The following is a 56,226-nucleotide window of genomic DNA, read 5'->3' on the forward strand; positions in this document are numbered from 1 at the left end:
CACGCCGCGGAACGCCTGCAGGCGGGCATCGTCGGGCGCCGGGCTCGCCTGTTCGGCCAGTGCGGGCGAAAGCGCCTCCAGCACCTCCATCCGGGCGCGGAAATGATCAAGGCGGAAGCGCTCGTCGAACAGCTTGGTCGGCACCGAAGTGACGATGCAGGCCAGCCCGCCATTGGTCGGAATGAGGGAGCCGGCGATGCCGTCGCGGAAATACCAGTGATAGCCGGCGCCGGGTTCGACCGGCGCGTAGCCATAAACATGGGCTGCCGAGACCGTGCCCCTTCTGAGCACTTGCGCGTCGCAGCATTTCGCCACCGTGGAGCCGATGCCGTCGGCGCCGATCACGATGTCGGCGCTTAAACGTAAGGCCGCGCGGCCGGCGCCGCGGATCTCGACGCCTCGCACGCGTCCGCGCGTGTCGGCAAAGAGGTCGCCGACCGCCACCTCGTGCAGGAACTCGGCGCCGGCCTTGCGCGCGGCATCGACGAGCATGCGGTCGAGCACGGTGCGCCTGGGCGCGATCAGCCCGGGAAGATCGGGCCCGGGATTGAGCGGAATCGTGATCTCCTCCTCGCCATAGTGGAACGTCGTTGTCTCGATCAGCGGCGTGCCGGCCCTGAGCAGCGGTTTGAGCAGGCCCCAGCGCGACAGCTGCAGCACGGCGGGCCGCATCAGCGCGTGCGTCGACAGCGTGTCTGAGCCGTAGGGCCGGCGCTCGATCGTCAGCACCGTCAGGCCGGCGCGGGCAAGCAGCAGCGCCGTCGAGGCGCCGGCGCAGCGCGCACCGACGATGATGGCGTCGTAATGGGCGCGCTTGGGCGTGGGCGGCAGGGAAATCGCGGTCGTTGGCATCTTCGGTGTCCTCACGGCGGCCTCTCAGGCGGCTTGGCGACCTTTGCGGTCGAGATAGATGGAGACCTCGGCGGCGATCGCTTGCGCGTCGACGCCGGCGCCGCCGATGAAGTTGGAATCGCGCTTGCGCAGAAAGCGGAAGCCGAGCGCGTAGAGTCCGGGAACGCTGGTGATCCCGCCGCGGTGCGCCAGCTCGCCATCCGGCCCAACCGCCGACGGCTCCAGCCAGTCGAACGAGCGGGCATAGCCCGTCGCCCAGATCACCGTGCCGGTCGCCCCCTCCGACAGCGAAAGCCGCTGGCGGCGCGCAGAGGGCGTCGCCACCGGCTCGCGCCGGCCGGGCCGCGCGGCGCCGGCGAAGCGGTCGATCTCGGTAAGCAGCCGCGCCTGCTTCGCGTCCGCCGCCGCGATCTGCGCGGCAAGATCGTCGGCAAAGGCGATCTCGCGGTTGGCTATGCCGCGCACGCGGCCGGTGAGCTCGACGCCGAGCGCCTGCAGCGTGGCAAGGTCGACATCGGCCTTGTCCGGTCGCCCGGCGAGCTGCAGCGAGGGCTGCCGCCTGGCGCTCTCGGGATTGGCGAGCCCGTCGAGCGGCTGGGCCATCACGCCCATTTGACAGAGCCAGAAAAAGATGTCCTTGCCGCGCCACAGTCTCGGCAGGCGCGTATGCTTGCCGACGGACAGCATCACACGCCGGCCGGCGCGCGCGAGCTCGTCGGCGATCTGCACGCCGGAAGATGAGGCGCCGACGATCAGCACCCCGCCGGGCGGCAGCTCGCCGGGAGAGCGATACTGCGAAGCGTGGAAATTCAGCGGTCCGCCTCTGGTCTCGGACACAAAGGGCATCATCGGCCGGTCGCAATGCCCCGTCGCCACCACTACGACCCTGGCCGACCAGTCGCCGGCGCCGGTGGCGAGCGCGAAGCCGCCGCCGGTCCGCCTGCAGGAGGTGACCTCGACGTTGCATTCCACCGGCACCTGCCAGCGGCTTGCATATGTTTCGAGATCATGGACGAACACGTCCTTTGTCCTGAAGCCGTCGGGGTCCGGGCCCTCATAGGGCGAGCCGGGCAGGCCGTTCAGCCAGTTCGGCGTCAACAGCCTCAGCGATCGCCAGCTCTGCGTGCGCCAGCGCTCGCCGATGCGGCCGCGCTCCAGCACGACATGGTCGATTCCGGCGCGGCCAAGGCAATGGCTGAGCGCAAGCCCGGCCTGCCCGCCGCCGATGATGACGACGTCAGCATGTTTCATGGCTCTGTTCCGAGGCCCTAGGAGAGACGGTCCGGATTTCTCCGAACCGTCGCTTCAGCTAACGCATGTCGCCCAGAAGTGTGCAGCGGTTCTGGAACAACGACATGCGTCAAAACAAAGAACTAAGGCGCGTCGCCTGAACCGTTTTCAGGACGACGCGCTTTAGTTCACTGGATGGTCTTGATGCCGACCGTGACCGGCACGCCGTTGGTCAGCACGTCGAACACGGCCGAGCGTGCGCGGGCCTGCTCGACCAGCTGCTCAAGCTTCTCGGCCGGCGCGTCGCCCTCGACCTCGAACGACACCTGGATGTTCTGGAAGCCGTTGCGTACCTCGTCCGAGATGCCGAGGATGCCGCGCAGGTCGATGTCGCCGTCGACCGAGCACTTCACGCTGGTGAGCTTGATGCCGCGCGCGGCGGCGATATTGGCGAGCCCCGCCATCAGGCAGCTCGCCAGCCCATGCAGCAGCCACTCGACAGGGGTCGGGGCGTTGTCGGCGCCGCACAGGATCGCCGGATGGTCGCTGTCGGCATAGAAGGGCTTCTCGTGCTTCTGCTCCTGGCCGGCACCGTGGAAGCCATGCATGACGCTCTTGCTGTGGGTGCCTTCGATCCATTCGTTGTGGGCGCGGAACTGGAATTTCGCCAGCTCCGGCTGACCGGCGACGAAATTGATGGTCGCCAGAAGGTTCGGTGTGTCGACGCCATTGAGCGGAACGCGGGCAGGTTTGGTGCTGGGTTGCATGTGACTACTCCGAAGGTTGCTTTGCGGCTTGGTTGCCGTGACGGCTCCTTTCTGACGCCGATGCGTTTGAACGAGAGTGGATGGCAGCGTGGAATTTCTGATACGCCCACCGTGGAAATTGCATCGGCCGTTTCATTTGGGCGGGCAGCCCGCGACCGGTTCCAATGCCGGCAGTGCCTCGCGCCGGAACGCGAAAACCCCGGCGAGCCGGCGTTTTCACCAGCCTTCCGGCCGGCCGCCGATGCACTCGTTCATCCGCTTCAGGCGTCCGTCCTGCCGGCTGCGGCGAGCGCGGCGCGCGTGGACGTGTAGTGCTCGATCTGCGAGCGGCTGATGCCCATGTCTTTGAGCAAATAGTCCGGCATGGCGCGCAGCGCGGCGCGATCGCTGCGCATCCGCATGGCGTGATAGGCCAGCCGCAATCCGCGGCGGGCAGAGCCGAACAGGTTGAAGCCAGTGCGGTCGGTTTCGTACTGTAAACGATCCATCGTGTCATTGTCGTCTCCATTGTTGCGAGCGCGTTCATTCGCGCCGTCGATGGGGACAATGACGTACGGGCGAGGGAGCCAGCGTTGGAGGCGACGTCGAAATTGCCGTGGAATCGTGAGGAGGGAGATTACCCGCTCCGCTGCCCTCATTGGACTTGCCCCGGCACAACCCCATATTGAATCCCAAGGAGCTTTGAGGCGTGAAACTCGCGCGGGTGGCCCTTCTGGCAGCGGCTTTCATGGCCGCCGCGGCGGTTTTCCCCTTCTCCTCGGCCGAAACGGCGGGGGAGAGGATGGCCTTGAGCATCGCGATTGACGGCGCCATCGGTCCGGCGAGTTCGCGCCAGCTCAAGGAAGCGCTCAAGACCGCGGCCGAGCGCAACGCCGGGGCTCTCATCCTTCAGCTCGACACGCCCGGCGGCCTCGTCACCTCGATGCGCGAGATGATCGCCGATATCCTGGCGTCCCCCGTTCCCGTCATCGGCTATGTCGCGCCCGCCGGCGGTCATGCGGCGAGCGCCGGAACCTATATCCTTTACTCGACCCATGTCGCGGCGATGGCGCCCGGCACCAATCTGGGCGCCGCGACGCCGGTCGAGATCGGCGGGCTGCCCTCGCTTCCCGGCGAGAAGGACGACAAGGGCACCGGCAAGCCAGCCGGCGACCCGATGACGGCCAAGGCGACCAACGACGCGGTGGCGCTGATCCGCTCGCTCGCCGAACTGCGCGGGCGCAATGGCGACTGGGGCGAGAAGGCGGTTCGCGAGGCGGCGAGCCTCTCGGCAAGCGCGGCGCTGCAGCAACATGTCATCGACTTCGTCGCCCGTGACACGGCGGAGCTGCTGCAGCTCGCCGACGGCCGCACCGTCGACGTGGCCGGCAAGAAAGAGGTGCTGGCGACGAAGGGTCTGGCCGTCGAGGTTCTGGATCCCGGCTGGTTCATCCGGCTTCTCGCGGTCATCACCGATCCGAACGTTGCCGTCCTCCTGATGCTGATCGGCTTCTACGGCATCGTCTTCGAGGTCACGAGCCCAGGTGCGGTGGCGCCTGGCGTCATTGGCGCCATCTGCCTCGTACTCGGCCTCTACGCGCTCGATCTCTTGCCGATCAACTATACCGGTCTCGCCCTGATGCTGCTCGGCGTCGCCTTCCTCATCGTCGAGGCTTTCAGTCCGACAGTGGTGCTGGGTGTCGGCGGCGCGGCCGCCTTCCTGCTCGGCGCGGCCATGCTGCTCAAGGTCGAGGGGCCGGGCTTCGCCATATCGTGGGCGGTCATCGGCCCCGCCGCGGCGCTGACGCTGGGCCTCGCGCTGCTGGCCGGCAGCTATCTGTGGGCGGCGCGCCGCAATCCGCCGCGCGTCGGCGGCGGGGCCATGCACGGTCTTTCCGTGGACGTTCTCGACTGGGAAGGCGGAGAAGGTCATGTGCTGGCGCTCGGCGAGCGCTGGCGCGCCAAGGCCGAGGAGCCGATCGCGCCCGGAGATCGTGCTGAGGTGACCGCCGTCAGCGATCTCGTGCTGACGGTGCGGCGGCGTGGTGCAGGTCACAACGGAGCGGGAAACGACGGAGCAAAACAATGACGCTCGGCTATGTCGCCTATCTGATCCTCGCGCTGCTGGTGATCATGTTCCTGTCGGCGGCGATCCGCATCCTGAGGGAATATGAGCGCGGCGTCGTCTTCACGCTCGGCCGCTTCACCGGGGTCAAGGGGCCCGGCCTCATCCTGCTCGTTCCCTTCATCCAGCAGATGGTGCGCGTGGACCTGCGCGTTGTGGTGCAGGACGTGCCGCCGCAGGACGTCATCTCGCGCGACAATGTCTCGGTCAAGGTCAACGCGGTGCTCTATTTCCGCATCGTCGACGCCGAGCGGGCGATCATCCAGGTCGAGGATTTCATGACCGCCACCAACCAGCTGGCGCAGACCACGCTGCGTTCGGTGCTCGGCAAGCACGAGCTGGACGAGATGCTGGCCGAGCGCGACAAGCTCAACAGCGACATCCAGGACATCCTCGACCAGCGCACCGACGCCTGGGGCATCAAGGTCTCCAATGTCGAGATCAAGCATGTCGACCTCAATGAGAGCATGGTTCGGGCCATCGCCAAGCAGGCAGAGGCCGAGCGGCTGCGGCGCGCCAAGGTCATCAACGCCGACGGCGAGCAGCAGGCGGCGGCCAAGCTGGTCGAGGCCGGCCGCATGCTGGCGGCCGAACCGCAGGCCATGCAGCTGCGCTATTTCGAGGCCCTGCACGACATCGCCGGCGAGCGTTCATCGACCGTGGTCTTCCCGCTGCCGGTGGATCTGCTTAGCCAGTTCCTGAAGGGCCAGGGCCAGGGCAGGTGATCTCCCCCGTCGAGGGGGAGATGCCCGGCAGGGCAGAGGGGGTCGGTCCGACTGGACTCGGCCTATTGCGACGGTTGTAGGTTGGCGCCCCACGCGCGGCGACCCCCTCTGTCGCCTTCGGCGACATCTCCCCCTCGAGGGGGGAGACAAGGCCGGCGCTAAATCAACTTCTCCAGCGTAATCGGCAGATCCCGCACCCGCTTCCCGGTGGCGTGGAACACCGCATTGGCAATCGCCGGCGCCACGCCGACGATGCCGAGCTCGCCGACGCCCTTGCCGCCCAGCGCCGAGGAATGCGGGTCGGGGATGCCGACCGAGATCGTCCGGATGTCCGGGATGTCGGCATTGGTCGGCAGCATGTAGTCGGCGAGGTTGCCGTTGACGATGCGGCCATGGCGGCGGTCGACGATGCCTTCTTCCAGCAGCGCCTGGCCGATACCCATGATGATGCCGCCCTTCCACTGGCTCTCCGCCAGCTTGGGGTTGTAGAGCCGGCCGGAATCCAGCGCCGACACGACGCGCGACACGCGCACCGTTCCAAAATCCTCATCGACGCGCACCTCGACGAAATGCGCGCACCAGGAGTGGCGGGAATAATCGCCCTCGGTGTGCGGCAGCGCCATGGCGATGGTAGTGTAGTTGTTGTAGCGCTGCTCCGGCGTGAAGCTGGCCGGAACCGTGTCGCCCTTGGCCTCGATCTTTTCGCGACCGAGGGCGCGCATCAGCTCGGCGATCGAGAACTCCGGGCCGTCACCGCGCGGCGAGGCGATGCGGCCACCCTTCACTTGAAGCGTGTTCGCCTGCAGCCCATGGAAGGGCGAGCGCGGATCGGAGAGCGCCAGCCCGATCAGCTCGTCCAGCGCCTGGCCCGCCGCCTTGTAGACCGCGCCGGTCATGACACCGGCAAGCCGCGAGCCGCCGGTGACGCCGGCGCGGGCGAAATGGGAATCCCCCAGCCTCACCGACACCTTCTCCACCGGCACGCCAAGCGTCTCGGCCGCGGTCTGCGCCAGGATCGTGTAGGTGCCCTGGCCCATGTCGATGGAGGAGCTTTCGACCTCGACCGAGCCGTCGGCCAGGAGCTTCACCACAGCCTCGCCATAGGCGCGCCGAACCGGATAGGTGCCGGCCGCGACGCCCCAGCCGATGAGCTGGTGGCCGTCACGCATCGAGCGCGGCTCGCGCGAACGCTTAGCCCAGCCGAAGGCTTCCGCGCCGGCGGCAAAGGCCTCCCGCAACTGCCTTGTCGACCACGCCTTCTTCGCGTGGGGATCCTGCTCGGCATAATTGATCAGCCGCATCTCCAGCGGGTCGATACCGAGCTCATGGGCGAGCTCGTCGATGGCGCATTCGATACCGAAGGCGCTCGGGTTCTCGCCCGGCGCGCGCTTCGCCCCCGGCACCACCGTGTTCACCCTGACCACATTCTGTTTCGAGGAGAAATTAGGCGTCGCATACATAATCGAGGTGACGGAGCCGAGCGGCTCGACCCACATGCCGTCGACCGCCGTCTCGTTGACGCCGCGATGCACGATCGACTGTATGCGGCCCGCCTTGTCGGCGCCGATCGCAACCGTCTGGCGCGTCGCGGCGCGGCCGCCATAGGAGGTGAAATTCTGCGGCCGGTTGAGCACCAGCTTCACCGGGCGTCCGAGCATCTTTGCCGCTGCCGCCGCCACCGCGCTGTGCGCGAGCGCCAGCGCCTTGGAGCCGAAGCCGCCGCCGATATAGGGCGAGACCAGCCGCACGTTCTGGAACGGCACGCCGAACCATTCGGCATAGGTGCGCGCCATGCCGTCGAGCCACTGGCTCGGTTCCCAGATGGTGAGCTGGTCGCCCTCCCAGCGCGCGATCAGCCCGTGCGGCTCCATCGCCGCCTGGAACTCGCGCGGCGTGTTGTAGGCGGCGCAGACGCGCACCGGTGCCTCGGCGAAGGCGGCTTCGGCGTCGCCCCATTCCTTGGTCATGGCGTCGACCGGAATACCGTCGCTGCCGTCGCTCAGGTCGACGACTGCCGGCGTCTCGTCATAGCTGACCTTGACCAGCGCCGCGGCGGCGACGGCCTGCTCGAAGGTCTCGGCCACGACGGCAGCAATGTGCTGGCCGGAAAAGGTGACCTCGCGGACGAGCGGGCAATAGGTTTCTTCGGACGGCTGTCTGCCGAACCAGTCCGATGCCGAATTCAAGTCCATGATGGTGTCGGGCGTCAGCACCGCGAGCACGCCTGGCGCGGTTTCCGCCGCGCGCGTGTCGATGCCGGTGACCTTGCCGGCGGCAATCGTCGCGCCGACCAGTACCGCATGGGTCAGGCCTTCGAGGTGCTGTTCGAACGCGTAACGCGCGGCGCCGGTGATCTTGGCCGGGCCGTCGACGCGCGACAGGCGCCCGCCCACCGCTTCGAGGCCCGCGCTGTCGGAGCCTGCGTGTTTCATGTCATGAACGGTCATGCCGTTTCTCCCAATTTCAGGAGGGCGCGCGCGATCACGCGGGGCGCCAATGCAATCTTGTAGTGGTTGGCGCCGTGGTCGACGGCGCCCTCCATGGCGAGATCGCTCGCCTTGCGAACGGACGCTTCGTCGAGCGGCTTGCCCTTCAGCGCCGCTTCGACTTCGCGCGCCCGCCACGGTTTCGTCGCGACGCCGCCGACCGCGACGCGGATGTCGCGTATGGTGCGGCCGTCGCCCTCGAGCTCCAGTCCGACGGCAGCGCTCGCCGCCGCGAACTCATAGGACTGGCGGTCGCGGACCTTCAGATAGGTCGAGCGCCGGGCCGCGGCGGAGCCCGGGATCTCGATGGCCGTGATCATTTCGCCGGGGCGGATGTCGTGCTCGCGTTCGGCCGTGGCGCCAGGGGCGAGGAAGAAGTCCTCGACTTTCAGCTTCCGCTCGCCGAGATCGACCTCGGCGTCGAAGGCGACCAGCGCGATGGCAAGATCGCCCGGATAGGTGGCGATGCAGGCTTCGCTGGTGCCGAGCACCGCATGGCCGCGCGTGACGCCGCCGATCGCCGAGCAGCCGCTGCCCGGCTCGCGCTTGTTGCAGGCCGGGAAGTTCTGCGGATCGCGGAAATAGGGACAGCGCGTGCGCTGCATCAGGTTGCCGCCGATGGTCGCCATGTTGCGCAGCTGCGCCGAGGCCGCCTGCCACAACGCTTCCGAAACCGCCGGGAAGTGGCTTTTCACCTCGGCGTTGTCGGCGACATGGCTCATCTTGGCCAGCGCGCCGATGACGGCGCGGTCGGCGGTTACATCAATGGCGTTGAGCCCCTCGATATGGCTGATGTCGATGACGGTGGCCGGTTCGGCGACGCCGCATTTGGCGAGATCGATGAGCGTCGTGCCGCCGGCAAGCAGCATGGCGCCGGGAAGGGCGGCCGCGTTGCGGGCGGCCTCGACGCTGTCGGCGCGAAGATAGGAAAAATCTCTCATGAGCGGAGTCCCTCGGCTGCCTGGCGGACGGCGGCGACGATGTGCGGATAGGCGCCGCAGCGGCACAGATTGCCGGCCATGTATTCGCGGATCTCCTCGTCGGAGCCGGCATGGCCCTCGCGGATGCAGGCCACCGCCGACATGATCTGTCCGGGCGTGCAATAGCCGCACTGGAAGGCGTCCTGTTCGAGGAAGGCGGCTTGCACGGCGTGCAGCGTGCCGTCTTCGTCGACGAGCCCTTCTATTGTTGTGATCGAGCGTCCCTCGACCTGGGCGGCGAGCGTCAGGCAGGCCAGCACCCGCTCACCGTCGACATGAACGGTGCAGGCGCCGCACTGGCCCTGGTCGCAGCCCTTCTTGGTGCCGGTGAGGTGGAGCCGCTCGCGCAACGCGTCGAGCAGGGTAACCCGCGGCTCGATATCGAGCGCGTGGTCACGGCCGTTGATGGTGAGGTGGATGGACAAGGTGGTGGGGCTTGCGCCATTGCTGGCCTGGCCGTTCCTGAAATGGCCGTCTTCGGGAGGATCGATGATCGTCTGGCTGGTCATGAGGCGTCGGGCTCCGATTGCTGGACGCTAGGGGGAGGGAAATGGGGCTTGGGAGGAGAGGGGCAAGGCGTCGAAGCAGCTAATCTCCCCCCTTGCGGGGGAGATGCCCGGCAGGGCAGAGGGGGTCGTCTCACGTAGAGCGCCAACGTCCTCGCGCCTCGCGCGCCAGCAAGGCGTTTCACGCGCGGCGACCCCCTCTGTCGCCTTCGGCGACATCTCCCCCTCGAGGGGGAAGATTAGGCGCTTACCCCGTGACATATCGCTTCCCCTGATTATATGATAAGACAACTCCACTAAAACGGAGGCGCCTCCGTTTATTTACGTGGGGGCTGACCCGCATGGGTTCAAGCCCCATATTGCGACAGTGGAGAAAAAACTGACTGAACAGCCCTCGGAGCCTGCCGAAAAGCCTGAAACGCCGGCGCCAAAGCCGCTGCGCGCCGATGCGCGGCGCAACCGCGACAAGCTTGTCGAGGCGGCGGCGCAGGCGTTTGCCGCCGAGGGTGTCGATGCCTCGCTGGAGGAGATCGCCAAGCGGGCAGGAGTCGGCATCGGCACGCTCTACCGGCATTTCCCGACGCGCGAGCATCTGGTCGAGGTGGTCTACCGCCGCGAGGTGGAAGCGCTCTGCCATGCGGCCGAGGAACTTGCCGGCGCTCATCCGGCCGATGTGGCGCTGGAACTCTGGATGCAGCGCTTCGTCGACTATATCGCCACCAAGCGCGGTCTGGCGACAAGCCTGCGGCTGTTGCTCACCACCAACTCGACGCTGTTCTCCGATACCTCGGGCCGCGTATCCGGCGCGCTGAAGGGGCTGGTCGAACAGGCCGCAGCTGCGGGGAAGATCCGCGCCGACGTCGATGCGTCGGACGTGCTGCATGCGCTGGGCGGCATCTACTCCGCCCCCAACACGCCCGACTGGCGGGACCGCTCGGGGCGGCTGGTGAAGCTCTTGATGGACGGGCTGAGGTTCGGGGCATCGGAGGCGGCGAAAGCCGGCTGAAGCACCGCTAGCTGGGTGCGCTTCGTCTGTCCGGTTCCAAGCTGGTGATCCAGTCCGCAAAGGCCGACATCGCGGCGGTCGGTTCCCTGGACTTCAACTTGGTCAGCCAATAGCTGCCGAGCGATATTGAGGCCTGGAAAGGGCGCCTTATCGACCCCTTGCTCAGTTGTCGCGAAAACATCAGCGCCGGAGCCAGCGCAACGCCTGCCCCTTGTTCGGCGGCTTCCATCATCGCCAGTGAAGAATCGAAGACGATCGCGCTCGCGAAGTTCGCAGGCGCTTCCATGCCGGCGGCCTCGAACCAGCGGCTCCATTCGTCCTGACGGTAGCTGCGCAGCAAGGTAAGCGCGCCGAGGTCCTGCGGCGCGTGAAGCGTCGCCGCCAGTTCCGGCGTGCAAAGCGGCGTCAGAGGTGCTTCGAAAAGTTCAGTCGCATGAAGGCCATTCCAGGCGCCGTTGCCGAAGCGGATCGAAAAATCCAATCCCTCGGCCGCCAGGTCGACGCGGTTGTTGTTGGTGGACAGCCGCAACTCGACGAACGGATGGGTGCGCCGGAAGTCTTCCAGTCTCGGAAGCAGCCAGCCGACGGCGAAGGTTCCGACGGCGCCGACGACGAGCGGTTCGCGCAGTTTTCCAGATCCGACCCGCTCCAGCGATCGCGCCAGGCGGTCGAAGGCGTCGCCGACGATCGGCAGCAGAGCCTCGCCTTCCGCCGTGATCTTGAGGCCGCGAGGCAACCTGCGAAACAGCTGCACGCCGAGCCGCTGTTCGAGCGATCGAACCTGCTGGCTAACGGCGGCCTGCGTCACCGCCAGTTCGATGCCGGCACGTGTGAAGCTGAGATGCCTGGCCGACGCCTCGAAGGCCCGCAATGCATTGAGCGGCAGGTAAGGTCGAACCATCGATGCCCAAGATTATCTTATAGCTGTTGCGATTTATCATCGTTTGTAGCCGGTTCGAAGGGGTCATAAACCCGCATTCATCCGATCCAGAGGGAGCAGATCATGTGCAGCCGGCTTCGTCTCACCATCGCTGCCGTCGTCTTCGCCTGCGCGCCGGGCAGCCTGTCAGGCGCTCGCGCCGCCGATCAGGACGCCAAGATAAGGCAGCTCGTCGATGAGGCGGTGAAGCCGGTGATCGCCCAGTACGACATTCCGGGGATGGCCGTCGCCGTGTCCGTGAACGGCGAGCGCTTCTTCATCGACTATGGCGTGGCCGAGAAGGACACCCAGGCAGCCGTCACGCGCGATACGTTGTTCGAGCTCGGCTCGATCAGCAAAACCTTCACCGCGACGCTCGCGGCCTATGCCGAGGTCGAGGGCAAGCTCGCACTTGGCGACAAGGTCGGCAAGCACATGCCCGAGCTTCAGGGCAGCGCGCTGGGCGACGTCAGGCTGCTCGACCTCGCCACGCACACGGCCGGCGGTTTCCCGCTGCAACTGCCCGATATGGTGAAGACGCAAAAACAGCTCATCGCCTATTATCGCCAATGGAAGCCGCAATTCGCGGCCGCCACCACCCGCACCTACGCCAACCCGAGCATCGGCCTGCTCGGGATGGCCACCGCCAAGGCGATGGGCGCGAGCTTTCCGGCGCTGATGGAAAAACGGCTGTTGCCGGAACTCGGCTTGCGGCGAACTTACGTCAACGTCCCGGCCGCACAGATGAAATCCTACGCCTGGGGCTACAACCGCAACGACAAGCCTGTCCGCGTCACCCCGGCATTGCTCGCCGAAGAGGCCTACGGGATCAAGTCGAATGCAGTCGACATGATCCGCTTCATCGAGGCCAACATGGGCGTCGGCAAGGTGCCGGACGATCTCGCACGCGCGCTCGAAGCCACCCACACCGGTTATTTCCGCGCGGGCGAACTGATCCAGGATCTGATCTGGGAGCAGTATCCCTATCCGGTCGATCTGGCGAAGATCGTCGCCGGGAATGCGCCCAGTATGCTGCAGCCGATCCCTGCAACTGCGATCGAGCCGCCGATGGCGCCACGCGCCGACGTGGTGCTCAACAAGACCGGCTCGACAAACGGCTTCGGCGCCTATGTCGCCTATGTCCCGTCGAGGAAGATCGGCATCGTCATGCTGGCGAACAAGGCTTACCCGAATGAGGCGCGAGTCAGGGCGGCCTACCAGGTGCTGTCGCGGCTCACCGACTAGCCGCGCGTGCGATCGCTTCGGCGCTCCTGGGCCAATGCACTTTTCACCGGCGCTCCGCCTGCGCCCCAAAAAACCTGCCCAAAATGGAGAAACAGATGACCTCGATCACCCGGCGTTCAGCGCTTGCCGGCGCATTCGCATCCTTGCCGATCGTGCGTATGGCCCGCATCATCGTCGAGACGTTCGCAGGATAGTGCGGCCTGGGCGGCGCCGACGGCCGAACGGGGTCAAACCCGGCGACGGCGGCGTTTATGTTTTGAGGCGTTGAAACTGCCAATCTCCCCCCTTGCGGGGGCGATGCCCGGCAGGGCAGAGGGGGGTGCTGTCCCGCCAGCCTGTCAATTCTTGGCAGTCCCCCACATTCATCCTGTCGGTGAACCGATCCGGCCAACGGTAGCGTTCCTTCGCACCCCCCTCTGGCCTGCCGGCCATCTCCCCCGCAAGGGGGGAGATTAGCGGCTTCGGCGTCTCGCCTTCTCCTGTTGCCGGAGAACGGCTAGGCTTCGCGCCAAAGCACCCCCAGGAGCCCGCCCATTCCAAAGCCCACCTTTCTCGAGATTGCCCGCCGCGCCGGGGTCGGCACGGCGACGGTGGAGCGCGTTTTGAACGGCAGGGGCGGGGTGCGCCCCGAGACGGTCGAGAAGGTGGTGGCGGCGGCGCGCTCACTCGACTATCCGCGCCGACTGCCCGAAGCGCATCGCGGCGTCATCCGCATCGAGGTGATCCTGGTCAGGCCCGACGCCACCTTCTTCGCGCGCCTCTCCCGCGCCTTCGAACGCATCGCGGCGACGCTCGACCGCTCGATCGCCGTCCACCGCACCTTTCTCGACGAGGCCAATCCGGCGGCGATCGCCAAGCGCATCCTCGAACCGGAGATGCGGCGCGCCGCCCTCATCCTCGCCGTCCCCGACCGTCCGCTGGTGAGCGCGGCGGTGGCGAAGCTGGAGGCGGAAAACATCCCGACGGTGCAGATCGTCACCCAGATCTCCGGCACCAAGAGCACCTATGTCGGCATCGACAATTACGCCGCCGGCCGCATGGCGGGGCTGCTGATGGCGAAGATGCAGCGGCAGCCGGGCAAGGTGGTCGCGATCTGTCACAGCCAGATCTATCGCGTCCACCGCGACCGCGTACGGGGCTTCTTCGACTATCTGATCGACGAGGGGCGGGATTTCGAGCCCACCGCCACCCTGTTCGGTTTCGACAACGGCGACCGCAATGCCGAGCAGTTGCATGAGGCGTTTGTGCGCTGGCCCGACCTTGCCGGCCTGTACAATGCCGGCGGCGCCAACACGGCCCTGAACGAAGTGCTGCGCCGGCACCCACGCGGTCGCGACGTCTTCTTCGTCGGCCATGAACTAACCGAGCGCAGCACGCGCGGCCTGCATGACGGCACGATGGACGTCGTGCTCGACCAGGCGCCGGAGGCGCAGGCGCGCCGCGCCATCGACCTGGTGCTGGCGGCGCTCAACCTGCACGACCTGCCGGTCGACAACCCGCCGATCCGCTTCATCACCTTCACTGCCGAGAACCTTTGATCTGATTTGATCAAGGTTGCGCGAGCCTTGGCCGGCATCGCGGTGCTAACTCGACCGCGAACGGGAGACGAGCATGTGCGAATTCTCCCCCTCATCCGGCCGCTGCGCGGCCACCTTCTCCCGAGCGGAGAAGAGGGCCGGCACCGACGCAGCCTGGCCCCTCTCTCCCTGGGGAGAGGTCGGATGGCCCCGAATTGCGCTTCGCAAGTCGGCTGCCAATCCGGGTGAGGGGGACCTTTCACAAGCCTGATCGTCCGCCCGCGAACGGGAGGATCATCGGTGGCAAGACGCTTGACGGCCTACGACCTGCAAAGCGCCAAGGGCAGCAGGAAATGGCTGCAGCTGCATGTCGACACGTCGGCCGAGGCGGCGGCCGCGGTCGCCTGCGACATCGTCATCCTCTCCTGCGAGCCCGACCACAATCTGGAATCGATCCGCCAAGCGGCGCCTCACGCGTTCCTCTCCGTCGGCATGCCGCATGGCGCGGTCGCGTCGCCCGAGGAAGCGGTGCGGCTGGGCTTCGCCATGATGAAGCGCGGCGCCGACGCGGTCTATTCATCGCACTCGCCGCGCTTCATCGAGGCGATGGCCGCGGAAGGCATTCCCGTCACCGGCCATGTCGGCCTGGTGCCGAACCGCGCCACCTGGACGAATTTCCGAGCCGTCGGCCGCACGGCGGAAGAGGCCTTCAAGGTGCTGCGCGCGGCCAAGGACCTGGAGAATGCGGGTGCGGCCTGCATCGAGGTCGAGGTGGTGCCGGTCAGGCTCGCCGACCACATCACCCGCTCGACGCCGCTGATCACCATGGGCATGGGCTGCGGCACTGCCTGCGACACGCAGTATCTGTTCTCCTGCGACGTGCTGGGCACCCACACCGGCCACTATCCGCGCCATGCCAAGCGCTATGCCGACTTCGTCACGCTGGAGGCCGAGCTGCAGGAAAAGCGCATCAGTGCCTTCCGCGCCTTCGGCCGCGACGTCGCCGAAGGCAGCTACCCGGAAGCGAAGCACCAGGTGGACATGGACGATGCCGCCTACGACCGTTTCCTCACGCTCTCTCAATCCCTGTGAGACCAGCCATGGACGACCTGCAATACGGCACGCGCAACAAGAGGGGCGATTGGGCCCCGAACGAACCGGCCGGCACCGCGCCGCTCTTTGCGTTTCCGCCGCGACCGCTGGCGTTGCTGAAGTGGCTGCCGCATTATTTCCTGCCTTACAACCTGCTCTTCGCCCTCTCGGCAGTGGTGTGGTGGCGCTACGTGCTGCCGGACGTCGAGACGATGAAGACGCTCGCCATCGGCTGGATCCTGCGCCTTTTCATCGTCAACTGCGCGGCGCTGCTTGTCTTCTTCGGCGCTTTCGAGCTTCGACTCTACATTTTGAGAGCCCAGGGCAACCGCTTCAAATACAACGGCAAATGGCCCTCGGAGCAGAAGAGCAAAGCCTTCTTCTTCGAGAACCAGAACATCGACAACATGCTGCGCACCTTCGGCACCGGCATGCCGATCTGGACGGCGATCGAGGTGGCAATCCTCTACGCCTACGCCAACGGCTACGTGCCGTGGCTGACCTTCGCGGAGAATCCCGTCTACCTGTTCTGCCTGGCGCTGGTGGTGCCGATCATCCACGAGACGCATTTCTTCCTGCTGCACCGGACGATCCATTTGGGGCCGCTCTACAAATGGGTGCATTCGGTGCACCACAATTCGGTCAACCCGTCGCCCTGGTCGTCGCTGTCGATGCATCCGGTGGAGCAGCTCGGCTATCTCGGCGTCGCCTTCTGGCACCTGATCATTCCGTCCAACCCGCTGCTGGCGCTCTACCAGCTCCACTATGCCGGCTTCGGCGCGATCCCGGGCCATGTCGGCTTCGACAAGGTGGAACTGACCGAGGACAGATCGGTCGATAGCCACGCCTATATCCACTACCTGCACCACAAATATTTCGAGGTGAACTACGGCGACGGCCTGATCCCGTTCGACCGCTGGTTCGGCACTTTCCATGACGGCAGCAAGGACGGCGAGGCGCGCATGCAGGCCCGCTACGAGAAGAAGAAGGCGCGCGCCAACGCCGCCGCGAAATGACAGCTGCAGAGAAAGCCACGTGGCCGGCCTGAGCCGCCCGCTTCAACGATCCCGAAAGGGCCGGCGAACAAGACAGGAGTGAGCCGGCACTCCAAATCCAGAGGGAGGAAACCCGTGAAGAAGCTTCTCATCTCGACGGCGCTCGCCGCTTTGATGGCGACCGCGTTCGCGACTGTCTCGACCGGCGCCTTCGCCGCCAAGCTCGGCGTCTCGATCGTCAACTTCGACAACAATTTCCAGACGCTGCTGATGCATGGCATGCAGGCGCGCGCCAAAGAGAAGGGCGCCGAGATCCAGGTCGAGGACGCCCAGAACGACGTCGCCAAACAGCTGGACCAGGTCAAGAATTTCATCGCCAGCGGCGTCGACGCCATCATCGTCACGCTGGTCGACACCAATGCCTCGAAGACCATCAGTGAGGAAGCCGCCAAGGCCGGCATTCCGCTGGTCTTCGTCAACCTCGAGCCATCGGACATGAAGAACCTGCCGGAGAAACAGGTCTATGTCGGCTCGAACGAGGTCGAGTCCGGCACGCTGGAAGCCTTCGAGGTCTGCAAGATGCTGCGCGCCAAGGGCAAGTCGGCCGGCGCTACCGCCTACATCATCATGGGCAGCTTGGTGCATCAGGCGGCGCTCCAGCGGACCAAGGATGTCGAGCAGATCTTTTCGACCGACATGTGCAATTTCATCAAGGTCACCGACAAGCAGTCGTCCGAATGGTCGCGCGACAATGCGCAGAACCTGATGACCAACTGGCTGACCGCCGGCCCGGCGCCCGACGCCGTCATAGCCAACAACGACGAATCCGCCATCGGCGCCATCCTGGCGCTCAAGGCCAACGGCGTCGACCTGAAGAATGTCGTGGTCGGCGGCATCGATGCCACGCAGGACGGGCTCCAGGCGATGAAGGCCGGCGAGCTCTCGGTCACGGTGTTCCAGAACGCCAAGGGCCAGGGCGGCGGCGGTGTCGATGCGGCGCTCGCGCTTGCCAAAGGCGAGAAGGTCGACCGCGTCGTCTATGTGCCCTTCGAACTGGTGACGCCCGCCAACGCGGCGGAATACCTGAACAAGAACTAGACCCGGATCATCGGGGCGGCTGGCTTCGCCGCCCCGATGGGTTCGCCTCGATCTGAAGGCAAGACAGATCTGAAGGGAAGAAAAATGACCGGTTGGATCAGGGCCTGCGGGCTCGACGACATCGAACAGGAAGGCGCCCGCCGCTTCGACCATGGCGGCAAGACCTATGCCGTCTTTCGCTCGCCCGACGACGAGGTCTTCTGCACCGACGGGCTTTGCACGCATGAGGCGGTGCACATCGCCGACGGCCTGGTCATGGACTACGAGGTCGAATGCCCAAAGCACGCCGGCGCCTTCGACTACCGCACCGGAGCCGCCAAGCGCCTGCCGCCATGCATCAATCTCAGGACCTATCCGGCGAAGGTCGAGGCGGGAGCGGTGATGGTGGCGGTGGGCTGAAAAGCTCCCCCTTCTCCCCTTGTGGGAGAAGGTGGATCGGCGCGCAGCGCCGAGACGGATGAGGGGTGTTCCAGCTTGGCGGCCACGACGACAGCGCAGCGACATTCCCCAGCGCCTCACTCCGTCCAGCACCCCTCATCCGTCGCCTTCGGCGACACCTTCTCCCACAAGGGGAGAAGGAAAGAGGCGCTAAATCCCCTCGCCATCCACCAGCGGCACGTCGTCGCCTTCCCAGGGGCTCGGCAACGAACCTCGCCCCGCCGTGGGCAGCGGCATCCAGCATCTGAGCTCCGGCTCGGCATACTCGACGACGCGTCCGGGCGATGAATCCGACGCCCGCCAGCCTTCCTCGCCGAACTGGTCGGCGCGCGACCAGTAGGCCATGTCGACCTCGGCCGGTCCCTGTTCGGACGAGCGCACCGTCACCAGGATGCGACTGCCGTCCCGCGGCGCGCTCGCCATGTTGCGCCAGTGGTCGGTCTCGTCCATGTGGTCTCCTCCCAAGAAGCTTCGTGGCAATAGTCGCCGCCCGCCGGGGAGGGGTCAACCCGAACTTGGCGCGAGACAGAAATATCGTTCACAGCTAATATGTTCGCCGACCGCAATCGGACGGACGACCATGGACGAAGGGTTGCCTCAAGCCACCCGTCTCGGGCCGGTCCATCTCAGGGTGACCGACATCCCGGCTGCCTTGATCGTCTGGCGCGACACGCTCGGATTGGCGGTCCTCGGCGAGGATGCCGCCACGGCGGAGCTCGGCGCCGGCGGGCGGAAGCTTATCGTGCTCCACGCCGGAGCGCAGATCGCCCTGCCGCAGAAATCGCGCGATCTCTTCCATGTCGCCATCCATGTGACGAGCCGCCGCGACCTCGCGCACACCGCCGCCCGGCTTAAGGCTTCCGGCTTGCGCTACAGCGCCCAGGACCACCTGGTTTCGGAATCGCTCTACGTTTCCGACCCGTCCGGCAACGGCATCGAGATCTGCTTCGACACGCCGGAACGCTGTCTGCGCCGCGAGGTGTCGGCCGATGGCCGCGTGGCGCTGATCGGCACCGACGGCAGCGCGCATTCCGGGCTCGAGCCGCTCCATCTCCCGGGCCTTTTGCGCGACCTCGGCAATTCCGGCCATGTCGAGCAGAGGATGGCGAAGAACGCCTTCATCGGCCACATCCATATGCGCGCCCGCGCGCCGGAAGAACTGATGGAATTCTATGTCGGCGTGCTCGGCTTCCGCCCGCACATCCAGTCGAGAAGTTTCGGCATGTTCGACTGCGGTACCGGGAGCCGGCCGCATATGGTCGCCTTCAATATCTGGGCGCGTGACGAGCTGCGCGAGCCGCCGCCGGGTGCCGGCGGACTCGACCATTTCACGGTTGAGCTTGCATCGGTCGAGGAGCTGGCTGCGCTGGAACGCAGGCTCGATGCCGCCAACCTGCCGCCGAAAAAGATCGGCGGTGCCGTGGAAACCGCGGATCCGGAAGGCAATAGGCTGCGGTTCGTGCTTCGGGAAGATTGATCGCGCCGCAGCGGACGATTGGGGAAGACAAGTGGGAGAAGGGGAGAATGACCATCAGGGTGATAGGAACCGGCTTCGGCCGCACCGGCACGGATTCGATGCGCGAGGCGCTGACCATGCTCGGCTTCGGCCCGTGCCATCACATGTCGGAGGTCATGGCGCATGCGGAGCAGAAGCGGCTCTGGCGAGCGCTCGCCCAAGGCGCCGCGCCGGATTGGAATCGGCTGTTTGCCGGTTATAAATCCTGCGTCGACTGGCCCTCGGTGCATTACTGGCGCGAGCTGATCGAAGTCTTTCCGCAAGCGCGCGTCATCCTCACCTGGCGCTCGCCGGAAAGCTGGTGGGAGAGTTTCGCAAAAACCATCCTGCCGGCCGTCATTGACAGCCAGGATCAGGAGTCGTTGGGCGTCGCCCTTGTCACGAAGCAGGTTTTCGGCGGCCGCCCGCAGGACCGCGCGCATGCGATTGCCGTCTATGAGGCCAATATCGAAGCGGTGCTGAAGACGGTGCCGGCCGAGCGCCTGCTGGTTCACAAGCTGGGCGACGGCTGGGCGCCGCTCTGCGCCCATCTCGGCGTTCCGGTGCCGGACGAGCCCTATCCCAATCGCAACACCACGAAGGAGTTCCGGACGGCGCTTTCGTTGAATTGAAGGGAAGGGAGGGGAATAGGGGAATAGGGGAAAAAGGTACTGGCATCCGATGTGCGGAGTTCACGAAGTCTGATCTTCCCTACCTCCCTACTTCCCTACTTCCCTATTTCCGTTCCGCAGGAAGGAACACCACCATGACGAGCCATTTGGACACCACCTTCCTGACCGCCTCGCAACTGGCGGCGGCGATCCGCGAGGAGAAGGTCGGCGCTGTCGAGGCGATGGAGGCGCAGCTTGCCCGCATCGCTGTCGTCAACCCGCTGCTCAACGCCATCGTCACCCTCGACGAGGAGGCGGCCCGCGCCGGAGCGCAGGCCGCGGATATGGCGGTCGCGCGCGGCGAGGCCGTCGGTCCGCTCAACGGTGTGCCGATCACGCTGAAGGACGGCCATGCCACCGCCGGCATGCGCACCACCGTCGGTTTGGAAGCCTTTGCCGATCATGTGCCGGCGACGGACAGCACGATTGCCGCGCGGCTGCGCAAGGCCGGCGCCCTCATCATCGGCAAGACCAACGTGCCGCCCAGGCTGCGCGACCTGCAGACCGACAATCCGATCTTCGGCCGAACCGTCAATCCGTGGGACGTTACCCGCACACCCGGCGGCTCCAGCGGCGGCGCGGCGGCCGCGGTCGCCGCCGGGCTGGTGCCGCTCGAGATCGGCAGCGATGCCGGCGGCTCGATCCGGATGCCGGCGCATCTGTGCGGCGTCTATGGCTTCAAGCCGACGCAGGCGACGGTGCCGATCACCGGCAGCTACGCCGATCCGCCCGACCTGCCGCGCAGCTTCCGCCTGCTGTTCGACATCGGGCCTTTGGCCCGCGACGTCGACGATCTCATCCTGGCCCACCGCATCATCGCCGGGGCCGACGGTCTCGACACCGAAGTGCCGCCGGTGGCGACGGACGAGGCGCCGGAGCCGCCGCTGGGGACGCTCAGGGTTGCCTTCGCGCCCGAATTTCCCGGAGTGCCGACCGCGCTCGACATCGCCGACGCGATCGCAGGCTTCGCGGGCGCCATCGAGGTCGGCGGCGCGCGGGTAGGGCAGGCATTGCCGCAGCACGATTTCGCGGCCGAGCGGGCGCTGTTTTCCGATCTCATCACCTGGTATTCGCAGGTCTTCCGGCAGCCGCGCGAAACCTCGCCCTCGCTGGCCGCCTATCTCGAGGCGCTCAACCAGCGCGACGAATTCATCGCTGCCTGGGAGCGGTTCTTCGACGGGTGGGACGTGCTGGTCTGTCCGGCGATGATGTGCACGGCCTTCCGCCACCGCGAAATGGGTGCGCCGATCCCCGTCGACGGCATCGAGACGCCCTACTGGAGCGGGCTCAGCCACGCCTGCCGCTTCAACCTGACCGGGCATCCGGCCGCCGTCATTCCAATCGGTGTCGACCGGGAGGGCCTGCCGATCGGCGCCCAGCTGGTCGGCCGCCGCCATTCGGACATGAAGCTGCTGGCCGTGGCGAAAGCGCTGGCGCGTCTCACCGACGGTTTCGTCAGGCCACCGGGATTGTGAGCGCGTGGAAACGGCGGGCTGCCTGAAAGACCAAGGGCCGCCGCCCCAGGCTCAAACATGCACGTCGCCGAACGACAGTTCGCCGTCGTCGGCGCGCATCAGGAAGGCGGCGGCAAGCATCGCGAGATAGAATACGACGACGCCGCAGACCACCACGACGCCGGGGATGGGACCGAGCGTCGCCACGCGAAAGGTGTCGAGCAGCGAGGCGCTGAAGCCGATCGGCGAGCCTTCGCGCTGCAGGCTGGGCGTGGTGATCTTCAAGACCCAGGCAAGCATCAGGATCGTATACATGAAGACGTAGTTTCGGCGCAGCCTCCGGACCAGTGCCGCGCGCTGCGAGATGAGGAAGCGCGGCGAGCGCAGGCCTTCGCCGAGGATGGCAAGCCAGTTGGAGGCGAAATCCGGCTGCGGCGAAAAGATCTGCGCAAAGTAGTAGCGCTCGAACTGACGCACCCGCGCCCGATAGACGTCGAAGAACCGGTAGCGCCGCGCTTCGATCCATAGAAGCAGCGTGATGAGCAGCATGGCGAAGAGCAGCACGCCGTGATGCGCCGAAGGCGTCGACAGCGACACGGACAGCATCGCCGCCACCACGGTGATTGCCCAATTGCTGGTGCGGTCGAGCCGGTCGCGCCAGCCCGCCATGCGCCCGATCTCCGCGCGGTGGAAATGCGACATGGTGGTTGCGAATTCGGAGGAAGTGAGCTTCAGCGCGAACGCATCGGAGCCTCTAGGCGGCGCCGCTGCTTCGGCTGGCTTTACGGTCTGGACCTGCGACATCCCCTTGCCACGTGCCTCCCGCCGTGGCCGGCCGTTGAGCCGGCCACACCCCATATAGCACAATGTGGGGCCGGCAGAAATGTTCCTGCTGACGCTCTCCGGCGGAAGCTCTTATGCGCTCAGCCAGACCCGTTCGGCCACGCGATGATCGCTGAGCAGGAAGTTGGGGTTGGGAACGAAACCCCTTACCTCCTTGCGCGCCGCGTCGATCCAGCTGGCGAAGGCCGGGATGATGGTCGGGCACTCGTCATGGATCATCTGCTGCAGCTCGAAATAGACGTCGCGGCGTTTCGCCGGATCGGCCAATGAGCGCGACTCCGTCAGCCGTCTGTCGAAGCTGTCGTTCTTCCAATGCGTTTCGTTCCACGGCGCGCCCGAGGCGTAGACGGAGGAAAACATCATGCTCGCCGATGGCCGCCCGGCCCAGAAGGAAGCCACCCATGGCTTCTTCAGCCACACGTCGCTCCAGTAGCCGTCATCGGGCTCGCGCTTGACATTGATGGTGATGCCGGCGGGCTTGGCCGATTGCGCGAAAAGCTCGGCCGTGTTGACCGCCTGCTCGAACGCCACGGGGGCGGCGTGCAGCTTGAGGGTAAGATCGCTCTTGCCGGCTTTCTTGAGGTGAAAACGGGCCTTGTCCGGATCGTAGGCGCGCTGCGCGATGTTAGGATTGAAGCTCGGATCGCTGGCAGCGATCGGATGGTCGTTGCCGACCCGTCCGAAGCCGGCCATCAGCAGCTTCACCATCTGCTCACGGTCGAGCGCGTGCTTCAGCGCCAGCACGACATCGGGGCTGTTGAACGGCTCCTTCGTGGCGTCCATCGGCAGCGAGAAATGCTGCTTGCCTTCGGTGACCAGCAGATAGGCGCGCGGGTCCTTCTTGAGCAGCGGTGCGATCTTGTAGTCGATGCCGTGGACGATGTGCACCGAGCCGCCTTGAAGAGCCGAGACGCGCGCCGCGGCGTCGTTGATCACCACCGACTCGACCGTATCGACATGGCCGCGATCGCTCGCCAGTAGGTCTCGTTGCGGGCGGCGGTGGCGTGCACGCCGGGCTGGAAGGCGGTGAGCTTGAACGGACCGGTGCCGATCGCTTTCGACCAGTCGGCGAAGCCTGCGGGCACCATGGCGAAATGCAGATCCGACAGCACATAATCCATGTCGGGATTTGGCGATTTGAGCAGGATCTCGACTTGCGTCGGCGAGATGGCCCGCACTTCCGCGACGTCAGCGACCAGCCCTTTGGCCTTCGACTTGGTCTTGTCGCCGATATGCAGGCCCAGCGAGTATTTGACGTCGTCGGCGTCGAACGTCTTGCCGTTGTGAAACTGCACGCCCGGCCTGAGATTGAGGATCCAGCGCATGTTGCCGTCGCTGGCTTCCCAGCTTGCCGCGAGCTCCGGCGCCGGCTTGCCGTCATCGCCGATCTCCACCAGCGTGTTGTAGACCTGCCGCGACACGTTGATGGAAAAAGTGCCGATCAGCTGCGTCGGGTCCAGCGTGTCGGCGGAGCTGCCGCCGTTGAGGCCAAGGCGCAGCGCGCCGCCTTTGCGCGGCGCCTCGGCAAGGCCGGTATGTGGAAACGCCGCCGTGGCGAAGGCAGCCGCAGCGGCCGTCTTGATGAAGCTGCGGCGGTTCATGCTGTCCAGGCTCGAGAAGACGCTTCTGTCGTTCATGTCATTCTCCCATTGGTTCAGTAGGCGCCAAGGACTTCGTTGACCATCAGCGGCTGTGGCGGCAGCCGCCGGTCGAGAACCGCGCTCAGTGCGCGCGCCTGCGCGCCGAGTGCTCGCTCGGGGAACAGGTTCCAGTGCTCCCAGGGGTCTTCGCGAAGATCGAACAGCTCCCCCCAGGCCGGCTGGTTGGGATAGCGGGTGAACCGCCACTCCTTGGAGATGATCGACTGGTTGTAGAGGCAGGGGTCACGTCGCGGATGATATTCACCGAACAGGAAGTCGCGGACGTCGGCGATCCGGCCGTCGATCAGCGGCTTGAGATCGGTGCCGTCGGTCGCGGGCGCCGGCAGGCCGAGCAGCGATGCGATGGTCGCGAACAGGTCGAGGTGGCTGGTCAGCGCATCGAGGCTTGTTCCGGCGCGGATGCCTGGACCGCTGAGAACCAGCGGGACCTGCATCAGTTGTCGGTAGGGCGGCGGCCCCTTGCGCAGCAGCCCGTGGTCGCCGAGCAACTCGCCATGATCGGCGGTAAACAGCACATAGGTGTCGTCGAGCACGCCAACGTCGTCCAGGGCCGCGAGCAGCCGTCCGACGGCATCGTCGATCATCTGGATCATGCCATGCGTGTGGGCGATTGCGATGGCCAGCGTTTCGTCGGAGATATCGTCGGTGCGCAGGAGGAAGCCCTGCTCGCGCGGCTGCTCGCCGGAGGCGATGTAGGGCACTTTTGTCGGATCGTCGCCTTCGCCGAGATAGGCCAGCATCCGCTCCAGTTCGCCCGCCCGGATGGTCGGCGTGGGCATTTGCTCCGGTCGGAACAGGTCGCAATAGGGCCGGGGCGGGGCGAAGGGGTGGTGCGGGTCCGGAAACGAGACGAACAAGCCGAACGGCTCTGCCTGCTTGCCCTGGCGCTCGATGAAGTCGATCGCCCGATCCGCGATCCAACTGGTGTAGTGCAACTCGGGCGGCACCGCGCTTTTCCAGACTTCGTTCAGATCCTGTGCCCGGCTGTCGCGGTTGGCGTCGGGCTCGTAGAGGTCCACCACTTCGGGGTGGTTGCGCTTGAGCCAGGCGGCGTAGTGGCCGGCGCGAGTGGCTTCGTTGGCTTCGCCCATGACGAGGTCGACGGCATCGAAGCCGAAATAGGGACCGTGCCAGTCCTCGCAGCCCGGCCTTTCCCAATAGGCAAGCGATTCCGGCATGTCGCGTTCGACGGGCGCGAGCAGTGGCTGAAAGTGCAGCTTTCCGACGCCTTTTGTGGCGTATCCGGCAAGCGAGAGCGCCTGCCACAGATTAGGGAGCCGATCGTCGAGCGCCACGCCATTGCGCCACAATCCGTGATGGCGTGGATAGAGCCCTGTTGCCATGGTCGCTCGGCTTGGCGAGCAAATCTGGTTAGGCGTGAAGTGCCGATGGAAGGTTGCGCCGCGCGCGGCGATGCGGTCGATGTTTGCGGTGTGGGCGACGCGGTTGCCGGTGACCGAGAGCGCGTCGTAGCGCATCTGGTCGGCACAGATGAAGATGACATTGGCTCGCTTCACGACGGCTCCGCCCGTTCTGCTAAGCTTCCAGCTAGGGCCCGAAACGCAGCGAAATCAAAGATCAAGATTTTCGTTCGGTATGTGCTAATCCTATACCGGGAGGACGAGATGCGTTTTTCTGGGCTCAGCGTTCGTCAACTGGAGGCCTTCGAGGCAACGATGGTGGCCGGCTCCGTGTCGGGCGCTGCGGTCGCGCTCAACGTCTCGCAGCCGAGCGTCAGCCGGCTGCTGCAGGAGCTGGAGATCGATACCGGCCTCAGCCTGTTCGATCGCTCGCACGGTCGGCTCGTTCCGACTGAGCAGGGCCTGCTGTTCTACGGCGAGGTCGGCAAGACCTTTCATGGCGCGCGCAACCTGATCATGGCGGCGCAGGAGATCAGGGAACTGAAGCGCGGCCTCGTGCGCATCGGCACGCTGGCGGCGATGTCCTTCAAGATCGTGCCGGATGCGATCCAGCAGCTTCGGACGCGCTTTCCGGAGGCAAGGACCACCATCGCGGTGCGCAGCTCGACGGAGATCGTCTCCTCCGTCGCCTCGCGCCTGACCGACGTCGGCCTGGTGGACGCGGGCGTTTCTTTCCTGGACGCCAAATGCGTCGCCACTTTCGAGCGCAATAGCGTCTGTGTCATGGACCAGAAGCATCCGCTCGCCGAGAGCGAACGGGTCCGGCTGGAGGATTTTTCCCGCTATCCGTTCGTATCGCTGGGCGAGCTCTATTTCCGGCGCAGCCGCGACGGCGCGAGGCTGCTCGAAGTGACCGCGGCCAACACCGTCGCCGACATCTTCCAGTCGTTCTTGGCTTGTGCGCTGGTCAGGGGCGGCCCCTCGCTGGCTGTGGTCGATCCGTTCACTGCAGGCTTCTATTCCGAGTTCGGACTGGCACTCAGGCCAATCCAGTTCGACATTCCGTTTCGCATCTCGATCATCGTCAATGATCGGTCGGCGACGGGGGCGGCGGCCAGCAAGGTCATCGAGGCGATGACCGATCTGATCGGCCGTTAATCATCATTGCCGGTCGCCAGCCGTGGATCCTGCCTATCGCTGAGCGGCTGATATGGGAAACGGCACCACTTCGGCCTCGGGCCGGGCATAGAGGGCGGTCGCGACCGCCTCGATCACAAGGTCGAGCGCCGCAAGCGCCATGCGGCTGGTCTCATCGTCGCCGCGCAGATAGTGGCAGGCCCTGTCGAGGTGCAGGTGGGCGGCGGCAAAGTCGCTTTTCATTAGCTTCTCCTTATTGCCCCGCCGTGCAGCGACCATGCGTGAGTCGCTTTACCGACAAGCAAAGATGGGCGGGAGCATTTGAATCGAATTGTACGCGACGTCGAAGCTGCTTGAGAGAGGCGGCCGGCGCCGGAGTTGCCACTCTCTCGCGTTGTGAAGGAGATGTCCGGCAGGGTAGAGGAGGCGCTGTCCCGCCGGCATCCCAGCCCTTGCAGGCACCTCCATCACGGTTAAAAGTGGCCTGCTTTGGAGATAGGTTGAATCGACGTTGGTCCTCCACGGCGCCCCCCTCGTCCTGCCGGACATCGCCCCCACAACGGGAGAGAGTGGCAGTTCCACCGCCGTGCAACCGATGCATGTGCGAAACCGTTATGGCGAGGATAATCGAGGGGTGCGGCAATTGTCCTTCATGCCCAACCGGCGCCGGCCGGTTTCTCTCGCGCTTGCCGCGGCGGCGCTTGCATCGATGCCGGCCGCCGCCTTCGCCGCCGAAAAAACCGGCATGTCGAGCGAAGGCATCTTCGTTCTCGAAGTCATCTTGCTGCTCGTCGTCGGCCGAGGCATCGGCGAATTGCTGGAGCGCCTCGGCCAGCCGGCGGTGATGGGACAGCTGATCGGCGGCATCCTGCTCGGGCCCTCGCTGCTCGGTTGGCTATGGCCCGCGGCCGAGCGGCTGGTCTTTGCCGGCGATGCCGCGCAGAAGTCGATGATCAACGCCATCGCCCAGTTCGGCGTGCTGATGCTTCTGCTGCTGACCGGCATGGAGACGGACCTGAGGCTGGTGCGCCGCGTCGGCCGCGCCTGCTTTTCCATCTCCGCCACCGGCGTCGCCGTGCCTTTCGCGCTCGGCTTCGTGGCCGCGCAGCTCATGCCGGCCTCGCTGCTTGCCACCGGCAGCGAGCGCATCGTCTCCGGCCTGTTTCTGGGCACCGCGCTTTCGATCTCTTCGGTCAAGATCGTCGCCATGGTGGTGCGCGAGATGAACTTCATGCGCCGCGACCTCGGCCAGATCATCGTCTCCTCGGCCATCATCGAGGACACGATCGGCTGGGTGATCATCGCCATCACCATCGGCATCGCCACGCATGGTCGCATCGAGCTCGCCAGCCTCGCCTTCACGCTCGCCGGCGTCACCGCCTTCATGGCCTTTTCCTTCACGCTCGGCCGCCGCATCGTCTTCGATGCCATCCGCTGGACCAACGACACCTTCCGCTCGGAATACGCGGTGGTCACCGTCATCCTCGCCATCATGGGCGGCATGGCGCTGGTTACCGACCTGATCGGCGTGCATACGGTGCTTGGTGCCTTCGTCGCCGGCATATTGGTCGGCGAGTCGCCGATCCTGTCGCGTCACATCGAGGGGCAATTGCGCGGCGTGATCACGGCACTCTTCATGCCGGTGTTCTTCGGCGTCGCCGGTCTCTCGGCCGACCTGACAGTGCTCGTCGATCCCGAGCTTGCACTGCTCACCGTGGCGCTGGTGGCGATCGCCAGCCTCGGCAAGTTCGGCGGCGCCTTCATCGGCGCGGAGGCCGCGGGCATGAGCCGCAGCGAGGGCATCGCCGTCGGCTGCGGCATGAATGCGCGGGGCTCGACCGAGGTCATCGTCGCCTCGATCGGTCTGTCGATCGGCGTGATCTCGCACACGCTTTTCACCATGATCGTCACCATGGCCGTCATCACCACCTTGGCCATGCCGCCGACATTGCGCTGGGCGCTGGGGCGGCTGCCGATGGGCGAGGAGGAAAAGAAAAGGCTGGAGCGCGAGGAGGTCGACCAGCGCGGCTTCATCACCAATCTGGAGCGGCTGCTGGTGGTGGTCGACGAGGGCGTCGTCGGCCGCTTCGCCGCCTACCTCGCCGGTGTCATCGGCGCCGGCAAGCCGACGACCGTGCTCCGTACAAGCGGCGAAAGCGAAGCCGACCCCGTCGAGGCGGCGCATCTGGACGAGATCGAGAAGGGCGCTGAGCAGGGCCGCGAGGCGGCGAAGGACGCCGACGAGGAGCCTGCGCACGAAGTCCCCCTCACACGCCGCCTGCATGACGCTCCGCTCTCCGCCGAGGCGGTCGCCAAGGAGGCGCGCAAGGGCTACGGCATGCTGCTCATCGGCCTCGGCCGAGCGGTGACGGCGAAGGGCGGCTTCTCGCGCCGGCTGAACGAGGTCGCGGGCGCCTTCGAGGGCCCGCTCTGCCTGGTGCTGAAGCCGGCCGGCGCCGGCCGGCAGATGCCGCGCCTTGGGCCGGGATCCGGCAGGATCCTGGTGCCGGTCAACGGCACGGCGAATGCGCGCCGCGGCGCGGAACTCGCGCTTGCCGTCGCCTCCGTCACCGGCGCGCCGGTCAAGGTCCTCTATGTCGCGCGTCCGGGTCGCGACGAACCGCGCGACACCGTCTCGCATCGCCGCAGGGAGGCTGTGCTGAAGGACATTGTCGCGCTTGCCGACCGTTATGGCGTCGAGATCGAGACTGCCATCCGCTCAAGGGCCGCCGCCGCCGATGCCATTGCCCGTCAGGCGGGCAGGAACGTGGCGCTGATCGTCATGGGCGTGGCGCGGCGGCCCGGCGAGGAGCTCATCTTCGGCGAGACGACGAGCGGCGTGCTGCAGCGCTGCCCATGCCCGGTGATGCTGATCTCCGACGCGCGGCTGCGCCGCGACGACGAGGGCAGGGAGGCGCTGAGGTCAGGTACGGGCACGGGCTGAGGGCAGCTTCGGCCTGACGGTTCCAATGGCTGACGGCCGCGCTTCACTTGCCTTCGAAAAAGCGATGGATCGCGGCGTCCAGCTTGCCGATGAGCTCGGCGTTGCGCGTGCTGCCGGCCCAGATCAGCGCATTGAGCCGCATGTCCCTGTTGAGGAAGTTCACCTTGCGGGATTCCAGCAGATATTGCGCGACTTCGAAGTGGCGTCCCTTGATCGCCTCGATGAGCGCGCTGTTGCGTCCCGTCTTGTCGGCGAGATTGACGTCGGCGCCATGCTCGACCAGCAGCTTGACGATATCGAGATGCCCGTTCCTTGCGGCTTCGATGAGCGGCGTCCTGCCGTAATAGTCGGCGCGGGCGTCGATATCGATCTGCGGATGCTTCATCAGTGCCCGGATACAGGCGAGGTGACCCCTGGCCGCAGCCAGGCTCAATGGTGTGCTCTTCCATTTGTTTCTGCAGTTCACGTCGACCGCCGGGTGGCCGATCAAGGTTTCGACCACGGCGGTGCGGCCGTTATGCGACGCAAGGTGCAGGCTTGACCAGCCGTCTTCATCGGTCAGGTTGATATCCGCGCCCGCCGCGAGCTCCGCGCGCGAGGCTTCGGCATCGCCGCTCTCGGCCGCGACCAGCAGGCGGGACCAATTCCTTGCTTCTGCGGCTTCCAGGCCTGTGTCCACTGCAATATCCCCGACCGCGGATGGCGCCGGCCCGGCCGGCATTCAGATGCAGCGTCTTTCTCTCGCGGAGAGTTTCACACTCGCCGTCGTCGGGCAATGGATTTCGCGTCGGCGGTGCGGGCAACTCGAGGGGAGATGCCGGCAGGGCAGGTCCGAGCGTGGATCGCCGGCGCCCCATGCGACGGAGAGGGGCGTCGGCGCTTGATGCGCCGCGACCCTCTGTCGCCTTCGGCGGCATCTCCCCCTCGAGGAGGGAGATTCATCTCGCTATGCCATCTGCAGCCGCTGCCGGCTCGGCTGCGGCGGGAAGGCGATCGCGATGCCGGCGGCGCCCAGGCCGACCAGCGCCGAGCCGATGAACAGCCAGGAATAGCTGGCATAGGCGTCGTAGATCATGCCGCCGGCGAGCGGGCCGAACGACATGCCGAGGCTGGAGAGCATGGTGGCGGCGCCGAACACCGTGCCGATGATGCGCGGCCCGAAATATTCGCGTGCCAGCACCGCATAGAGCGGCATGACGCCGCCGTAGGTGGCGCCGAAGATGACGGCAAGCACGTAGAACTGCTCGAGCCGGCCGACCGCGAGATAGGCGGCGATCACGGCGGCCTGGATGGCAAGGCCGGTGATCAGCACCGGCTTGACCCCCAGCCGGTCGCCGAGCACGCCGTAGAGCAGGCGTCCGCCAAGGCCGGCAAGGCCCTCGACGCTATAGATCAAGACGGCAGCCATCGGCGCAACGCCGCAGGCCATCGCATAGCTGACCATGTGGAAGATCGGCCCCGAATGCGCCGCGCAGCAGGCGAAGAAGGTCATGCCCAGCACCAGGAACTGCGGCGAGCGCAGCGCCTGGCCGACGCTCATGCCGGGGTCGTCGGCGGCACGCGCCGGCATGCCGCTGTCGGCCGCCGCGCCAGCCACCTGCGGCTGGCGTACCAGGAAGACGGCGGGCAGCAGGAGCACCCAGGCCATGACGCCGATGTCGAACATGGCGGTTCGCCAGTCATAGGCCGAGATCAGCCAGCGCGCGAAGGGCGAGATGGTCATCGGCGCCACTCCCATGCCGGCCGAAACCAGCGACACGGCAAGGCTTCGGTTGGTGTCGAACCAGGCGGTGGTGAGCGCGATCATAGGCGCGAAGAACGCGCTGGCCGCCAGCCCGACGATCACGCCGTAGCTGAGCTGGAAGATCAGCAGCGAGTTGGCGCGGCTCGCCACCACCAGCGCCAGCCCGAGCAGCACCGCGCCGGCAAGCACGACGGGGCGGGCACCGACGCGGTCATAGATCGCGCCCCAGGCGAAGCCGCCGATGCCCATCACCAGAAAATTCAGCGTCATGGCGCTGGAAATGCCGGCGCGCGACCAGCCGGTGTCGATCGACATCGGCTCGAGAAAGATCGCCAGCGAGAACATCGCGCCGAGCGCCACACAGGTCATCAGCGCGCCGGCCGCGACGATGACCCAACGATAGGAAGGATTCATGATTTTCTCCCGTGCCCAACGGCATCCTGTTTGATGCGGCACGGTTTTTCCAGGTCCATCGCGCCGCTTGCGTCCGAAGGACGCCGCTGCGGACACCGATCCTACAATCTGGTTGCATTTTTTATCCGGATTTTTGGGGGATGTTGGCCGATCGCCTTATGCTGGCGTTCCTTCACACCCCCCTCTGTCCTGCGGGACTGTCCGATAGGACAGAGGCGGTGCCTCGCGCCGACCGTCTTTAACTGTCAGCAGTCTTCCGCACCCACATTGACCATGTACCAGGCCCTTCTAGATTGAGCCGCAGCAATCGGGAGGAGGCAACACGCCATGCAACTCTATCGCGGCCGGCTCATCGACCACCTTCATCTGGTGGTGCGCGACGTCAAGGCGAGCCGGCGTTTCTACGGCGCGGTGCTCGAGGTGCTGGGCGTCCCGATCGGCGGCGAGGCCGAGGATTATTTCTGGGCGGACGAACTGTTCGTTTCCAGCGCCGATAGCCGCGCGGCCCAGGGCGTGCTCACCGGCCGTCACCATCTCGCCTTCCAGGCCAAGGACCGCGCCATGGTCGACGCCTTCTACCAGGCGGGCCTTGCCGCCGGCGGCAAGGACAACGGCGCGCCGGGCGAGCGCCCCTACCACCCCGGCTACTATGCCGCCTTCCTGCTCGACCCCGACGGCAGCAACATCGAGGCGGTGTTTCATGGCGAGGCGAAGCGCAACGGGGCGGCCGTGGAGATCAGTTTTTAGCGCGGCGGCGGGCGCCGTTATGCATGCGGACGCTATTCCTTCACCGCGCCCGTCATCGAGGAGACGTAGTGCTCGACGAAGAACGAATAAAGCACCACCACCGGCAGCGAGCCGATCAGCGCGCCCGCCATCAGCGCTCCCCATTCGTAGACGTCTGAGCGGACGAGCTCGGTGAGCACGCCGACTGGCACCGTCTTCTTCTCCGACGACTGGATGAAGGTCAGCGCGTAGATGAATTCGTTCCAGGACAGCGTGAAGGCGAATATGCCGGCCGAGATCAGGCCCGGCACCGAAAGCGGCAGCACGATCTTGGTCAGGATCTGCCAGCGGGTGGCGCCGTCGATAAGCGCGCATTCCTCCAATTCGAAGGGGATCGAACGGAAGTAGCCCATCAACAGCCAGGTGCAGAACGGGATCAGGAAGGTCGGGTAGGTGAGGATCAGCGCGAAGGGCGTGTCGTAGAGACCGAGGTTGAACACCATCACCGACAGCGGGATGAACAGGATCGAGGGCGGCACCAGATAGGCGAGGAAGACGGCAAGGCCGACTTGGCGGGCGCCGGAGAACCGCAGCCGCTCGATCGCGTAGGCGGCGAGCACCGCAGCCGCCAGCGACAGGAAGGTGGCCGCCGTCGATATGATCACCGTGTTGAGCAGCCAGCCGGGGTAGGAGGTCTCCAGGAGCAAATAGCGTATGTGCTCCAGCGTCGGATGCACGACCCAGAACGGATTGTAGTTCACATAATCGGTCATCTCGACATTGGGCTTAACCGCCGTGATCGTCATCCAATAGAATGGAAACAGCAGCACGATGAGAAACACCAGCAGCGGCAGATAGACCGTGACCACCCGGCGCGGCAGGCTCTGCAGGTAGCCCATGCCGCCTTCGTCGGTGTCCAGGCGCTCGACTTCTCTGATCGCGGCCATATCAGTCTCCGCCGCCTTGCTGCCACCTGCGCCGTTGCAGGCCGAAATAGCTGAACAGGATCGCCGCCAGCAGGAAGGGGATCATGGCGACCGCGATTGCCGCGCCTTCGCCGAGCTGGCCGCCGGCAATGCCGCGCTGGAAGGACAAGGTCGCCATCAGGTGGGTGGCGTTCACCGGCCCGCCGCGGGTCAGCACATAGATCAGCTGGAAATCGGTGAAGGTGAAGAGCACCGAGAAGGTCATGGTGATGGCGATGATGGGCGTCAAAAGCGGCAGCGTCACATGGCGAAACAACTGCCAGCGGCTGGCGCCGTCCAGCGTGGCGGCTTCATAGAGCGACTGCGGGATGGTCTGCAGGCCGGCAAGCAGCGTGATGGCGACGAACGGGATGCCGCGCCAGACATTGGCCGCGATGACGGAAGCGCGCGCGTTGGTCGGATCGCCAAGGAAGTTGATGCGGTGGTCGATCAGCCCCATCTGCTGCAGCGCCCAGGACAGGATCGAGAACTGCGAATCGTAGATCCACCAGAAGGCGATGGCCGACAGCACCGTAGGCACCACCCAGGGCAGCAGCACCACCGCGCGGAAGAACGACTTGAAGGGCAGCTTCTCGTTGAGGATGAGAGCCAGCCAGAGGCCGAGCACGAATTTCAGGATCGAAGCGCTGACCGTGTAGAGCACGGTGTTGAAGACCGACAGCCAGAACACGCTGTCGCTCCAGAGATATTCATAGTTCTCGACACCGATATAGATGCCGGGCCGGCCGATGCGTGTGTCGGTGAAGCCAAGCCAGACGCCGAGTCCCAGCGGATAGGTGAGAAAGACCAGGAGCAGCGCCGCCGCCGGCAGCATGAAGCCGAGACCAAGAGTGTTCCGGCTCTCGGCAAGTCGCGAAAGCATCGACGGACGCCGCTGAACGGCAACGGATGACACGGCCATGGGCGCGGATTCCTCGCAACATGCGGTGGAGTGGTGGTGGCCGCGTGGTCCTTCCGTGCCCCGGAAGATCCCGACGCGGCCACCCTTGCTTCAGGTGCCCGGCAGGATCAGACGCGATAATAGCGGTTGGCGCGCTTTTCGGCCTCTTCCATCGCCTCTTGCGGCGTCGCCTGTCCCGTCACCGCCTTGGCGAACATGTCGACCAGCACATAATCGGCCATGGTCGCGGCCGAGGCATAGCCGAGCGGCCCGGCATAGCCGTTGGGTCGCAGCGTCGCCGAAGCTTTCGCGTAAGCGGCATTGTTCGGGTCGGCCTTCCACACCGGATTGTTGTCGAAAGCCTTCAGCGTCTGGCAGCAATAGCCGGCCGACGACGTGATCCAGTCCGACATCTGCGGGTCCTCGAACATGAACTGCAGATAGGCTTTGGCCGCATTGGGGTAGGGCGTGTAGTTGAAGATGACGGCCGTGGTCACCTGGAACAGCTCGACCGATTTCCCGACCGGACCGATCGGCAGATTGGTGGTGCGGATGTCCTTGGCTATCTCGGCCAGCTTCGGGTCGTTGTCCTTGTTGACCTTGGCGGTGTTGTAGGCCGAGATGCCGTTGGCGATCACGCTTATTTCGCCGGCCAGGAAGGCGCGGTTGTTGTTGACGTCGAGCCAGCTTTCCGTGCCGGGGATGAAGGTCTTGTAGAGCTCCTGCGCATACTGGATCGCCTTCAGCGTCTCGGGGCTGTTGATCGTCACCTTGCCGGCTTCGTCGACCATCTGGCCGCCATGGCTCCATAGCAGCCAATGCGCATAGTTGTTGCCGTCGCCGACGCCGTGGCCATGGGTGAACCCGGCGGGATGGCCCTTTGCCTTCAGCGCCTTGCACAGGTCGAGGAAACCCGCCGTGTCCTTCGGGAATTCCGAGAAGCCGGCCTCCTTCACCCAGCTTTCGCGATAGACGATGGCGTTGCCGATGGTGGCGAGCGGCAGGCCGAGGAACTTGCCCTCGCGCGTCGCATACTGCTTCGGGCCGTCGTGCCAGCCGCCATACTTCTTGCCGAGATGGTCGCCGAGTTCGGTCACGTCGAGCAGCTTGTCGGGATATTGGTGCGGGTCATCGAACCAGACGAACATCAGGTCGGGACCGGAGCCGACATTGGCGGCGACGGCCGCCTTGGGCCGGATGTCTTCCCAGCTCTCCTTGTCGACGCGCACCTCCACGCCGGTCGCCTCGGTGAACCGCTTCGTATTCTTCAGCCATTGGTCCTCGTCGCCCTGCACGAAAGGCGACCAGCGCAGCAGCCGGAGCTTGGCCCCTTCCTCCGGCTTGTAGGTCAGGCCCTCCTGGGCGAAGGCGCTCGAGCCGACGAAGCGGCTGCCCAAGGCCCCGGCGGCCGCGCCGGCGGTCGTGCGGATCACGTCGCGTCTGGTGAACTTCATGCTCGTCTCCTCCTGTGGGTTTCCTCGTTGCGTGGTCTATGGCGCCGCTTCGATCCGCTGGCCCGTTTCGCCGTGAAACAGATGAATGGGGCCGGGTTCCACCGACAGCCGGATGGTTTCTCCCGGCGCGAAGGAATGGCGTTCGCGGAAATTGGCGACGATATCCTCTCCGCCGGCCGTCCGGCCGATGATCTGCACTTCCGAGCCGGTCGGCTCGATCACCACCACGGTGACCGGAATGCCGTCCTCGGCCAGCCGCAGATGCTCGGGCCGAACGCCGAGCACGACGGCTTCGCCGTTGCCGATCGCGGGTGGTTTCGACAGAGGCACGGAGACGCCACCCGCGCCCCGGAACGACGACGGCGCGCCGTCATTGGCGAATGTCCCCTTGAGCAGGTTCATGGCCGGCGAGCCGATGAAGCTCGCGACGAAGAGGTTGTTCGGCCGGTCGTAGAGCTCGAGCGGCGGCCCGATTTGCTCGACGAGGCCGTCATGCATAACGACGATCTTGTCGGCCATGGTCATGGCCTCGATCTGATCGTGCGTGACATAGATCGTCGTCGTCTTCAGCCGCTGGTGCAGTTCCTTGATCTCGGCGCGCATCTGGACCCTCAGCTTGGCGTCAAGATTGCTGAGCGGCTCGTCGAACAAAAACACCTGCGGATTGCGCACGATCGCCCGGCCCATGGCGACGCGCTGCCGCTGGCCGCCCGAAAGCTGGCGTGGATAACGCGACAGAAGCGGCACCAGCCCGAGGATCTCGGCCGCCCGCTTCACCCCGGCATCGCTCTCCGCCTTGGCCACTCCCTTCAGCATGAGCGAGAACGCCATGTTCTCGGCAACGGTCATGTGCGGATAGAGCGCGTAGTTCTGGAAGACCATGGCCACGTCGCGCTCCTTCGGCGCAACATCGTTGACGACACGGCTGCCGATCGAAATATGGCCGCGGGAGATTTTTTCCAGCCCGGCAATCATCCGCAGAAGCGTCGATTTTCCGCATCCCGACGGCCCGACCAGCGTGACGAACTCGCCGTCCTCTATGTCGACGCTGACGCCGTGCAGGATCTGGGTGGCTCCGAACGACTTGTAGACATCGCCAATCGCGACAGACGCCATCGAACTCCTCCCGATGGTCCCTGCGGGTTTCGCGGGGAGCCGTTTCCAATCAAGGTGTGGCTGAAACGGATGCCGGCAAGCATCCACCACTGGCGTCGGCGACGTTTGCCCCAGCTCCCCCCGGGTCACGCGACTGTGAAACGGTAGCGCTACCAAACCCGCCTGTAAAGCTGCGGCGCATGCCCTTAGACTTTCGTCTCAAAGGACAAATGAGCCAGCCTGCCGTGAGCTAAGTCAATCCAGGGCCGTGCCGCGTGGCCGCCGATCAGTCGGTGAAGAGCGCTGAATGCGCATTAGCAAGTACTAAGGTGTAGATTTCAACCTAGCCGAGAAAGAGCCGACAGTGCCCGTTTCCGCGCAGACGGGATTGGCAGCTGTCCCATTCGAGATGCGGTAATGCTGATAGCGGTGCTTCCGGTGTGGCCCTGCTGCCACCGCGGGAAGGGCGCGGCCGCTCCTTGGCCGTGTTCACCCGCCGATCAGAAACGCCGCAATCAGCTTCTGCAAGTTCCCGCCCGGACCGAACTCGACCTTGTCGAAGTCGCGGCTGGCCCGGCGCTGCGCCTTGGAAAGCTGGTCGAGATAATTCGTCAGCTCCGCCCTGATCTTGGTGCAGCCGGGGTCGTCGGCAACGGTGAGGCCGGTGCTGAAGGCGACGATCTTGTCCACCATGTCGACGATGCCGACGCCGTGGACCTTCTCGTGTGCGGCGAGGCCGTCGGCAAACGCGTCCCACCGCGCCTGCACGGCGGGGGCAAGTTTTGCGGCGGGCTTCGGCAACGTGTAGGTGATGATCAGCTTCGGGCGAGCGGTCTTCAGCACGCAGGCGTCGCCTTCAGTCTGATAATCGCGCTGCCAGGTCAGCTTGAAGTTGGTCTGCGCGATTGCCCGCCGCCCGTTACCGGCCGAGTCCCTGCCGATCACAGGGCCTTTCTCGCCGATCGAGACATAGAGCGCCTCCACGCTTTGTCCTGAGATCGCATAGGTCTCGACCTTCTCGCTCGGCTTCCATTGGGCGAGGGCGGGTGAGGAGAGGAGCAGGGCGGAAAGCAGCAAGACGGATTTCATGAGGACTCGGCAGAATTCCGGGACGAGCCTCCGTGCATAGCGGTTGTCGGGGTAAGAGCAAAGACCGCGCGGCGCTTTCTCCCACAAGGCGGAGACAACGCCGTCGGAACCCGCTCCACCCGTCCGCCGTTTCCTTGTCATCGTTCCGCCCCAGGGAGACAAGGATGACCCGCAACGAGATCATTTCCGTTCTTGGCCCTGTCGACGAGGCCGTCATCGCCGACGTCGCGCTCACCGGCGCCAGCCTCGAGGAATTGCGCGAGGCCTTCGCCTGGATCGGCGCCGACGAGGCGCTGATGAACGAGGGTCGCGCGATGCCGGGCGCCAGGGTAGCGCGGCTGATCGAGATTCTCGAACCGCCCGAGGACGAGGCCGAAGCGCCGAGCGGGACGGAGTAGAGCGCGAATCCTGATCTCCCCCTTGAGGCCTGAGGGGTCGTCTCACGCAGATCGCCGACGTTGTATTCCTCCGCGCAACGCGCCGGCACTTCACGCGCAGCGATCGCTCCATCGCCGTCGGCGGCAGATATTTCGCTCGGTGCACCCCCGCAAGGCCAGGTGATCCCCCTACTTGCTCCTCCGACACCTCGGGCATAGCTTCTTCTCGCCTTGGGGGAGGAGGCTGCCTTGGACACCAATGTCGTCATCGTCGGCGCGGGACCGGCAGGGCTGGCTGTCGGGGCCTGCCTGAAGCGGGCCGGAGTCGATTTCATCATCCTCGAAAGGGCGAGCGAGCTGGCGCCGGCCTGGCGGCGGCATTACCGGCGGCTGCACCTGCACACGGTGAAGTCCTTCTCGTCACTCCCTTTCGTGCCGTTCCCGAAAAACCACCCACGCTACGTGCCGCGTGAAAAAGTGGTCGCCTATCTCGATGCCTATGCCGCGCGTTTCAGCCTGGAGCCGCGCTTCGGCGTCACGGTGAAATCGATCCGCCGGGCGGGCGAAAAAATCGTGGTCGAGACCGATGCCGGGCCTTTCAACGCCCGCAAGATCGTCATCGCCACCGGCAACAACGCAGAGCCGATAACGCCGGCCTTTGCCGGCATCGAAACCTTCAAGGGAGAGGTGCTGCACAGCGCCGCCTACACCGAGGCCACGCCCTATACGGCCAAGAACGTGCTGGTCGTCGGCATGGGCAACACCGGCGCCGAGATCGCGCTCGATCTTGCCGAGAGCGGCGCGCATCCGACGATCTCGGTGCGCAAGGGCGTCCACATCGTGCCGCGCCAGCTCTTCGGCGTGCCGATCCAGATGGTTGGCATCGCCAGCCGGCCGATGCCGCGGGCGCTGAACGACTGGATGTTCCCGAAAATCCTCGACCTGGCGCTGGGCAGGCTGGAGCGATACGGCATCGTCAGGCCGAAGGAAGGCATCCTCAAGCAGATCGACGCCGGCCGCATTCCGGTCATCGATGTCGGAACTGTAGCAGCGATCAAGGCGGGCAGGATCGGCATTCTCCCCGATATCGTCAGCTTCACCGAGGACGGCGCAACATTCGCCGGCGGGCAGGAACAAAACTTCGACGCCGTAATCTTCGCCACGGGCTACCGTCCTGGCTATGACGGCATCCTGCCGGCGGAGCTGCGGCCGGGGAAGAGTGGAGTGAATCCACTCGCGACGGCGCTGGGTGTCTACCTCGTCGGCTTCTACAATCCGGTCACCGGCCTGCTGCGCGAGATCGGCATCGAGGCGCAGGCGGTGGCGAGGGATATCGCGGGGTGAGGCGTGGCGGAACTGCCGATCTCCCCCCTTGAGGGGCAGATGGTCGGAAGACCAGAGGGGGTCGCAGCGCCTTACGCGGTCCGCCACGAACACGACGCTGACGATTTACGGGAGACGACCCCCTCTGTCGCCTTCGGCGACATCTCCCCCTCAAGGGAGGAAATCAAGGCGCATAAATCGGGTGGCGCCCGCGCACGCCCCATGCGAAGCCAGCCTGGCCAAGGAGGGACGCACCCATGCTCACGCTCTACGATTATCTGCCCTCGCAAAATGCCTGGAAGGTTCGTGTCCTGCTTGGCCTGCTCGGCATCGCTTATGAAACCCGCATTGTCTCGATCTTCGAGGGCGAGAGCCGTACGGAGGCCTTCCTGAAGCTCAATCCGGCCGGCGCCGTTCCCGTGCTCGCCGTGGAGAATGGGGCGGCGATCGCCGAATCCAACGCCATCCTCGCTTGCGTCGCGGAGGGGACGCCCTACCTGCCGGCGGACCGGCTCGCGCGCGCCAAGGCCATGCAGTGGCTGTTCTTCGAGCAGTACTATGTCGAGCCGGTCATCGGCTCGCTGCGCTTCTGGTCTCTGACCGGGCGGCTGGAGCGCAATCAGGCGATGGTGGCCGGCAAGCGTGAGGCGGGCGCCCGCGCGCTTGGCGCTCTCGAGCGCGGCCTGCAGGACACGCCGTTCCTCGTCGGCGGCTCGCTCACCATCGCCGACATCGCCGTCTATGCCTACGGCCATCGCGCCGAGGATTGCGGCTTTTCGCTTGCCGACTATCCGGCGGTCAGCGCCTGGATCGATCGGGTGAGCGGGACGATCGGCTCAGGCTATCCCGTGCATCCCTACAGCATCGACCCGCATTCGGGCGGTTGAGCGCCGGAACAGAAGGCCCGGGGAGGGCGTTTGCCCAAGGCAGTGTGCTGGCTTCGTCGACGAACGGCGCCGGCAACTCCGGCCTGCTTTCCAGCAACCGACAATGGAGGCCAGGAATGGTTCGCACCGTCGCTATCGCAATCCTCGCTACCGGCATTGCCAGCCTGCCTGCTGTCGCGGCCGAGGAATGGTGGGTCGCCAGGGACGCCGTTTCGAAACAATGCGAGATCGTGCCGAAGAAGCCCGACGGAACGCTTGTCGTCGATCTGGGCAAGAAGAGATACGCCAGCGAGGCCGAGGCCAAGAAGGCGATGGCGGCGCTGGCGGATTGCAATAAGCAGTAGGATCGACCGAGTTGATCTCCCCCTCGAGGAGGGAGATTAGCTGAATGCCTACCGATCCACCATCGACATCGTCCGCTCGTTATAGCGCGGCCCCGATACCTTCTCAGGCGTCAGCGCCATGTCGAGCCCCAGCAACTCGGTGGCGTCGAGCTTGATGTCGGCGGCGGCGACATTCTCCTCCAGATAGGTCCGTCGCTTGGTGCCGGGGATCGGCACGATGTCGATGCCGAATTCCGGCCCCTTGGCCAGCAGCCAGGCGAGCGCCACCTGGCCGGGCTTGACCCCCTTGGCGACCGCAATCTCGCGGACCGTAGCGGCCGCGGCGACATTGGCGTCGAAATTTTCGCCCTGATAGCGCGGGTCGCCGCGCCGGAAATCGCCTTCGGGATAGTCTTCCGCCCGCTTCACGTCGCCGGCGAGGAAACCGCGGCCGAGCGGCGCGAACGGCACCAGGCCGATGCCCAGTTCCGCAAGCGCCGGGATGATCTCGGGCTCGAGATTGCGCTCCCACAGCGAATATTCGCTTTGTAGCGCCGAGACCGGGTGCACGGCATGGGCGCGGCGGATGTTGGAAACCCCCGCCTCCGACAGGCCGAAGAAGCGCACCTTGCCCTCCGCCACCAGCTCGCCGACCGCGCCCGCGACATCCTCCATCGGCACATCAGGGTCGACGCGGTGCTGGTAGAGCAGGTCGATGCGGTCGGTCGCGAGCCGCGTGAGCGAAGCCTCGACCACCTCGCGGATATGCTCCGGCCGGCTGTCGCGCCCGGTGCCATCCTGCTTGCCGTCGACGATGCGGAAGCCGAATTTTGTCGCGATCGTCACCTCGTCGCGCCGGCCCTTCAGCGCGCGTCCAAGCAGCTCCTCGTTGATGAAAGGCCCGTAGACCTCGGCCGTGTCGAGGAAGGTGCAGCCAAGCTCGATCGCCCGGTGGATCGTCGCGATCGACTCCGCTTCGTCGGCCGGGCCGTAGGATTGGCTCATGCCCATGCAGCCGAGGCCGATGGCCGACACGACGAGCCCCTGGCTGCCGAGTTTCTGCTTGCCGAGGCTCATTCATCTGTCTCCGGTAAGAAATTAGCGCCCGCGAAATTATAATGCCGGGACGCGATGCGTCCAGCGCGGCCTCAAGCCATCGGCAGCATTCGGCGCATGATCAGCGAGGCATGGCCGCCGACGCCATGTGCGGCCGGCCGGCGCTCGACCACCTCGAAGCCGTGCTTGCGGTAGAAGGCGATCGCCCGCTCATTGCCCTCGATCACCTCCAGGGCGATGCTTGGAATGCCGGCATGGGCCGCAAGCACCGCGTGCAAGAGGTCGACGGCGAGGCCGCTGCCGAACTCTTCCGGCTCGATATGCAGCCGGTCGAGCATGACATCGCCCCTCTCGTCCATCGCTGCCATCGCATAGCCGGCGATCGATCCGTCGGTCCGCTCGGCCACGAACGACATCTTGTTGTCGTCGGCGAGCTCTTCGGCGAGCTTGTCGGGCGCATGTTTTTCGTCGGAGAGCCGGGCCACGGTTTCCTCACCCATGATCGGCGAATAGGTCCGCCGCCAGGATCCTCCCAGCAGCCGCGAGACGGCTGGCAGATCGTTCTTCGTCATCGCCCGGATGTGAGACATGTGCTTCCCTCGTTGCACTCCAAGATAGGGCGCGGCGCTGGCGACAGCCAATCTTCCCCTTGTTGTGGCGGAGATGCCGGCAGAGCAGAGGGGGCGCTGTCCGCCGACGCATCGTAGTTTCTTGTTGGGAGATCGATAGCAACAAAGCGGCGGCCCTTATTGGCTCAAACGCCTCGGTCCTTCCGGTGCCTCTCTGGTCTGGCCTGCCGGCCGTCTCGCCCGCTTGACGGGAGCTTGGCGCTCCGTCGCCCCGCCAAATTGACTCGTCCCCCGCTCTCATTCATCCTTAGAGACTGTTCAGCGCCAGCGTCTACAGAGTGAGCCATGGCCAGTCCCGTCGCCAGAGAAAAGTCCCGCCGCGCCGCGGTGAAGAAGGCGCTCGACCGCCACAAGGTCTACGTCACCGCGCAGAGCTTTTCCGGCGGCACCTACAGCGCCCGCGTGCTGGTCGACGGCGAGGCCTATTGGGTCGACGAATTCCGGCTGAGCCAGCTGCGGCAGGGTCTGACGCCGGCCGAGCTGGAATTGACGCCGGCGACCGACGATTGAGTGGAGTGCCTTCGTCATCCCAGGGCGGAGCAGGAGAGAAGCGACGTCGCGGAGACCCTGGGATCCACGCCGTGACCTGGACGCGTCACGACGGTCCAAGTTCTGCTCGGCTGCACTCGGCGGTAAAGGTCACGGCATGGATCCTCGGGTCAACCCCGAGGATGACGATCGCGCGGGCTCGGGGGCGCGAAGGATCGCGGCCCTTGCCACTGTCGGCTACGCGCTTCGGCACTTAACCCATGCCAGCTCCCCAACTCAAAACCTACCGCGCCAAGCGCGAATTCTCCCGCACCCCTGAACCCGCGGGCGGGCCGGAGGTCGGCGGCGGCAATCGCTTCGTCATCCACAAGCACCACGCCACCGCCGATCACTACGATCTGCGCCTCGAAGTCGGCGGCGTGCTGAAGAGCTGGGCGGTGCCGCGCGGGCCCTCGCTCAATCCGGCCGACAAGCGCCTCGCGGTCGAGACCGAGGATCATCCGATCGAATATATCGACTTCGAGGGCGTCATCCCCGAGGGCGAGTATGGCGGCGGGCCGATGATCGTCTGGGACACCGGCACCTGGGCGCCGATGGAGGATGTCGAAAAGAGCCTGCGCACCGGCGCCTTCAAGTTCCGCCTCGCCGGCCAGAAGCTCAATGGCGGCTGGATGCTGACCCGGCTGAAGCCCAAGCCCGGCGAGGACGAGAACAAGAAGAACTGGCTGCTTTTCAAGGAGCGCGATCTCGCCTCCGACTCCGAGCTCGACATTCTCGAAGCGCGGCCGGAAAGCGTCAAGTCCGGCCGGCGCATCGAGGAACTGGCGGCGCCGAGAAAGCCGCAGCGCCTGCCGCCGAAACCTGGCTCGCTGAAACCCGGCGCGCTGCCCGGCGCGGTCAAGGCAGACCCGCCAAGCCGCATCGAGCCTCAGCTCGCCGCGCAGGTGAGCGAGCCGCCCGGCGGCGAGGACACCGGCACGCTCTGGCTGCATGAGATCAAGTTCGACGGCTACCGCACCATGGCGCATGTCGTGGACGGGAATGTGCGGCTGATCACCCGCGGCGGCCTCGACTGGACCAAGCGCTATGGCGATCTCCCGCAAGCCTTTTCGCGCCTGCCGGTCAGCCGGGCGATCATCGACGGCGAGATCATGGTGCTGGACGACAAGGGCATCTCGCGCTTCGCGCTGCTGCAGGACGCGCTGGCCCAGGGCGCCGGCTCGAAGCTGCATTTCTACGCCTTCGATCTCCTGCATCTCGATGGCTGGGACCTGCGCAGGGCGCCGCTGCAGAAGCGTAAGGCGCTGCTTGCCGAACTGCTCGCCGGCCAGGCGGCAAACTCCGCCATCCAGTACAGCGACCACGTCGAGGGCGATGGCCGCGGGCTTTACGACCAGGCCTCGGACCTTGGGCTGGAAGGCGTCGTCTCCAAGCGCGCCGATGCCATCTACATGAGCGGCCGAACCAAGAGCTGGACCAAGGTCAAGGCGCAAAAGACGGATGATTTCGTCATCGCCGGCTACACCGTTTCCGACCGGGCGGAAGGGCTTGCGGCGCTGGGCATGGCCGAGTTCGTCGACGGCGAATTGCACTATCGCGGCAAGGTCGGCACCGGCTTCGACCGCGGCATGGCGACCGACCTGCTGACCCGGCTGGAGCGGCTGACCGTCGGCGCCACGCCGCCCGAAGGGGTGCCGCGCGAGATCATGCGCGAGATGCATTGGGTGAAGCCGCTGCTGTCGGCACGCGTGCGTTATTCGAACCGCACCGCCGACAATGCGATCCGCCACGGCGTCTTCCGCGGCCTGCGCGATGTCGGCGGCCTGACCACGCCGGTTGCGATCAAACGCAAGCGGCTGATCGCCGAGTCCGACCTCGCCACCATCTGGGTCACCAATCCGGAGAGGCGGCTGTTCGGTAAGACCGGGCCGACCAAGCTCGACATTGCCGTCTATTACGCGCTGGTCGGCGATTTCATGCTGCCGCACATCATCGGCCGCCCGGTGTCGCTGGTGCGCTGCCCGACGGGGCGGCCGCAGGACTGCTTCTTCCAGCGCCACGCCTTCACCGGCATGCCGCCTTCGGTGGCGGTGTTCGAGAGCATCAGTTCGGAAGGCGAGCCCAAGACCTACCTCTCGGTCGAGGACGCCAAGGGCTATCTGGCACTGGCGCAGTTCGGCGTCGTCGAGTTCCACACTTGGGGCACGCACCGCACCAAGCTCGACAAGCCCGACCAGATCGTCTTCGACCTCGACCCGGGCGAGGGGATTTCCTGGCGCGAGGTGGTCGAGGCGGCCGTCCACATCAAGGGCGGACTGGAGAGCCTCGGCCTGGTGCCGTTTGCAAAGACGTCCGGCGGCAAGGGCATCCACATCACAGTGCCGGTGACGCGCAAGCAGAACTGGAAGAAACTGCACCAGGCCTCGAGCACCATTTCCACTTTGCTCGCGGCAAGCGCGCCCGACACTTTCGTCACCGTCATGGGCAAGGAAAACCGCAAGAAGCGCATTTTCATCGACTTCCACCGCAACGCCCGCGGCCACACCTCCGCCGCTCCCTATTCGCTGCGCGCCCGCACCAACCTGCCGGCATCGACCCCGATGAGTTGGACCGATCTGGAGGCTATCGACGCGCCCGAGGATCTGAACTACGCCTCGCTGCCGGGACTGTTGGAGACCTCGGGCGATCCCTGGGCGGAGATCGACGAGGCCGCCAGGGATTTGCCGGTGGTTGAGGGAAAGTAAACCGCAGGCGTTGGCGATCCGTCACACCCCCCTCTGTCCTGCCAGCGTTCGGTTTCCATCTCCATCGACGCTTCCTACAATTTGAATTATCCTCCGCGCCAACCGGCCCAAGAACACTTCGTCAGCAATTTGCATGTACCATCAAGGGTCGGTGTAGCATTTCCGGAGCGCCAACCGTCCTTCGGACGAAGCGCCGGAGCATGATCCCGAAAAGTGGGAAACCGGTTTTCGGCAAAGATCAGGCTTCCAAAAAAGTAAAACTGTCAGTGCATGGCCGCGTAGGAGTTCATCATGGCGCCCAGGGCAAGTTGGAAAGGTTACCTCAAGCTCAGCCTCGTCAGCTGTCCGGTCCGGCTTTATCCGGCCACCAGCGCGAGCGAGCGCATCTCGTTCAACCAGCTGCACAAGAAGACCCACAACCGCATCAACATGAAGCCGGTCGATCCCGAACTCGGCCTGGTCGAACGCTCGGACCTGGTCAGGGGCTACGAATATGAGGACAAGCAGTACATCATCATCGATGATGCCGACCTCGACGCGGTCCGGATCGAGTCCAACCACACGATGAACATCGAGGCCTTCGTCGACGAGAATGAGGTCGACGTCATCTACCAGGACTCGCCCTATTACCTTGCCCCGGACGGCGCCATGGCCGAGGAGACCTTCGCGGTGCTGCGCGAAGCGATGCGCAGATCCGGCAAGCTGGCGATTGCCCGCCTTGTCCTTTCCAGCCGCGAGCGCGTGGTGACGATCGGCCCGCGCGAGAACGGCATGTTCGTCTGCACCTTGAGGAACCCCAACGAAGTGCGCGGCACGGCTGAATATTTCGGCAACATCCCGGCCGGCACGCCGGATCCGGAAATGCTCGATCTCGCCCAGGCGCTGATCAAGCAGAAGGAAACTCATTTCGATCCGAAGAATTACGAGGATCGCTACGAAGTGGCGCTGATGGGGATGATCCGCGAGAAGCTCAAAGGCCACAAGCCGATCATCGCGGCGGCGCCCGAACGCGGCAATGTCATCAACCTTATGGATGCGCTGAAAGCGAGCCTGTCGCAGTCGGCCAAGCCGCCGGCCAAGTCGAAGAGCAAGGCCGAGGAGGCGCCGGCCAAGCCGGCCAAGAAGGCGGCCGCCGCCGGCGGCGCGCCTGAGAACCCGCTGAAAGCGAACCTGTTGAAAGCCGCCGGCAAGAGCAAGAAGTGACGAGAGGGCCGGTGATCCTCCCCGGCGCCGTGTTCGGCGCCGTCGGCCCGCTGGCCGCGTTTCCGCTCAGGCTCGCCGCGCGCGAGGTCGAGCGCCGCCATGCCGAGTTGAGGCGCGGCGTCACCCGTCGCACCACCCATGTCGTGTTCGGCCGCACGCTGCTGGCCAAGGCGGCCACGGCAAGAACGGGCGATGGCGACATCGAGCGCCGCGTGCAGGCCGAGCGCGAAGCCGGGCGCGAATTGGTCAGCGAAAACGGCTTCCTGCGCTTGCTCGGCTTGTTGAAGGCGCCTCAGGCGTCGTCGCTGTCCCGGCAATCGCTGATCGACCAGTCGCGGCTTGCCGCCAGCGATCTCGACATGCTGTCGCTGTTCGACGCCTTCGAACGTGACGGCGAACCCTATTCCTTCCGCGACCTGATCCTGGCCAGAAAATATGCCGGGTTGATCGCCAGCGGCGCGACATGGGGCGCGATCGCGCGCTCGGTGCATCGCTCCGGCCCGGTCGCCTCGCTCACCGCCAAGTCGCTCAATCTCGGTTCGCAGCATGGCCGGCCGGACGCGATCTATCTCGACGAGGGCCGCAGCGAGCTCGACGGCCAGCTTCTCTTCGACCTCGGCTCACCGGAAGACGACACGCTGGAGGAGCTGTTCGCCGAGGCGGAAGCCGCGGAAGAGGAGGGGCGGCACGACGAGGCCGCAGCGCTCTACCAGCGCTGCATGGCGATCGATCCAAAAGATGCCATCGCCGCCTTCAACCGCGCCAACTGCCTGCGCGGCGCCGGCCGCGCAGCGGAAGCCGCGCATGATTATGCCCGCGCGATAAAGCTCGATCCCGGCTTCGTCGAAGCCTGGTTCAACCTCGCCGGCTTGGTGGGCGACGAAGGCAAGGTCGCGTCGGCGCGGCGGCACCTGCAGAAGGCGATGGCGCTCGACAAGGCCTATGCCGACCCGGTGTTTAACCTGGCCCGGCTTGAGTTCGACGCCGGCAATCTGGCCGAAGCCCGCCGGCTTTGGGCACGCTATCTGGAGCTCGACGCGGAGTCCGAATGGGCAAGACTGGCGCAGAAGGGGATCCAGTTCGTGGATTTGCACATGGCCGGTGAGCGAGATGCTCGCGCTTGAGACGGAGTGCGGCCTTGCCAGGAAGCCCGCCCGATGACCTACTTCCTCTTCGACGGCCCCGACTCCACCCCCGTCACCATTCTGCTCGCGCACGGCGCGGGTGCGGCGATGGACTCTCCCTCGATGACCGCCACCGCCAAGGCTCTCGCCACCGCCGGTTTCCGCGTCGCGCGCTTCGAGTTCCACTACATGGCTGCGCGCCGTTTTGGCCATCGCAAGCCGCCGCCGCGCGCCGAGACGGTGAACCCGGAATATGTCAAGGCGATCGCCGATCTGCGCGCCAAAGGCGTGACCGGCAAGCTCATCATCGGCGGCAAGTCGATGGGCGGGCGCGTCGCCTCGATGGTCGCCGACGAGATGTTTGCCAAGGGCGAGATCGCTGGCCTGGTTTGTCTGGGCTACCCCTTCCATCCGCCCGGAAAGCCGGAGCAACTGCGGACAAAACATCTTGCCGACCTGAAGACGCCGACGCTGATCTTCCAGGGCACGCGCGACGAGTTCGGCACCAAGCACGAGGTCGCGACTTACGGCCTGCCAGCGGCAATAGAGGTGGTCTGGCTGGAGGACGGCGACCACGATCTCAAGCCCCGCAAGGCGGTGTCGGGTTTTTCGGTGGCGGATCACCTGAAGACGGTGGCGGAGACGATAAAAGCTCGGATGGCGCCTCTCGCTTCATCATCCTAGGGCGAAGCAAGGAGCGAAGCGACACGGCGCAGACCCCTAGGATCCATGCCGTGCCGTTAAGGCATTGCAACGGCTAAGAATTTTGCCCCCGCAGGGTTCCACGGCGATGGTCACGGCATGGATCCTCGGGTCAAGCCCGAGGATGACGAATGAAGAGGCGTCTTCGGCAAATGAAACTCGCCACCTTCAACATCAACAACATCAACAGCCGGCTGGAAAACCTCTTGGCTTGGCTCGTCAAAGCCAAGCCCGACGTCGTCTGTCTGCAGGAACTGAAATCCCGCGACACGCAGTTTCCGCTGACCCGGCTGGCGAAGGCCGGTTATGGCGCGGTGTGGAAGGGCGAGCCGACCTGGAACGGCGTCGCCATCCTGGCTCGCGGCGCCGAGCCGGTGCTGACACGCGACGCGCTGCCCGGCGACGATGCCGACCGCCAGGCGCGCTACATCGAGGCGGCGGTCAACGGCATCGTGATTGCCTGCCTCTACGCGCCGAACGGCAACCCGCAGCCCGGGCCGAAATTCACCTACAAGCTCGCCTGGCACCAGCGCTTCGCGGCGCATGCGAGCGAATTGTTCGACACCGGCCTGCCGGTCGTGCTTGCCGGCGACTTCAACGTTGTGCCCGAGCCGCGCGACATCTACGCCACCCGCTCCTATGACGACAACGCGCTGGTGCAGCCTGAAAGCCGCGCCGCCTTTGCGGCGCTGATCGATCAGGGCTGGACGGATGCGCTGCGCAAGGTCTTTCCGAAGCAGGAGAAGCTCTACACATTCTGGGACTACCGCCGGAACCGCTGGCCGCGCGACGCCGGCCTACGGCTCGACCACATTCTGTTGTCGAAGAAGCTGGCGCGGAAGCTGAAAGGAGCGGGCATCGATCGGGAGGTGCGTGGCGAGGAAAACGCCAGCGACCATGCGCCGGTGTGGGTGGAACTGGCGACCTGAGCTTCTAGACGGGAGAAGGGAAAGGCGGCGCTGTCCCGCCGGCATCTCCACGTTTTGATGCCAGCCTCTCGCAAATAATGTCTGTGCAGCAACGTCGGCTCGCGTTAGCTTTTGCAGGACTACGAGGGGGCGCGGACCTTATGCTTTTCAGCTTGAGTATTTTTCTCCAGCCAACGCTTCCCCGCCGTGGCTGACAACGCCCTCGTTCTCTTCATCTCCGTCCTTGTCATCGCCGGCGCCACTGCCCTCATGGCGCTCGCTTTGCGCTGGCGGCGCAAGCGCCGCAGAGCGCGCGGCAATCCCAATCCGGCCGGCGATTATGCGTCGCGCACCGCCTGGGGTCCGACATCCGGCAAGCTGAACTTCTCATCCTTCGTCTTCATGGATGTCGACGGCGACGGAACCTATGGTCAGGCCGACCGCCCGATGGCCGGCATCGTGGTGCGGCTGTTCGACCAGTCCGGCCGCTTCATCGTCGCGGCGCGAAGCAACGCTGCCGGTTTTGCCAATTTCCCGATGTCGTCGACGCGGCGCAGCGCCGTGATCCGCTCGCCTGGAACGTTTCGCTTTTCGGTCTCCGTGCCGCCCGGCTGGCGCGCCAGCGGCGCCAACGAGAACCAGCCTGTGCGCGTGACGGATGCGCCCGGCTCGCTTGTCGGTTTGGCCGGAGAGGGCCTGCCAAGGCCCGTCGGCCTTACCCCTGCGCGCATGGTGAGCGGCAGGACGCCGGCCGCGGCCATCGCAACCCTATCCGTGATGGGCAAGGGCCAGCTGCTCGAAAGCCACCCGCTCGGCGCGGCCACCACCTTCGGCTTCCCGCTCGCCGCCGAGGCCGATCAGGTCGTGATCGCCGGCGGCGGGTTCGACCGGCGCCTCGCGCTGTCGGCCTATCCGGCCGACCTCGGCTTGCTTGCGTCCGGGGCGCTTCAGCCCGATGCGGCGCTCAGCACCATCGGCTTCGACGACATCACCACGCGCGGCCTGAGCAAGATTCCTTCCGGGTACGCCGGGCTCGACTGGTACAATCTCAACGCCATGTCGCGTGACCACACCAGGAACAGCGAAGGCTACGTCAACGGCAACGTCTCGGGCGCCTATATCGCCTATACCAGCAGCGGCCATCCGGCAGAGTTCGGCCGTGCGGCGCCTTTCGGCTTCCATTCGGTGATGCTGAGCGCCGCATGGCTCCGCTCGGAAGGGGAGAGCGCGCTGGTCGAAAGCTGGCTGGGGGACGAGTTGATCGCGCGCGACGAGGTCACGCTGTCGGCGCTGGCGCCGGTTCAATACGCGCCGATGCTGAAGGCGGTGACGCGCGTGCGTCTGTCGACCAAACATCACTGGCAGATGGTGTTGGATGATCTCGTGCTGGCGCTCTGATGCATGTCGCCGAAGCGCGGCGGCTTATGAATGGGATATGTCAAAGACGAACTATGTCGCCCAGAGGATGCCGCAGCTTCGGGAGAAGAAGTGCATCAAAACAAGGAATTACAGCGCGTTGCCTAAATTTTGGTGCAACGCGCTGTAATGGTCAGAAGGTGAGCGAAGTGGCGCCGTTGGCGGTGACTGCCGAAAGCCTGCCCTTCTTGACCAGCCTTGGTTTCTCATAGGTTTTCTTCATGGCCGGTTCCGCGAGTTTCCTGGATCGCAAGAAGGAGCCAGGGTCGGCAGGCATTAACAGCAGATTGTCCGGCAGATCAGCTCGCCGGGCCGCCGCCATTGATAACAGTAGAAGGACCGCCGGCGACAATTGTCGAAAGCTTGCCTTTGCGGACCAACACAGGCTTCTCGTAAGTCTTCTTCATGATTGAACCCCCGTTAACCATTCGAACTGACAAGACGATAAACAGCCGCCTTGTCACGCAACAAGCCAGGATGACCGCTGGCCTCAAACATCAATGAAGCTGATCGAGCTGTCCCCGAATCAACCCGGGACCGGTGTCGAACCCGCGACGACCATCGAAAGCTTGCCTTTGCGGACCAACACAGGCTTCTCGTAAATCTTCTTCATGCTGTGGCTCTCCTGAAAATCCCGGGCGGATAATGTCATAAGAGCGTTTGCTGTCAACCAGCGCGGGTAGTCGAGCTTGTTATTCTTGGGGAGTGTGGCTTTCTGCTCACGGGCCGCTTGTTTATGGAGCGAAAGACATCACGCTTCGGTTCTGAGCATCGGGATATTGGCCGGCCGGCTGAGTAAAGCCGAAATTCGGCCGGCGCGGGATTGAAGAAGTCACGCCGCGCCAAAGCACGTTTACCTTTCTTCGTGTGATCTCTTGCACTTAGCCCCGGCGAAAAGCTCGGCTAGAATGGCCGATGCGCCTTCCGCCAGTTGGAGTGGAGGCGCCTGGGGGATGCCGATGAAAAGATCGACCGACAGGCTGTTGGCGCTGGCGATGCTCGTCGTCGGCTTCGCTTGCTTCGCCAAGCTTTATCTGGCGCTGGGGAGCAAGCCCCCGGCCACGACGAGCGCCGGGATCTTCGGCGCGGCGGGCATGCTTTCGATTCTCGCCGGGCTTTCGTTCCTTGCCGGCCTGCTGCCGGCGGCGGCAAAGCATAATCCGGCAACGCCGCTGTTCGGCCGCGACGCTGCGACCGTGCCGGCCGGGCGCCCGCGGCTGCGCCGCATCGCGCTTGCCGTGCCGCTCATTGCCCTTGTCGTCATCCTCGCCGACCAGTTCGGCCGGTGGCGGGAAACAGGGGGCGATGCGGCCGCGCCGGCCAGGGAAGTCGCCGTCGCTCCGGCGGAGCCTGTGATCTCACGGGCTCCCGCGCCAAAGCCTGCGGCACCTGCACCCACGCCGGAATCGACCGCGAATCTGCCACCGCTGGCCGAGCCAGTGTCGGCGCCTGTCGCGCCGGCGCCCACGGCCGCATCGTCCGAGCCGGCGGCCGCTCCGCCGCAGCCCGCCGCACCGGCGCAGCCTGCAACCACGCCGGCCCGGCAGACCGCGCTGGCGCCGGCCACGCCGCCGCAGACGCTGGCGCCGCCTCGGCCACCGCCCCCAGCCCAGCCGACCGCGCCGGAAGGCCACCGCGATGCCGTCGTCTGGCTGGCGGTGTCGGCCGACGGCCACCAGATCATGAGCGCCAGCACCGATCGCATGATCAAGCTCTGGGATATCGACGGCAAGCGGCTGATCCGCGACCTCGGCGTCCACAAGGACATGGCGCGCAGCGCGCTCTTCATGCCCGACGGCAGAAGCGCGCTCACCGCCGGCGACGACGGCGAGATCGTGCTGCGCCAGCTTTCCGATGGCACAGTGCTGCATGTCTTCTCGTCCGGTGCGAACGGCGGCGTCCGGCAACTGAAGATCAGCCCCGACGGCAAGCTCGCCGTCAGCGGCCACGACACCGGTTCCGTCGTCGTCTGGGATTTGCAGAAAGGCACGGTGCTGCATGTCCTGCCGGGCCACGATTGGTCGGTGAGTTCCGTCGCCATCTCGCCAGATGGCGCCAGGGCGCTCACCGGCAGCATCGACGGCGAACTGAAGCTCTGGGACATCCTTGCGGGCAAGCAGCTGCGCAGCTGGCACGGCCACGATCGCGGCGCCTATGGCGCGCTCTTCCTGGCCGACGGCCACCATGCGGTGACCGGCAGTGGCGACTACACGATAAAACTCTGGGACCTCGACACCTTCAAGGAGGTCCGCCGCTTCGACGGCCACTCCGGCACCGTCTATGCGCTCGCCTTATCGGCCGACGGCAAACGGCTCGGCTCCGCCTCGCTCGACGGCACGGCGCGGATCTGGAATATGGATACGGGCGCCGAGATCGCCGAGTTCGACCCCGGCACCGGGCCGATCTACTCGGTCGCCTTCGCCGCCGACGGCACGCTTCTCACCGGCGGCATCGACGGCACCATCCGCAACTGGCCGGCGGCAGGAGGGGAGGGCACGGTGCTGTTCGCCGGCGCGCCGCAGTAGCAAAGTAGGAGATTGGCGACAGCTTGCGCGACATCCAATCTCCCCCCTTGCGGGGGAGATGCCCAACAGGGCAGAGAGGCAAGCGAAGGAATGTGGCCTGTCTGAAGAAAGCCTGTACAAGTATTGTCCGAGCAGCCATCGTCACCATGTGAGCAACACTGCCGAATCCATCTATTTTGTCCTGCAGGAGATCGATCCTGCGACCGGTTCGGCGGTCGCCGAAGCCCGAATTCGCGTCTCAGACCTGGAAGAGCTTCGCGCGGTTCTGGCGTGCGACAGTCCACAGCTATCCGGTTCATGGCATTTGGACCCGGACGACCTCGAGCGACTTGGCGCGATATGCATTCCACCTCGCGAGCTTGATCGAAGGCTCAACCGCATCGAGTCCTGGCATCCAATCCGTGAGGTCCCGTATCTCGTTCATACGAATTTCGAGCTGCCGCTGATGCTGGAAGGTCGCAAGCCGCTGGCAGTCTTCCATGACGCTTATCCGGCGGAATGGCTGTCGGAAACGTTGGCTCGCTTCGACCCGTTTGTGCGCTCGGGTCGGTTGGTGCGTCATGTCATCGATACTCCCTTTACCGAAGCCGAGCACGCCCGTTTCCCCGACTTCCAAGGGTGGCGGCGCGCCTTCTTCTCACTCCCCGGGGAGGAGTGGCGGATAGACGCGTTTCTGCTGTTATTGAAAGTGTTCGCCAAAACCGGCTGGAACGAAGCTCTCGAGCGGATGGAGGGCTCGCTTCTCGGCTATGAAGATTGGCAGAACGACTGGTGGATCGAACGCAAGTCAAAACACCGAACTAGCACCTGTTCGATCGTCTGAATTGTCGGCAGGACAGCGCCGCCTCTGGCTTGCCGGCCATGTCCCCGACCTTTGGGGAGATCAGCAGATCGGCTACGGCGCCCTCCCTGCAACGTCGGCGGTTTGGCAAAAGCTTGCGCGACATCCAATCTCCCTCCTTGCGGGGGAGATGCCCGGCAGGGCAGAGGGGGGTGTGACGGATCGCGGCTTACGAATTTCGAGCCAACCTTCGCCGGACGCGTGATTGCTGACAAGAGGTTCGCCAAGCCATGAATATAGTCGAAGCCTCGATCGCCGACCTGCGCCGCGCGCTGGAAGACGGCACAGTCACAAGCGTCGAGCTCACCGGCGCGTACCTGCGGCGCATCGCCCATTACGACCGCCACGGCATAGCGCTGAACGCCGTGCCCATCCTCAATCCAAAGGTGTTCGAGGAGGCGGCAGCTTCCGACCGCCGACGCCGCGCGGGCAAAACGCTTGGACCGCTGGACGGCATCCCCTACACCGCCAAGGACAGCTACAAGGTGAAAGGCCTGACGGTCGCGGCCGGCTCGCCGGCCTTCGAGCATCTGATCGCCAGCGAGGACGCCTTCACGATTGCCCGGCTGCGCGCCGCGGGCGCAGTGCTCATCGGCCTCACCAACATGCCGCCGATGGCCAATGGCGGCATGCAGCGCGGCGTCTATGGTCGCGCCGAGAGCCCCTACAACAAGGATTATCTCACCGCCGCCTTCGCCTCCGGCTCGTCGAACGGCTCGGGGACGGCGACGACCGCGTCCTTCGCCGCCTTCGGGCTCGGCGAAGAAACCTGGTCGTCCGGCCGCGCGCCCGCCTCCAACAACGCGCTGGTCGCCTACACGCCGTCGCGCGGCGTGATCTCGGTACGCGGCAACTGGCCGCTGGTGCCGACCATGGATGTGGTGGTGCCGCATACGCGGAGCGTGCCGGACATGCTGGAGCTGCTCGACGTCATCGTCGCCGACGATCATGACACGCGCGGCGACTTCTGGCGCGTGCAGCCCTGGGTTTCGATCCCGAAGGCATCAGCGCTGAGGCCGACGAGCTATACCGGACTTCCCCTGCAAGGCGCGCTTGAGGGCAAGCGGCTCGGCGTGCCGAAAATGTATATCGGCAAGGATCTCGGCGCCGGCCGGCCGATCGAGACGCGCGCCTCGGTGCTGGAGCTCTGGCGGCAGGCCGCGCATGACCTGCAGGCGCTCGGGGCCGAGGTGGTCGAGGTCGATTTCCCCGTCGTATCGAACTATGAGCGCGACCGTCCGGGCGCGCGCTCCATGGTTGATCGCGGCCTGGTGCCGGAGGAATTTGCAAACCGCGAGATCTGGGACCTGTCAATCTGGTCGTGGGACGATTTCCTGCGCGCCAATGCTGATCCCGCGATTCCCGATCTCGCCTCGGTTGATGGCCCGAAAATCTTTCCACAGCCGCCGGGCACGCTGCCCGACCGCTATGGCGACGACGGCTTCGACCTGGCGGACTATGTCGAGCGGGCGAAGGACGGGGTGAGCCCGCTCGAGGCCATTCCCACCATGGAGGACGGGCTGAAGGGGCTGGAAGAGACGCGCCGCATCGACTTCGAGAACTGGCTCGACGCCAACCGCCTCGACGCCGTGGTGCTGCCGGCCGTCGCCGATGTCGGCCCGGCCGATGCGGATGTCAACGAGGCCTCCGCCGATCTTGCCTGGCGCAACGGCACCTGGGTCGCCAACGGCAATCTGGTCTGGCGCCATCTCGGCATCCCGACGGTGACGGTGCCAATGGGCACCATGGCCGACATCGGCATGCC

At 65.5% G+C, this 56,226-nt stretch carries 54 protein-coding genes (2 of these 54 only partly in view); 29 read left to right on the forward strand and 25 right to left on the reverse strand.

Going from position 1 to position 56,226, the window contains the following annotated elements; translation table 11 throughout:
• The 4 genes from P9254_RS15070 to P9254_RS15085 form a co-directional block, all read right to left on the reverse strand.
• On the reverse strand, positions 1 to 852 hold the 5' portion of the coding sequence (locus tag P9254_RS15070) for an NAD(P)/FAD-dependent oxidoreductase (RefSeq protein ID WP_278056783.1). Its footprint begins 444 nt before the window's first position; only the first 852 of its 1,296 coding nucleotides appear in the window; the start codon lies at positions 850 to 852; its stop codon lies beyond the left edge, outside the window.
• Positions 853 to 876: 24 nt separating this feature from the next.
• Positions 877 to 2,103, reverse strand: coding sequence for a flavin-containing monooxygenase (locus P9254_RS15075; RefSeq protein WP_278056784.1), 1,227 nt, complete (start codon positions 2,101 to 2,103; stop codon positions 877 to 879).
• Between the two features lie 167 nt (positions 2,104 to 2,270).
• The gene (locus P9254_RS15080; RefSeq protein ID WP_095783432.1) at positions 2,271 to 2,849 is read right to left on the reverse strand and encodes an OsmC family protein; all 579 of its coding nucleotides are present in this window, start codon (positions 2,847 to 2,849) and stop codon (positions 2,271 to 2,273) included.
• A 260-nt stretch (positions 2,850 to 3,109) separates the two neighbouring features.
• Positions 3,110 to 3,337, reverse strand: a complete 228-nt coding sequence (locus P9254_RS15085; protein WP_278056787.1) for a DUF1127 domain-containing protein — start codon at positions 3,335 to 3,337, stop codon at positions 3,110 to 3,112.
• A 200-nt stretch (positions 3,338 to 3,537) separates the two neighbouring features.
• Between P9254_RS15085 and P9254_RS15090 the strand changes: the two genes are divergently transcribed.
• Positions 3,538 to 4,917, forward strand: coding sequence for an NfeD family protein (locus tag P9254_RS15090; RefSeq protein WP_278056788.1), 1,380 nt, complete (start codon positions 3,538 to 3,540; stop codon positions 4,915 to 4,917).
• Positions 4,914 to 5,678, forward strand: coding sequence for a slipin family protein (locus tag P9254_RS15095; protein WP_095831941.1), 765 nt, complete (start codon positions 4,914 to 4,916; stop codon positions 5,676 to 5,678). The genes P9254_RS15090 and P9254_RS15095 overlap by 4 nt, the downstream gene beginning before the upstream one ends.
• A gap of 158 nt (positions 5,679 to 5,836) precedes the next feature.
• On the opposite strand, the gene P9254_RS15100 is transcribed toward P9254_RS15095, so the two are convergent.
• The 3 genes from P9254_RS15100 to P9254_RS15110 are packed head-to-tail and all read right to left on the reverse strand — an operon-like array spanning position 5,837 to position 9,653.
• Positions 5,837 to 8,125, reverse strand: a complete 2,289-nt coding sequence (locus tag P9254_RS15100; RefSeq protein WP_278056789.1) for a xanthine dehydrogenase family protein molybdopterin-binding subunit — start codon at positions 8,123 to 8,125, stop codon at positions 5,837 to 5,839.
• A complete protein-coding gene (locus P9254_RS15105) occupies positions 8,122 to 9,105 on the reverse strand; it encodes an FAD binding domain-containing protein (RefSeq protein WP_278056791.1) in 984 nt (327 codons plus the stop codon). Before P9254_RS15105 ends, P9254_RS15100 begins: the two co-directional genes overlap by 4 nt.
• Positions 9,102 to 9,653, reverse strand: a complete 552-nt coding sequence (locus tag P9254_RS15110) for a (2Fe-2S)-binding protein (RefSeq protein ID WP_278056792.1) — start codon at positions 9,651 to 9,653, stop codon at positions 9,102 to 9,104. The genes P9254_RS15105 and P9254_RS15110 overlap by 4 nt, the downstream gene beginning before the upstream one ends.
• Positions 9,654 to 10,017: 364 nt before the next feature.
• On the opposite strand from P9254_RS15110, the gene P9254_RS15115 reads away from it, so the two are divergent.
• Complete coding sequence (locus P9254_RS15115) at positions 10,018 to 10,656, forward strand: TetR/AcrR family transcriptional regulator (protein ID WP_164750510.1); 639 nt, start codon at positions 10,018 to 10,020, stop codon at positions 10,654 to 10,656.
• A 7-nt stretch (positions 10,657 to 10,663) separates the two neighbouring features.
• Here the strand turns inward: P9254_RS15115 and P9254_RS15120 are convergent, their stop codons facing one another.
• On the reverse strand, positions 10,664 to 11,557 hold the full coding sequence (locus tag P9254_RS15120) for a LysR family transcriptional regulator (protein ID WP_278056794.1): 894 nt from the start codon (positions 11,555 to 11,557) through the stop codon (positions 10,664 to 10,666).
• A gap of 102 nt (positions 11,558 to 11,659) precedes the next feature.
• On the opposite strand from P9254_RS15120, the gene ampC reads away from it, so the two are divergent.
• From ampC to P9254_RS15150, 6 genes are all read left to right on the forward strand, one after another.
• Positions 11,660 to 12,820: a class C beta-lactamase gene (gene ampC / locus P9254_RS15125; protein ID WP_278056796.1), complete on the forward strand. Its 1,161-nt coding sequence runs from the start codon at positions 11,660 to 11,662 to the stop codon at positions 12,818 to 12,820.
• Between the two features lie 533 nt (positions 12,821 to 13,353).
• A complete protein-coding gene (locus P9254_RS15130; RefSeq protein ID WP_278056984.1) occupies positions 13,354 to 14,358 on the forward strand; it encodes a LacI family DNA-binding transcriptional regulator in 1,005 nt (334 codons plus the stop codon).
• Between the two features lie 279 nt (positions 14,359 to 14,637).
• Positions 14,638 to 15,429, forward strand: coding sequence for a 3-methyl-2-oxobutanoate hydroxymethyltransferase (locus P9254_RS15135; protein ID WP_278056798.1), 792 nt, complete (start codon positions 14,638 to 14,640; stop codon positions 15,427 to 15,429).
• 8 nt (positions 15,430 to 15,437) lie between these two features.
• Positions 15,438 to 16,445, forward strand: coding sequence for a sterol desaturase family protein (locus P9254_RS15140; protein WP_067322428.1), 1,008 nt, complete (start codon positions 15,438 to 15,440; stop codon positions 16,443 to 16,445).
• A gap of 114 nt (positions 16,446 to 16,559) precedes the next feature.
• Positions 16,560 to 17,522, forward strand: a complete 963-nt coding sequence (locus P9254_RS15145; protein WP_278056615.1) for a substrate-binding domain-containing protein — start codon at positions 16,560 to 16,562, stop codon at positions 17,520 to 17,522.
• An 84-nt stretch (positions 17,523 to 17,606) separates the two neighbouring features.
• Positions 17,607 to 17,921: a MocE family 2Fe-2S type ferredoxin gene (locus tag P9254_RS15150; RefSeq protein WP_067322435.1), complete on the forward strand. Its 315-nt coding sequence runs from the start codon at positions 17,607 to 17,609 to the stop codon at positions 17,919 to 17,921.
• Positions 17,922 to 18,110: 189 nt separating this feature from the next.
• On the opposite strand, the gene P9254_RS15155 is transcribed toward P9254_RS15150, so the two are convergent.
• A complete protein-coding gene (locus P9254_RS15155) occupies positions 18,111 to 18,410 on the reverse strand; it encodes a hypothetical protein (RefSeq protein ID WP_095801415.1) in 300 nt (99 codons plus the stop codon).
• A 130-nt stretch (positions 18,411 to 18,540) separates the two neighbouring features.
• On the opposite strand from P9254_RS15155, the gene P9254_RS15160 reads away from it, so the two are divergent.
• The 3 genes from P9254_RS15160 to P9254_RS15170 all read left to right on the forward strand — a co-directional run bounded on the left by P9254_RS15160 (position 18,541) and on the right by P9254_RS15170 (position 21,601).
• The gene (locus tag P9254_RS15160) at positions 18,541 to 19,437 is read left to right on the forward strand and encodes a VOC family protein (RefSeq protein WP_095824546.1); all 897 of its coding nucleotides are present in this window, start codon (positions 18,541 to 18,543) and stop codon (positions 19,435 to 19,437) included.
• Positions 19,438 to 19,484: 47 nt separating this feature from the next.
• A complete protein-coding gene (locus P9254_RS15165) occupies positions 19,485 to 20,087 on the forward strand; it encodes a sulfotransferase family protein (RefSeq protein ID WP_095801413.1) in 603 nt (200 codons plus the stop codon).
• 134 nt (positions 20,088 to 20,221) lie between these two features.
• Positions 20,222 to 21,601, forward strand: coding sequence for an amidase (locus P9254_RS15170; protein WP_278056802.1), 1,380 nt, complete (start codon positions 20,222 to 20,224; stop codon positions 21,599 to 21,601).
• Positions 21,602 to 21,652: 51 nt separating this feature from the next.
• Here the strand turns inward: P9254_RS15170 and P9254_RS15175 are convergent, their stop codons facing one another.
• The 4 genes from P9254_RS15175 to P9254_RS15190 form a co-directional block, all read right to left on the reverse strand.
• Positions 21,653 to 22,384 (reverse strand): DUF2270 domain-containing protein, encoded by a 732-nt coding sequence (locus tag P9254_RS15175; protein WP_082980653.1) that lies wholly within the window; start codon positions 22,382 to 22,384, stop codon positions 21,653 to 21,655.
• Positions 22,385 to 22,495: 111 nt separating this feature from the next.
• Entirely contained in the window at positions 22,496 to 23,359 is an 864-nt protein-coding gene (locus P9254_RS15180; protein WP_278056803.1) for an ABC transporter substrate-binding protein, read from the reverse strand.
• Positions 23,356 to 24,060 (reverse strand): ABC transporter substrate-binding protein, encoded by a 705-nt coding sequence (locus P9254_RS15185; RefSeq protein ID WP_278056805.1) that lies wholly within the window; start codon positions 24,058 to 24,060, stop codon positions 23,356 to 23,358. Before P9254_RS15185 ends, P9254_RS15180 begins: the two co-directional genes overlap by 4 nt.
• A gap of 17 nt (positions 24,061 to 24,077) precedes the next feature.
• A complete protein-coding gene (locus P9254_RS15190; RefSeq protein ID WP_278056807.1) occupies positions 24,078 to 25,601 on the reverse strand; it encodes a sulfatase family protein in 1,524 nt (507 codons plus the stop codon).
• Positions 25,602 to 25,709: 108 nt separating this feature from the next.
• On the opposite strand from P9254_RS15190, the gene P9254_RS15195 reads away from it, so the two are divergent.
• Positions 25,710 to 26,603 carry a LysR substrate-binding domain-containing protein gene (locus P9254_RS15195; protein WP_278056809.1) on the forward strand — a complete coding sequence of 298 codons (894 nt, stop codon included), beginning with the start codon at positions 25,710 to 25,712 and terminating at the stop codon, positions 26,601 to 26,603.
• A 33-nt stretch (positions 26,604 to 26,636) separates the two neighbouring features.
• Here P9254_RS15195 and P9254_RS15200 read toward each other — a convergent pair whose 3' ends face one another.
• Entirely contained in the window at positions 26,637 to 26,825 is a 189-nt protein-coding gene (locus tag P9254_RS15200; protein WP_278056810.1) for a hypothetical protein, read from the reverse strand.
• A 409-nt stretch (positions 26,826 to 27,234) separates the two neighbouring features.
• On the opposite strand from P9254_RS15200, the gene P9254_RS15205 reads away from it, so the two are divergent.
• Positions 27,235 to 29,526, forward strand: coding sequence for a cation:proton antiporter domain-containing protein (locus P9254_RS15205; RefSeq protein ID WP_442920321.1), 2,292 nt, complete (start codon positions 27,235 to 27,237; stop codon positions 29,524 to 29,526).
• Positions 29,527 to 29,569: 43 nt separating this feature from the next.
• On the opposite strand, the gene P9254_RS15210 is transcribed toward P9254_RS15205, so the two are convergent.
• Both P9254_RS15210 and P9254_RS15215 read right to left on the reverse strand, forming a co-directional pair.
• A complete protein-coding gene (locus P9254_RS15210; protein ID WP_278056814.1) occupies positions 29,570 to 30,205 on the reverse strand; it encodes an ankyrin repeat domain-containing protein in 636 nt (211 codons plus the stop codon).
• 267 nt (positions 30,206 to 30,472) lie between these two features.
• Positions 30,473 to 31,684 (reverse strand): MFS transporter, encoded by a 1,212-nt coding sequence (locus P9254_RS15215; RefSeq protein WP_278056816.1) that lies wholly within the window; start codon positions 31,682 to 31,684, stop codon positions 30,473 to 30,475.
• Between the two features lie 327 nt (positions 31,685 to 32,011).
• Between P9254_RS15215 and P9254_RS15220 the strand changes: the two genes are divergently transcribed.
• Positions 32,012 to 32,431, forward strand: coding sequence for a VOC family protein (locus tag P9254_RS15220; protein WP_278056818.1), 420 nt, complete (start codon positions 32,012 to 32,014; stop codon positions 32,429 to 32,431).
• Positions 32,432 to 32,463: 32 nt separating this feature from the next.
• Here P9254_RS15220 and P9254_RS15225 read toward each other — a convergent pair whose 3' ends face one another.
• From P9254_RS15225 to P9254_RS15245, 5 genes are all read right to left on the reverse strand, one after another.
• Complete coding sequence (locus P9254_RS15225) at positions 32,464 to 33,357, reverse strand: carbohydrate ABC transporter permease (RefSeq protein WP_067001185.1); 894 nt, start codon at positions 33,355 to 33,357, stop codon at positions 32,464 to 32,466.
• A 1-nt stretch (position 33,358) separates the two neighbouring features.
• Positions 33,359 to 34,258, reverse strand: a complete 900-nt coding sequence (locus P9254_RS15230; RefSeq protein WP_405023131.1) for a carbohydrate ABC transporter permease — start codon at positions 34,256 to 34,258, stop codon at positions 33,359 to 33,361.
• Between the two features lie 146 nt (positions 34,259 to 34,404).
• Positions 34,405 to 35,730 (reverse strand): ABC transporter substrate-binding protein, encoded by a 1,326-nt coding sequence (locus tag P9254_RS15235; RefSeq protein WP_127214326.1) that lies wholly within the window; start codon positions 35,728 to 35,730, stop codon positions 34,405 to 34,407.
• 36 nt (positions 35,731 to 35,766) lie between these two features.
• Positions 35,767 to 36,846 carry an ABC transporter ATP-binding protein gene (locus P9254_RS15240; protein ID WP_067001190.1) on the reverse strand — a complete coding sequence of 360 codons (1,080 nt, stop codon included), beginning with the start codon at positions 36,844 to 36,846 and terminating at the stop codon, positions 35,767 to 35,769.
• A gap of 468 nt (positions 36,847 to 37,314) precedes the next feature.
• A complete protein-coding gene (locus P9254_RS15245; protein WP_278056819.1) occupies positions 37,315 to 37,914 on the reverse strand; it encodes a DUF922 domain-containing Zn-dependent protease in 600 nt (199 codons plus the stop codon).
• Positions 37,915 to 38,078: 164 nt separating this feature from the next.
• On the opposite strand from P9254_RS15245, the gene P9254_RS15250 reads away from it, so the two are divergent.
• The 4 genes from P9254_RS15250 to P9254_RS15265 all read left to right on the forward strand — a co-directional run bounded on the left by P9254_RS15250 (position 38,079) and on the right by P9254_RS15265 (position 40,845).
• Positions 38,079 to 38,312, forward strand: a complete 234-nt coding sequence (locus P9254_RS15250; protein ID WP_067001193.1) for a hypothetical protein — start codon at positions 38,079 to 38,081, stop codon at positions 38,310 to 38,312.
• 228 nt (positions 38,313 to 38,540) lie between these two features.
• Positions 38,541 to 39,635, forward strand: a complete 1,095-nt coding sequence (locus P9254_RS15255; protein ID WP_278056822.1) for a flavin-containing monooxygenase — start codon at positions 38,541 to 38,543, stop codon at positions 39,633 to 39,635.
• 236 nt (positions 39,636 to 39,871) lie between these two features.
• Complete coding sequence (locus tag P9254_RS15260) at positions 39,872 to 40,501, forward strand: glutathione S-transferase family protein (protein WP_278056032.1); 630 nt, start codon at positions 39,872 to 39,874, stop codon at positions 40,499 to 40,501.
• A gap of 116 nt (positions 40,502 to 40,617) precedes the next feature.
• On the forward strand, positions 40,618 to 40,845 hold the full coding sequence (locus P9254_RS15265; RefSeq protein WP_067322490.1) for a hypothetical protein: 228 nt from the start codon (positions 40,618 to 40,620) through the stop codon (positions 40,843 to 40,845).
• Between the two features lie 48 nt (positions 40,846 to 40,893).
• On the opposite strand, the gene P9254_RS15270 is transcribed toward P9254_RS15265, so the two are convergent.
• The gene (locus P9254_RS15270) at positions 40,894 to 41,901 is read right to left on the reverse strand and encodes an aldo/keto reductase (RefSeq protein ID WP_278056823.1); all 1,008 of its coding nucleotides are present in this window, start codon (positions 41,899 to 41,901) and stop codon (positions 40,894 to 40,896) included.
• A gap of 71 nt (positions 41,902 to 41,972) precedes the next feature.
• A complete protein-coding gene (locus tag P9254_RS15275) occupies positions 41,973 to 42,470 on the reverse strand; it encodes a GNAT family N-acetyltransferase (protein ID WP_066998508.1) in 498 nt (165 codons plus the stop codon).
• A 324-nt stretch (positions 42,471 to 42,794) separates the two neighbouring features.
• Here P9254_RS15275 and P9254_RS15280 point away from each other — a divergent pair, with 324 nt between their 5' ends.
• From P9254_RS15280 to P9254_RS15310, 7 genes are all read left to right on the forward strand, one after another.
• Positions 42,795 to 43,019 (forward strand): hypothetical protein, encoded by a 225-nt coding sequence (locus P9254_RS15280; RefSeq protein ID WP_067322499.1) that lies wholly within the window; start codon positions 42,795 to 42,797, stop codon positions 43,017 to 43,019.
• A 239-nt stretch (positions 43,020 to 43,258) separates the two neighbouring features.
• A complete protein-coding gene (ligD, locus tag P9254_RS15285) occupies positions 43,259 to 45,742 on the forward strand; it encodes a DNA ligase D (RefSeq protein ID WP_278056826.1) in 2,484 nt (827 codons plus the stop codon).
• Between the two features lie 291 nt (positions 45,743 to 46,033).
• Complete coding sequence (ku, locus tag P9254_RS15290; protein WP_095801394.1) at positions 46,034 to 46,945, forward strand: non-homologous end joining protein Ku; 912 nt, start codon at positions 46,034 to 46,036, stop codon at positions 46,943 to 46,945.
• A gap of 11 nt (positions 46,946 to 46,956) precedes the next feature.
• Positions 46,957 to 48,069, forward strand: coding sequence for a tetratricopeptide repeat protein (locus tag P9254_RS15295; RefSeq protein ID WP_278056829.1), 1,113 nt, complete (start codon positions 46,957 to 46,959; stop codon positions 48,067 to 48,069).
• A gap of 33 nt (positions 48,070 to 48,102) precedes the next feature.
• The gene (locus P9254_RS15300; RefSeq protein ID WP_278056832.1) at positions 48,103 to 48,753 is read left to right on the forward strand and encodes an alpha/beta hydrolase family protein; all 651 of its coding nucleotides are present in this window, start codon (positions 48,103 to 48,105) and stop codon (positions 48,751 to 48,753) included.
• 170 nt (positions 48,754 to 48,923) lie between these two features.
• Positions 48,924 to 49,700, forward strand: a complete 777-nt coding sequence (xth, locus tag P9254_RS15305) for an exodeoxyribonuclease III (protein WP_278056986.1) — start codon at positions 48,924 to 48,926, stop codon at positions 49,698 to 49,700.
• A 186-nt stretch (positions 49,701 to 49,886) separates the two neighbouring features.
• Positions 49,887 to 51,077: a hypothetical protein gene (locus tag P9254_RS15310; RefSeq protein ID WP_278056834.1), complete on the forward strand. Its 1,191-nt coding sequence runs from the start codon at positions 49,887 to 49,889 to the stop codon at positions 51,075 to 51,077.
• 151 nt (positions 51,078 to 51,228) lie between these two features.
• Here the strand turns inward: P9254_RS15310 and P9254_RS15315 are convergent, their stop codons facing one another.
• Both P9254_RS15315 and P9254_RS15320 read right to left on the reverse strand, forming a co-directional pair.
• Positions 51,229 to 51,318 (reverse strand): lasso RiPP family leader peptide-containing protein, encoded by a 90-nt coding sequence (locus tag P9254_RS15315; RefSeq protein WP_164746769.1) that lies wholly within the window; start codon positions 51,316 to 51,318, stop codon positions 51,229 to 51,231.
• Positions 51,319 to 51,394: 76 nt separating this feature from the next.
• The gene (locus tag P9254_RS15320; protein WP_141245906.1) at positions 51,395 to 51,502 is read right to left on the reverse strand and encodes a putative RiPP precursor; all 108 of its coding nucleotides are present in this window, start codon (positions 51,500 to 51,502) and stop codon (positions 51,395 to 51,397) included.
• Positions 51,503 to 52,054: 552 nt separating this feature from the next.
• Here P9254_RS15320 and P9254_RS15325 point away from each other — a divergent pair.
• From P9254_RS15325 to P9254_RS15335, 3 genes are all read left to right on the forward strand, one after another.
• Positions 52,055 to 53,620, forward strand: coding sequence for a WD40 repeat domain-containing protein (locus P9254_RS15325; protein WP_278056836.1), 1,566 nt, complete (start codon positions 52,055 to 52,057; stop codon positions 53,618 to 53,620).
• Between the two features lie 148 nt (positions 53,621 to 53,768).
• Positions 53,769 to 54,443 carry a hypothetical protein gene (locus P9254_RS15330; RefSeq protein WP_127246772.1) on the forward strand — a complete coding sequence of 225 codons (675 nt, stop codon included), beginning with the start codon at positions 53,769 to 53,771 and terminating at the stop codon, positions 54,441 to 54,443.
• A 248-nt stretch (positions 54,444 to 54,691) separates the two neighbouring features.
• Positions 54,692 to 56,226, forward strand: partial view of an amidase gene (locus P9254_RS15335; RefSeq protein WP_278056838.1) — the 5' portion only. Its footprint extends 478 nt past the window's final position; the window shows 1,535 of its 2,013 coding nt (coding positions 1-1,535); it begins with the start codon at positions 54,692 to 54,694; its stop codon lies off the right edge, out of view.

The sequence above is a fragment of the Mesorhizobium sp. WSM4983 genome (genome assembly GCF_029625765.1).
In the GTDB taxonomy this organism is placed as follows: domain Bacteria; phylum Pseudomonadota; class Alphaproteobacteria; order Rhizobiales; family Rhizobiaceae; genus Mesorhizobium.

What these genes read in the sequence shown, in the direction of transcription:
- P9254_RS15075 (WP_278056784.1), bottom strand. Translation starts at nt 2,103, where the DNA reads ATGAAACATGCTGACGTCGTCATCATCGGCGGCGGGCAGGCCGGGCTT.
- P9254_RS15080 (WP_095783432.1), bottom strand. Translation starts at nt 2,849, where the DNA reads ATGCAACCCAGCACCAAACCTGCCCGCGTTCCGCTCAATGGCGTCGAC.
- P9254_RS15085 (WP_278056787.1), bottom strand. Translation starts at nt 3,337, where the DNA reads ATGGATCGTTTACAGTACGAAACCGACCGCACTGGCTTCAACCTGTTC.
- P9254_RS15095 (WP_095831941.1), top strand. Translation starts at nt 4,914, where the DNA reads ATGACGCTCGGCTATGTCGCCTATCTGATCCTCGCGCTGCTGGTGATC.
- P9254_RS15100 (WP_278056789.1), bottom strand. Translation starts at nt 8,125, where the DNA reads ATGACCGTTCATGACATGAAACACGCAGGCTCCGACAGCGCGGGCCTC.
- P9254_RS15105 (WP_278056791.1), bottom strand. Translation starts at nt 9,105, where the DNA reads ATGAGAGATTTTTCCTATCTTCGCGCCGACAGCGTCGAGGCCGCCCGC.
- P9254_RS15110 (WP_278056792.1), bottom strand. Translation starts at nt 9,653, where the DNA reads ATGACCAGCCAGACGATCATCGATCCTCCCGAAGACGGCCATTTCAGG.
- P9254_RS15120 (WP_278056794.1), bottom strand. Translation starts at nt 11,557, where the DNA reads ATGGTTCGACCTTACCTGCCGCTCAATGCATTGCGGGCCTTCGAGGCG.
- ampC (WP_278056796.1), top strand. Translation starts at nt 11,660, where the DNA reads ATGTGCAGCCGGCTTCGTCTCACCATCGCTGCCGTCGTCTTCGCCTGC.
- P9254_RS15140 (WP_067322428.1), top strand. Translation starts at nt 15,438, where the DNA reads ATGGACGACCTGCAATACGGCACGCGCAACAAGAGGGGCGATTGGGCC.
- P9254_RS15150 (WP_067322435.1), top strand. Translation starts at nt 17,607, where the DNA reads ATGACCGGTTGGATCAGGGCCTGCGGGCTCGACGACATCGAACAGGAA.
- P9254_RS15155 (WP_095801415.1), bottom strand. Translation starts at nt 18,410, where the DNA reads ATGGACGAGACCGACCACTGGCGCAACATGGCGAGCGCGCCGCGGGAC.
- P9254_RS15160 (WP_095824546.1), top strand. Translation starts at nt 18,541, where the DNA reads ATGGACGAAGGGTTGCCTCAAGCCACCCGTCTCGGGCCGGTCCATCTC.
- P9254_RS15165 (WP_095801413.1), top strand. Translation starts at nt 19,485, where the DNA reads ATGACCATCAGGGTGATAGGAACCGGCTTCGGCCGCACCGGCACGGAT.
- P9254_RS15170 (WP_278056802.1), top strand. Translation starts at nt 20,222, where the DNA reads ATGACGAGCCATTTGGACACCACCTTCCTGACCGCCTCGCAACTGGCG.
- P9254_RS15175 (WP_082980653.1), bottom strand. Translation starts at nt 22,384, where the DNA reads ATGTCGCAGGTCCAGACCGTAAAGCCAGCCGAAGCAGCGGCGCCGCCT.
- P9254_RS15185 (WP_278056805.1), bottom strand. Translation starts at nt 24,060, where the DNA reads ATGAACGACAGAAGCGTCTTCTCGAGCCTGGACAGCATGAACCGCCGC.
- P9254_RS15195 (WP_278056809.1), top strand. Translation starts at nt 25,710, where the DNA reads ATGCGTTTTTCTGGGCTCAGCGTTCGTCAACTGGAGGCCTTCGAGGCA.
- P9254_RS15200 (WP_278056810.1), bottom strand. Translation starts at nt 26,825, where the DNA reads ATGAAAAGCGACTTTGCCGCCGCCCACCTGCACCTCGACAGGGCCTGC.
- P9254_RS15205 (WP_442920321.1), top strand. Translation starts at nt 27,235, where the DNA reads ATGCCCAACCGGCGCCGGCCGGTTTCTCTCGCGCTTGCCGCGGCGGCG.
- P9254_RS15215 (WP_278056816.1), bottom strand. Translation starts at nt 31,684, where the DNA reads ATGAATCCTTCCTATCGTTGGGTCATCGTCGCGGCCGGCGCGCTGATG.
- P9254_RS15220 (WP_278056818.1), top strand. Translation starts at nt 32,012, where the DNA reads ATGCAACTCTATCGCGGCCGGCTCATCGACCACCTTCATCTGGTGGTG.
- P9254_RS15225 (WP_067001185.1), bottom strand. Translation starts at nt 33,357, where the DNA reads ATGGCCGCGATCAGAGAAGTCGAGCGCCTGGACACCGACGAAGGCGGC.
- P9254_RS15230 (WP_405023131.1), bottom strand. Translation starts at nt 34,258, where the DNA reads ATGCTTTCGCGACTTGCCGAGAGCCGGAACACTCTTGGTCTCGGCTTC.
- P9254_RS15235 (WP_127214326.1), bottom strand. Translation starts at nt 35,730, where the DNA reads ATGAAGTTCACCAGACGCGACGTGATCCGCACGACCGCCGGCGCGGCC.
- P9254_RS15240 (WP_067001190.1), bottom strand. Translation starts at nt 36,846, where the DNA reads ATGGCGTCTGTCGCGATTGGCGATGTCTACAAGTCGTTCGGAGCCACC.
- P9254_RS15245 (WP_278056819.1), bottom strand. Translation starts at nt 37,914, where the DNA reads ATGAAATCCGTCTTGCTGCTTTCCGCCCTGCTCCTCTCCTCACCCGCC.
- P9254_RS15250 (WP_067001193.1), top strand. Translation starts at nt 38,079, where the DNA reads ATGACCCGCAACGAGATCATTTCCGTTCTTGGCCCTGTCGACGAGGCC.
- P9254_RS15260 (WP_278056032.1), top strand. Translation starts at nt 39,872, where the DNA reads ATGCTCACGCTCTACGATTATCTGCCCTCGCAAAATGCCTGGAAGGTT.
- P9254_RS15265 (WP_067322490.1), top strand. Translation starts at nt 40,618, where the DNA reads ATGGTTCGCACCGTCGCTATCGCAATCCTCGCTACCGGCATTGCCAGC.
- P9254_RS15270 (WP_278056823.1), bottom strand. Translation starts at nt 41,901, where the DNA reads ATGAGCCTCGGCAAGCAGAAACTCGGCAGCCAGGGGCTCGTCGTGTCG.
- P9254_RS15275 (WP_066998508.1), bottom strand. Translation starts at nt 42,470, where the DNA reads ATGTCTCACATCCGGGCGATGACGAAGAACGATCTGCCAGCCGTCTCG.
- P9254_RS15280 (WP_067322499.1), top strand. Translation starts at nt 42,795, where the DNA reads ATGGCCAGTCCCGTCGCCAGAGAAAAGTCCCGCCGCGCCGCGGTGAAG.
- ligD (WP_278056826.1), top strand. Translation starts at nt 43,259, where the DNA reads ATGCCAGCTCCCCAACTCAAAACCTACCGCGCCAAGCGCGAATTCTCC.
- ku (WP_095801394.1), top strand. Translation starts at nt 46,034, where the DNA reads ATGGCGCCCAGGGCAAGTTGGAAAGGTTACCTCAAGCTCAGCCTCGTC.
- P9254_RS15300 (WP_278056832.1), top strand. Translation starts at nt 48,103, where the DNA reads ATGACCTACTTCCTCTTCGACGGCCCCGACTCCACCCCCGTCACCATT.
- xth (WP_278056986.1), top strand. Translation starts at nt 48,924, where the DNA reads ATGAAACTCGCCACCTTCAACATCAACAACATCAACAGCCGGCTGGAA.
- P9254_RS15315 (WP_164746769.1), bottom strand. Translation starts at nt 51,318, where the DNA reads ATGAAGAAAACCTATGAGAAACCAAGGCTGGTCAAGAAGGGCAGGCTT.
- P9254_RS15320 (WP_141245906.1), bottom strand. Translation starts at nt 51,502, where the DNA reads ATGAAGAAGACTTACGAGAAGCCTGTGTTGGTCCGCAAAGGCAAGCTT.
- P9254_RS15325 (WP_278056836.1), top strand. Translation starts at nt 52,055, where the DNA reads ATGAAAAGATCGACCGACAGGCTGTTGGCGCTGGCGATGCTCGTCGTC.